46 protein-coding genes (1 of these 46 running past the window's edge) are annotated in these 57,671 nt (G+C 53.4%); 38 read left to right on the forward strand and 8 right to left on the reverse strand.

What is annotated here, in order from left to right; all coding sequences use genetic code 11:
* Positions 1-488: 488 nt before the first annotated feature.
* Both QEH52_RS12705 and QEH52_RS12710 read left to right on the forward strand, forming a co-directional pair.
* Entirely contained in the window at positions 489-1,487 is a 999-nt protein-coding gene (locus QEH52_RS12705; protein WP_308950929.1) for a phosphotransferase, read from the forward strand.
* Positions 1,478-2,335, forward strand: coding sequence for a 3'(2'),5'-bisphosphate nucleotidase CysQ family protein (locus QEH52_RS12710; RefSeq protein WP_308950930.1), 858 nt, complete (start codon positions 1,478-1,480; stop codon positions 2,333-2,335). Before QEH52_RS12705 ends, QEH52_RS12710 begins: the two co-directional genes overlap by 10 nt.
* On the opposite strand, the gene QEH52_RS12715 is transcribed toward QEH52_RS12710, so the two are convergent.
* Positions 2,325-3,209 carry a DMT family transporter gene (locus tag QEH52_RS12715; protein ID WP_308950932.1) on the reverse strand — a complete coding sequence of 295 codons (885 nt, stop codon included), beginning with the start codon at positions 3,207-3,209 and terminating at the stop codon, positions 2,325-2,327. The genes QEH52_RS12710 and QEH52_RS12715 overlap by 11 nt on opposite strands.
* Before the next feature lie 391 nt (positions 3,210-3,600).
* Here QEH52_RS12715 and QEH52_RS12720 point away from each other — a divergent pair, with 391 nt between their 5' ends.
* On the forward strand, positions 3,601-4,047 hold the full coding sequence (locus QEH52_RS12720; protein WP_308950934.1) for an SRPBCC family protein: 447 nt from the start codon (positions 3,601-3,603) through the stop codon (positions 4,045-4,047).
* Positions 4,048-4,179: 132 nt separating this feature from the next.
* Here the strand turns inward: QEH52_RS12720 and QEH52_RS12725 are convergent, their stop codons facing one another.
* From QEH52_RS12725 to QEH52_RS12735, 3 genes are all read right to left on the reverse strand, one after another.
* Positions 4,180-5,505: an alkaline phosphatase D family protein gene (locus QEH52_RS12725; protein WP_308950936.1), complete on the reverse strand. Its 1,326-nt coding sequence runs from the start codon at positions 5,503-5,505 to the stop codon at positions 4,180-4,182.
* 52 nt (positions 5,506-5,557) lie between these two features.
* Positions 5,558-6,379 (reverse strand): hypothetical protein, encoded by an 822-nt coding sequence (locus QEH52_RS12730; RefSeq protein WP_308950938.1) that lies wholly within the window; start codon positions 6,377-6,379, stop codon positions 5,558-5,560.
* Between the two features lie 97 nt (positions 6,380-6,476).
* Positions 6,477-7,241, reverse strand: coding sequence for a hypothetical protein (locus tag QEH52_RS12735; protein WP_308950940.1), 765 nt, complete (start codon positions 7,239-7,241; stop codon positions 6,477-6,479).
* A gap of 208 nt (positions 7,242-7,449) precedes the next feature.
* On the opposite strand from QEH52_RS12735, the gene QEH52_RS12740 reads away from it, so the two are divergent.
* The 16 genes from QEH52_RS12740 (at position 7,450) to QEH52_RS12815 (ending at position 25,478) form a co-directional block, all read left to right on the forward strand.
* Positions 7,450-8,553: a M42 family metallopeptidase gene (locus tag QEH52_RS12740; RefSeq protein ID WP_308950942.1), complete on the forward strand. Its 1,104-nt coding sequence runs from the start codon at positions 7,450-7,452 to the stop codon at positions 8,551-8,553.
* A gap of 3 nt (positions 8,554-8,556) precedes the next feature.
* On the forward strand, positions 8,557-9,021 hold the full coding sequence (locus QEH52_RS12745; protein WP_308950943.1) for an ATP-dependent zinc protease family protein: 465 nt from the start codon (positions 8,557-8,559) through the stop codon (positions 9,019-9,021).
* The gene (locus tag QEH52_RS12750; RefSeq protein WP_308950944.1) at positions 9,018-10,211 is read left to right on the forward strand and encodes a RimK family alpha-L-glutamate ligase; all 1,194 of its coding nucleotides are present in this window, start codon (positions 9,018-9,020) and stop codon (positions 10,209-10,211) included. Before QEH52_RS12745 ends, QEH52_RS12750 begins: the two co-directional genes overlap by 4 nt.
* Position 10,212: 1 nt before the next feature.
* Positions 10,213-11,286, forward strand: a complete 1,074-nt coding sequence (locus tag QEH52_RS12755; RefSeq protein ID WP_308950946.1) for a succinylglutamate desuccinylase/aspartoacylase family protein — start codon at positions 10,213-10,215, stop codon at positions 11,284-11,286.
* Positions 11,287-11,302: 16 nt separating this feature from the next.
* Positions 11,303-13,339, forward strand: a complete 2,037-nt coding sequence (locus tag QEH52_RS12760) for a heavy metal translocating P-type ATPase (RefSeq protein ID WP_308950947.1) — start codon at positions 11,303-11,305, stop codon at positions 13,337-13,339.
* Positions 13,340-13,928: 589 nt separating this feature from the next.
* Positions 13,929-14,582 carry a cytochrome c3 family protein gene (locus tag QEH52_RS12765; RefSeq protein ID WP_308950948.1) on the forward strand — a complete coding sequence of 218 codons (654 nt, stop codon included), beginning with the start codon at positions 13,929-13,931 and terminating at the stop codon, positions 14,580-14,582.
* A 17-nt stretch (positions 14,583-14,599) separates the two neighbouring features.
* Positions 14,600-17,995 (forward strand): TAT-variant-translocated molybdopterin oxidoreductase, encoded by a 3,396-nt coding sequence (locus QEH52_RS12770; RefSeq protein ID WP_308950950.1) that lies wholly within the window; start codon positions 14,600-14,602, stop codon positions 17,993-17,995.
* 26 nt (positions 17,996-18,021) lie between these two features.
* Positions 18,022-19,521 (forward strand): NrfD/PsrC family molybdoenzyme membrane anchor subunit, encoded by a 1,500-nt coding sequence (gene nrfD / locus QEH52_RS12775; protein ID WP_308950951.1) that lies wholly within the window; start codon positions 18,022-18,024, stop codon positions 19,519-19,521.
* Positions 19,521-20,051, forward strand: a complete 531-nt coding sequence (locus QEH52_RS12780; protein WP_308950953.1) for a DUF3341 domain-containing protein — start codon at positions 19,521-19,523, stop codon at positions 20,049-20,051. Before nrfD ends, QEH52_RS12780 begins: the two co-directional genes overlap by 1 nt.
* 9 nt (positions 20,052-20,060) lie before the next feature.
* Entirely contained in the window at positions 20,061-20,714 is a 654-nt protein-coding gene (locus QEH52_RS12785; RefSeq protein WP_308950954.1) for a c-type cytochrome, read from the forward strand.
* A gap of 4 nt (positions 20,715-20,718) precedes the next feature.
* Complete coding sequence (locus QEH52_RS12790) at positions 20,719-21,990, forward strand: hypothetical protein (protein WP_308950956.1); 1,272 nt, start codon at positions 20,719-20,721, stop codon at positions 21,988-21,990.
* 5 nt (positions 21,991-21,995) lie between these two features.
* Positions 21,996-22,307 carry a hypothetical protein gene (locus tag QEH52_RS12795; protein ID WP_308950957.1) on the forward strand — a complete coding sequence of 104 codons (312 nt, stop codon included), beginning with the start codon at positions 21,996-21,998 and terminating at the stop codon, positions 22,305-22,307.
* A gap of 8 nt (positions 22,308-22,315) precedes the next feature.
* The gene (locus QEH52_RS12800) at positions 22,316-22,525 is read left to right on the forward strand and encodes a hypothetical protein (protein ID WP_308950959.1); all 210 of its coding nucleotides are present in this window, start codon (positions 22,316-22,318) and stop codon (positions 22,523-22,525) included.
* 102 nt (positions 22,526-22,627) lie between these two features.
* On the forward strand, positions 22,628-24,094 hold the full coding sequence (locus QEH52_RS12805) for a cbb3-type cytochrome c oxidase subunit I (protein WP_308950960.1): 1,467 nt from the start codon (positions 22,628-22,630) through the stop codon (positions 24,092-24,094).
* On the forward strand, positions 24,094-24,771 hold the full coding sequence (locus QEH52_RS12810) for a cbb3-type cytochrome c oxidase subunit II (RefSeq protein ID WP_308950962.1): 678 nt from the start codon (positions 24,094-24,096) through the stop codon (positions 24,769-24,771). Before QEH52_RS12805 ends, QEH52_RS12810 begins: the two co-directional genes overlap by 1 nt.
* Entirely contained in the window at positions 24,771-25,478 is a 708-nt protein-coding gene (locus tag QEH52_RS12815; protein ID WP_308950963.1) for a c-type cytochrome, read from the forward strand. The genes QEH52_RS12810 and QEH52_RS12815 overlap by 1 nt, the downstream gene beginning before the upstream one ends.
* A 317-nt stretch (positions 25,479-25,795) precedes the next feature.
* On the opposite strand, the gene QEH52_RS12820 is transcribed toward QEH52_RS12815, so the two are convergent.
* Together QEH52_RS12820 and QEH52_RS12825 are read right to left on the reverse strand one after the other, a co-directional pair.
* Positions 25,796-26,479, reverse strand: a complete 684-nt coding sequence (locus QEH52_RS12820; protein ID WP_308950965.1) for an LrgB family protein — start codon at positions 26,477-26,479, stop codon at positions 25,796-25,798.
* Entirely contained in the window at positions 26,472-26,870 is a 399-nt protein-coding gene (locus tag QEH52_RS12825) for a CidA/LrgA family protein (RefSeq protein ID WP_308950967.1), read from the reverse strand. Before QEH52_RS12825 ends, QEH52_RS12820 begins: the two co-directional genes overlap by 8 nt.
* Positions 26,871-26,949: 79 nt before the next feature.
* Between QEH52_RS12825 and QEH52_RS12830 the strand changes: the two genes are divergently transcribed.
* The 5 genes from QEH52_RS12830 to QEH52_RS12850 all read left to right on the forward strand — a co-directional run bounded on the left by QEH52_RS12830 (position 26,950) and on the right by QEH52_RS12850 (position 39,250).
* Positions 26,950-27,843: a LysR family transcriptional regulator gene (locus QEH52_RS12830; RefSeq protein WP_308950969.1), complete on the forward strand. Its 894-nt coding sequence runs from the start codon at positions 26,950-26,952 to the stop codon at positions 27,841-27,843.
* Positions 27,844-27,948: 105 nt separating this feature from the next.
* Positions 27,949-31,356 carry an exodeoxyribonuclease V subunit gamma gene (locus QEH52_RS12835; protein WP_308950971.1) on the forward strand — a complete coding sequence of 1,136 codons (3,408 nt, stop codon included), beginning with the start codon at positions 27,949-27,951 and terminating at the stop codon, positions 31,354-31,356.
* 1 nt (position 31,357) lies between these two features.
* Positions 31,358-34,963: a UvrD-helicase domain-containing protein gene (locus QEH52_RS12840; protein ID WP_308950973.1), complete on the forward strand. Its 3,606-nt coding sequence runs from the start codon at positions 31,358-31,360 to the stop codon at positions 34,961-34,963.
* Positions 34,964-36,886 (forward strand): exodeoxyribonuclease V subunit alpha, encoded by a 1,923-nt coding sequence (recD, locus tag QEH52_RS12845; RefSeq protein ID WP_308950975.1) that lies wholly within the window; start codon positions 34,964-34,966, stop codon positions 36,884-36,886. It abuts the gene before it with no gap.
* Positions 36,887-37,111: 225 nt separating this feature from the next.
* Positions 37,112-39,250, forward strand: a complete 2,139-nt coding sequence (locus QEH52_RS12850) for a glycosyl hydrolase family 95 catalytic domain-containing protein (RefSeq protein WP_308950977.1) — start codon at positions 37,112-37,114, stop codon at positions 39,248-39,250.
* A gap of 64 nt (positions 39,251-39,314) precedes the next feature.
* Here the strand turns inward: QEH52_RS12850 and QEH52_RS12855 are convergent, their stop codons facing one another.
* Positions 39,315-39,497, reverse strand: a complete 183-nt coding sequence (locus QEH52_RS12855; protein ID WP_308950978.1) for a hypothetical protein — start codon at positions 39,495-39,497, stop codon at positions 39,315-39,317.
* 274 nt (positions 39,498-39,771) lie between these two features.
* Here QEH52_RS12855 and QEH52_RS12860 point away from each other — a divergent pair, with 274 nt between their 5' ends.
* From QEH52_RS12860 to QEH52_RS12920, 13 genes are all read left to right on the forward strand, one after another.
* Positions 39,772-42,354, forward strand: a complete 2,583-nt coding sequence (locus QEH52_RS12860) for a right-handed parallel beta-helix repeat-containing protein (RefSeq protein ID WP_308950979.1) — start codon at positions 39,772-39,774, stop codon at positions 42,352-42,354.
* A gap of 4 nt (positions 42,355-42,358) precedes the next feature.
* The gene (locus QEH52_RS12865; protein ID WP_308950980.1) at positions 42,359-43,618 is read left to right on the forward strand and encodes a sulfatase family protein; all 1,260 of its coding nucleotides are present in this window, start codon (positions 42,359-42,361) and stop codon (positions 43,616-43,618) included.
* Positions 43,619-43,651: 33 nt separating this feature from the next.
* The gene (locus tag QEH52_RS12870) at positions 43,652-43,924 is read left to right on the forward strand and encodes a hypothetical protein (protein ID WP_308950982.1); all 273 of its coding nucleotides are present in this window, start codon (positions 43,652-43,654) and stop codon (positions 43,922-43,924) included.
* Between the two features lie 305 nt (positions 43,925-44,229).
* Positions 44,230-45,111, forward strand: a complete 882-nt coding sequence (locus QEH52_RS12875; protein ID WP_308950984.1) for an alpha/beta hydrolase — start codon at positions 44,230-44,232, stop codon at positions 45,109-45,111.
* A gap of 99 nt (positions 45,112-45,210) precedes the next feature.
* Positions 45,211-46,332: an alpha/beta hydrolase gene (locus tag QEH52_RS12880; RefSeq protein ID WP_308950986.1), complete on the forward strand. Its 1,122-nt coding sequence runs from the start codon at positions 45,211-45,213 to the stop codon at positions 46,330-46,332.
* A 34-nt stretch (positions 46,333-46,366) separates the two neighbouring features.
* Entirely contained in the window at positions 46,367-47,890 is a 1,524-nt protein-coding gene (locus QEH52_RS12885; RefSeq protein WP_308950988.1) for a sialate O-acetylesterase, read from the forward strand.
* Positions 47,890-49,398 (forward strand): alpha-L-fucosidase, encoded by a 1,509-nt coding sequence (locus QEH52_RS12890; protein WP_308950989.1) that lies wholly within the window; start codon positions 47,890-47,892, stop codon positions 49,396-49,398. The genes QEH52_RS12885 and QEH52_RS12890 overlap by 1 nt, the downstream gene beginning before the upstream one ends.
* A gap of 23 nt (positions 49,399-49,421) precedes the next feature.
* The gene (locus tag QEH52_RS12895) at positions 49,422-50,900 is read left to right on the forward strand and encodes an arylsulfatase (RefSeq protein ID WP_308950990.1); all 1,479 of its coding nucleotides are present in this window, start codon (positions 49,422-49,424) and stop codon (positions 50,898-50,900) included.
* Positions 50,901-51,145: 245 nt separating this feature from the next.
* A complete protein-coding gene (locus QEH52_RS12900; RefSeq protein WP_308950991.1) occupies positions 51,146-51,781 on the forward strand; it encodes a 7-cyano-7-deazaguanine/7-aminomethyl-7-deazaguanine transporter in 636 nt (211 codons plus the stop codon).
* Positions 51,782-52,075: 294 nt separating this feature from the next.
* Positions 52,076-53,275, forward strand: coding sequence for an N-acyl amino acid synthase FeeM domain-containing protein (locus QEH52_RS12905; RefSeq protein ID WP_308950992.1), 1,200 nt, complete (start codon positions 52,076-52,078; stop codon positions 53,273-53,275).
* On the forward strand, positions 53,272-54,156 hold the full coding sequence (locus QEH52_RS12910; protein WP_308950994.1) for a class I SAM-dependent methyltransferase: 885 nt from the start codon (positions 53,272-53,274) through the stop codon (positions 54,154-54,156). The genes QEH52_RS12905 and QEH52_RS12910 overlap by 4 nt, the downstream gene beginning before the upstream one ends.
* A 210-nt stretch (positions 54,157-54,366) precedes the next feature.
* The gene (locus QEH52_RS12915) at positions 54,367-54,594 is read left to right on the forward strand and encodes a helix-turn-helix domain-containing protein (protein WP_308950995.1); all 228 of its coding nucleotides are present in this window, start codon (positions 54,367-54,369) and stop codon (positions 54,592-54,594) included.
* Positions 54,587-55,795, forward strand: a complete 1,209-nt coding sequence (locus QEH52_RS12920) for a type II toxin-antitoxin system HipA family toxin (RefSeq protein WP_308950997.1) — start codon at positions 54,587-54,589, stop codon at positions 55,793-55,795. The genes QEH52_RS12915 and QEH52_RS12920 overlap by 8 nt, the downstream gene beginning before the upstream one ends.
* Here QEH52_RS12920 and QEH52_RS12925 read toward each other — a convergent pair.
* Entirely contained in the window at positions 55,784-56,599 is an 816-nt protein-coding gene (locus QEH52_RS12925) for an alpha/beta hydrolase (protein WP_308950999.1), read from the reverse strand. The genes QEH52_RS12920 and QEH52_RS12925 overlap by 12 nt on opposite strands.
* Before the next feature lie 90 nt (positions 56,600-56,689).
* Between QEH52_RS12925 and QEH52_RS12930 the strand changes: the two genes are divergently transcribed.
* Positions 56,690-57,671, forward strand: the 5' portion of a protein-coding gene (locus QEH52_RS12930; RefSeq protein WP_308951000.1) for a DEAD/DEAH box helicase. Its footprint extends 161 nt past the window's final position; only the first 982 of its 1,143 coding nucleotides appear in the window; the start codon lies at positions 56,690-56,692; its stop codon lies beyond the right edge, outside the window.

Below are 57,671 nucleotides of genomic sequence, written 5' to 3' on the forward strand. Positions count from 1 at the left end.
CAGGCTCGGGTGTCCGTCACCCGGGCCTGTTTAGTCTCCATAAGATCAGAATGATTCAAAGCCTGATCTAGGAGAGATCGGCACATAGCATCTACGCGTGGTTTGGAGCTGCGAAGGAAAGCGTAGCCTCAAAACTCTGTTTTGGGGAGCGTACTGCTGGACTTCCCACTTCTCACTTCCTACTGGCCCGCAGGGCCTCCGGCCCCGGTTCAGAGAACCGAGGATACCTGTGGTTTAGAGCTGCGAAGGAATACGTAGCCTCAAAACTCTGTTTTGAGGAGCGTACTGCTGGACTTCCCACTTCTCACTTCCTACTTCCTACTGGCCCGCAGGGCCCCCGGCCCCGGTTCAAAGAACCGAGGATACCTGTGGTTTAGAGCTGCGAAGGAATACGTAGCCTCAAAACTCCGTTTTGGGGAGCGTCAGGTTCAGCGAAGCGAAGATACCGCGTGCTTTTTAGCGTGGGTATGATCTAATGCGGCTCGATTATGAAGGACCGGATTCCAGCTATCGTACTTAAATACACGCAGGCACGCGAAATTGCAGCGCAGGCTGTGTTGCAAAAGCTTTGGAGCGGGTATGGCTCGATTGTGCGCTATCGTTTGTTGGGCGCTGAGATTCCGAGCGTGATCGTGAAGCATGTGTCGCCGCCGACTGCGGCCGACCATCCGCGTGGTTGGAATACCGATATTTCACATCAGCGCAAGTTGCGCTCTTATGCAGTGGAAACGGCGTGGTATCGTGAGTATGCGAATCGCTGTGGCGCCGACTGCCGGGTGCCGCATTGTCTTGCTGTGGTCAATGAGGGGGATGAAGTTGCGATGGTGTTGGAAGATTTAGATGCGGTTGGCTTTCCTGTGCGTAAGCAGTCGGTCTCCGAATCAGAGTTGATCGCATGCTTGTCATGGTTGGCTCATTTTCATGCGAGCTTTTTAAGTGTATCGGGGGATGGACTGTGGGCCTGCGGTTGCTATTGGCACTTAGAAACACGTCCCGATGAGTTGAAAGTATTGGCTGACGAAGATCCAGCGCTCTGGGCTGCTGCGGAGGCAATCGATTTGAAGCTTAAGGCTAGTCCGTATCGGACGCTGGTGCATGGGGATGCCAAGCTGGCCAATTTCTGCTTTTCGCAGAATGGTGAATCCGTGGCTGCAGTCGATTTTCAGTATGTTGGAGCCGGTGTTGGTGTGCAGGATGTCGCTTATTTTCTGGGGAGTTGCTTGAGTGAGCAGGACTGTGCGCGTGCCGAGCAGGGGCTGTTAGATGTGTATTTTACGGCCTTGCGCGAGGCCATCTTGCTACGCGCAAGTGATCTTGATTTAGATGCGCTTGAAGCGAATTGGCGCGCGCTATATCCAGTGGCTTGGACCGACTTTCATCGTTTTCTGAAAGGCTGGAGTCCGGGGCATTGGAAAATTAATAGCTACAGCGAGCAGTTGGCTGCTTCGGTGTTGGCAGACATTGAAATGGAGGACAGATGCAATTAGATTCGCAGCAATTAAACACACTGGCAGACGTCGCTGGTGAGGCGGCCCGGCAGGCGGGGGCATTGATTCGCACTTTCACTGCTGGTGAGGTGGAGGTCTTTCGTAAAGAGGGGGGCGATAGTCTCGCATCTCAGGTTGTGACGGAAGTGGACGAGCGTAGTCAAGCGGTGATTCTTGAGCACTTGGAGTCCACGATTGTGAGCTACGATCTGGCCTTGTTGACAGAGGAGTTGACCGACGATGGCAGTCGCTTTGAGAAAGATTATTTTTGGTGTATCGATCCCTTGGATGGGACGCTCCCTTTTACGCAGGGAAAGCCCGGTTATGCGGTGGCGATTGCCTTAGTGCGCCGGGATGGAGTGCCGATGATTGGAGTGGTCTACGATCCTGTCCTGGATCGTTTATATCGTGCCGTTTCGGGGCAGGGCTTGCGCATCAATGGTCAAATCTATCAAGCGCCACTGGCGGTGAAACCCGCTGGTGCACGACTTAAGTTTTGTATGGACTGCACCTTTGAGACCGATCCGCGGCGTGAGGCTTTGAGCGCAGGCATGGAGGCTCTCGCACAGCGAGCGGGCTATGCGGGGGCGGTGATCGAAATACACGGCGGGGCGGTGTGTAATGCCTGTTATGTGCTCGAGCATCCTCCGGCGGTCTACCTCAAAGAACCAAAGCCAGAATTGGGCGGAGGTTCTTTTTGGGATTTCGCGGCGACTGCTTGTATCTTTCAAGAGGCTGGCGCCTCTGTTAGTGATTACCACGGTGCCCGCTTAGAGCTGAATTCTGCGCAGCATACGTTTTTTAATCATTGCGGCGTGCGTTTTTGTTCAGGATCTTTTACTCTTTAATGGCCCTGTGGGTAGCAATCCGATAACTGCCATACAGCACTGCGGCGCTGCCTAGCAGTTCATAGAAACTGAAAGTTTCGTCGAGTAATAAGATGCTGAAGCCCGCTGTCGCAGCAGGCGTTAGCATTTGCAAGGCCGAGCCTTTGGCGACTGTGAGGTGGCGAAAGGCTTCGGTTAGACAGAGTTGAGCACTTACTACTGTGACGGCAGCAATCAATAGGATGCTCTGTGCCGTGCAGTCGGCGACGATTAAGTCGGTTCGCGAAAATCCGCCTGCGATTATGACAGTGAATACGCATTGAGCTGCAAAAATATTACTGGTGCTTTCGCTGTGCCGTAGGTGTCGAATTAAAACCACGCAGAATCCACCGGCGGCGGCTCCTGTCAGCGCGAGTAGATCGAAGGCTAATTTGGCTTCGCCAATCCCGTTTCCAGATAAGACTGCCACCATGCCGACGATTGTTAGGCCAATATAAAAGAAATAGCTGCGATAGAGCTGTTCTTTTAATAAGACTGCGGCAAAGATCGCACCGAAGAGCGGCCATACGCCCGCAATGATTCCCGCGCGTCCGGCCCCAAGCTCCATGATACAGAAGTAGTAAACGGGAATCGTGAGTCCGCCAACAAGTCCGCGGATGAAAAGGAGCTTGCGTGTGAAAATGTGGTGCAGGCTGAGTGTGCCGGTGCGTTTTTGCATGGCAAAGACGACTGCCAGACCCACAATTCCGCGATAAGTAGCTGCAACCCAGCCGTCGATGCCATGTGCTGTGTGGGCATAGCTCAGCAATAGCGATGTGGCCGCAAAGAGTGTGACTGAGCTTAACATCAGTAGGATGCCTCGACGCTCGGAGGGTGGGAGGTCTATTCTTTTCATTTTTCGATGAGTGGATGGAAGACATGCTCCAGTGGAACTCCTCGAAGACGATAGACCGTTCTATGCAAATTCGGAGACCACTGAAAGCGGGTCTCCGTGTAATCTGTGTTTCAGCTACAATTGACCCGTTTCGTGTGCTTTCACACGAATAATGACGAGCCAAGTTAGTTGATTAATTTGCATAAGAGATTTGGAAGATGAAAAAAGGTCGCTGGATGGCAAGCATTGAATTGGAGGGCAGAGAGTCTCGATGCGTGGGGGAGTCAGAGCGTTAAGCTAAAACTTCGTTTGGGGGTGCATTGGAATTGCTCTTTGTGCTCTCATGGGGCTGACCCGTGTTCTACTTAATAGATACTGAATAACCTAAAGGAGACTGATTATGCCAAAATTAATGATTGAACGATCCACTGTGATTGAGGCCCCTTTGGATGCTGTCTATGCGCTGGTGCGTGATTTTAAACGTTGGCCGGAGTGGTCGCCTTGGTTGAGTGCGGAAAAAGAAGCGACGCTTTCTTTCGGGGAGGAGGGTCGTTCTTATGCCTGGAACGGTAAGATTGTGGGCAGTGGTGAGATGCGACTATTGGATGCGGTGGAGAATCAATCTTTGCAGATGCAACTGGATCTGTTGACGCCGTGGAGATCGCAGTCGCAGGTGCGTTTTGAATTCGAATCCCTGCTGAGCTTGTTTATCGTGAATTGCCTGCGCTCGAAGCCTATGCGGTGCAACACACGGGGGCGTATCGTCACTTGGGCAATGCCTGGTCGGCAGGCATGTTACGCGGCCGCCAGAAAGTGTTTAAGCAGAGTAAGAAAGTCTTTCCCTTCGAAGTGTATGTAACCGAGTTGGATTCGGTGCCAGAGCCTGAGATCGTAACTCAAGTGTATTTCCCCCGGGCTTAGACTCGTCCGCCGCCGCCGTTCGCCAGTCGCCAGTCGCCGTCCGCCGCCGCCAGTCGCTGCGAGTTCTGATCTAGTTGGCAGGCTGCAGAGAGCTGGCGGAGACGCTACGGTTCCAGAGTTCTTTGCCCTCCATACTCAGCACCCGCATGGTGAGCACGCGATCTTCTTCCGGACCGCTGAATTCTATCAAGGCGAAGTGGCGTTCGAAGGTGCTGCTGCCAGGTTGGCGGAAGAAGTTGAGCTCGTCTTCATTGTCGCCTGGGCGCGCAGTGAGCGGGCCAACTGTAAGATCGTAGAGATTGTAGCTGCTGGCATGTACGAGTCGAGTGAGTTCGCCGTAGCTTTTTCCGCCGCTGATGAAAAATAGGCCGGCGATACGTTCTTCGCGCAGCATTTGCAGGAATTCGGTGTGTTCGCTTTCGGCGTAGCTGAGATTGCTGCGGGAATCCGCGGGATTTAAGATCGGGGCACCTGCGATAATAAGCTTAAAGCTGGCTGTGCTTTGGATGAGTGCTTGACGCAGCCAGGCGATCTGTTCTTCACCCAAAATTTGCACGCGGGTGGATGCGTTCGGGGTGTCGTTGCGGTAGCTGCGCACATCGAGCATAAAGAAGTCCACGTCGGCGTAGCGGAATTGAGTGGCGACCCCATCGAGCTGGCTGACTTGAATGGGTCGAGGCCAGAAGGCTTTGAAGCTGCGCTCGGCGATGGGGCGGGTGGTGCTGCGTTGTCCACCGTGGGGGGCGCCAAAGTCGGCTTCGCCCCAAGTGGCGTAGTGTGGGATACTTTGCAGTAGTTGCTTGAGTTGTGGGAGTGCTCGGGCTTGAGCGAAACGCTTTAAGTAGCCGCTTTGAGTGGTCCAGTCACTGCGACGCAGGTGTGCAGTGTTGCCCGCCCAGACCATGAGTGCGGGCTTGCTGTCGGCAATGCTATTAAAGATATCATAGCCTGCGCCTAGGGTTTGATAGGGGGGCTCAAAGCCTTCTTCGACTGCGTAGTGAGCGCCAGCGACGGCAATTTTAAAGTCCGGTGGTGGGCTGCGGTCGAAGTAGTTGGCCGGGCTGTTGAAATGAGCGGGGCTTGTGACGAGTTCGCCGTTCAGCTCGACGCGGTAGCTGTAGTGAATACCAGGTTCGACTTGATCGAGTGTGACGACTGCGGTGTGCGCGAGTGTATTTCTAGTTTGAACCGGACTGCTCCATGTCAATTCGGCATCGTTGCCATTGGCGGCGTATGCGATCCGCACTACGGAGGGCTCGTCTGTCTGCAGCCATATCTTAGCTTCGCGCATGTCTAAATGGCTGAGCATGGGGCCATTGACCAGAGCGCCGTGGAGTGCAGAGCTGGCGAGACTGAGGATTAAGAGGCAAAGGGAAGAAATGCGGTGTATAGGCATGGGATCAGTTGAAATAGATACTGCCTACATTGGGCCTATTGACTGCACGAGGTCAAGAAACCTTAATCTTCGCGTAGCGAGCAAAATGTAGTGTGTTGACCACGCGAGCCATGAGTGGAGGCTGGGTCATCGGGGCGGTTTGAATGGCTTTGAATATATTGCCTAGCAAGAGTTCGCGTTCATCGGATTTCGGGAGGTATCGGTGGCGCACTTCGACGAGCTCCGGGCGTAGTTCCAGCCAGAGAGCCTTGATTTCGCTCACACGTGGGAAGCTAGCAAGACGATCGCAGAGTGCTTTGTTCGCGCGCAAGTTGGGGGATTGGTCCATTGCGATGCTAATTGCTTCGAGGCATTCGCGCTCTTCAGTGGCGAGGGTTTGCCAGCGGATACCACAGAGCTCGCAGCGTGCTTGCGAGAGTCGGCGGTGGAGCGCGCGTGGGCGAGTGCGCATCAGCAATGCGACCCAGCGCAAGGGCCAGTTTTCAAATTCGTAGGCGATGAAGGCGAAGCGGTTCTTGGGCGCCAGTAAGCGTAGCTTAGTGACTAGCGCTTCAGAGGATCGAATACTGCCCTGGTCGGGGGCATTTTCGAATAGGGCGCTGGCCAGCATATACTCGAAGTCGGAGACTCGCTCCGCATAGGGGAGATGCTGCCACAGTGCAGTGAATACTTGTTCCACACGAGCAAAGCGAGTGGTCACAGGTTCGCGCAAGCAGCCTCCGAAATAAACCAGTGAGAGGTCCAAATAATACGAAACAAGAGCGAGATAGGCCTCCGTGTCGCCCGCTTTTGCCAACTTGAGCTGAGCCCGGCTGGCTTTGCGTTCAGGTGTCGCGTGGGTCAGTCGGAAAAGGGTGCTTCGTAGGGAGCTCATGACACGTGTGAGTGTGCAGGTGGGTCGCTAGTAGTGAGTCGCTAGTGGTGGGGCGCTAGTAATGAGTCGCTAGTAATGAGTCGCTAGTAATGAGTCGCTAGTCTTGCTCACCCGGTCGCCGCTGGCACTCGTGCCGACAGTCGCCCATGACTCGAATCCATAGCTCGCGTAGGTCGAAGAGGCGGATGCGCGCCTCATGACAGAAGCCGTTGACGAAGGCCTCGTTGGGATGCGTGAGTTGGTTGAGCAGGTGTAAAGTTTGATTGAGTGCGCTGAGGCTGTTTTTTAGATGGCAAATGGACAGGCCGAAGTCCCCCAAATCCAAGGCTTGGATGGAGAGCAACACGTTCATTTCTGCCTGGTGTAAGCTATTGGCATAATCCCAGCAGAGCTTAGGCGATACCGCATACTCGCTGTGCACCATGAAGTGTTCCCAGCTTTGGTGCAGATAGCGATAAAGCGAGCGGGTGACGACAAATACCGGGTGGCGGTGCAGAGTGTAGGGGGCGCCACTTTGATCACTCATTTCGCTGTCTTCATCACGGTCGCTGTCTTCGCCGAAGCTGTTCAAGCCGTCTATGTCGTTGGAAGTGTCTGATGTGTCGTCCCCAGAGTCTTGCGCATGATCCATGAAACTTAACTCGTCGGTCATGGAGATGTCTTCAGCATCCCATCCCATCAAAGAGGCGACCTCGTCGAGATGGTTGGGTTTATCTTTTAAACTATTATAAATGCTGAGGAAGCGCGCAGTATCTCGGTCGGAACCTTTTAAATAGTTTCGCCACTGGGACTCGCTCCAGTATGGTTCACTGGAGAATTCTTCCCAGTCGCCTTCAGAATGGTCGAAATTTGGATCGCTCATAAGCTGCGGTTGTTCCGCATAGTGCTGGAATTTGTTGTTTTGCTTTTAAAAATCAACCCCCTTTTACGAATCTGAGCGCTTTTCATCACAGCTCCGCTACTGGCCACAAAGAAGCTGCTGTAAGTCAGCGGGTTCTAGAAATCCATTTGTATGCATTTTTTATGCTAAATGACTTTGCTATCCGAATACGATGCGTAAGACTTTCCTTATGCCTAAAAAGAAAACTGCGAAGAAAGCCGCCAATAATAAGAATCAAGCCTATCAAGCACCTGAATTTCTGGTCGACTTGTTGAATGCACGTTCCCCGACGGGGGCAGAGTATGAAGCGCAAGCTGTGGTCGACCAATATGTGGAGGATGAGGTCGATGCTTATCGTCGTGACACGATGGGGAATCGTTTTGCTACAGTGAATCCAGACGGTGATCCGAAGCTGTTGTTTGCGGGTCATATCGATGAGCTGGGGCTGATCATCACTTATATCAATGATCAGGGCTTTGTTTATTTCGACACCTTGGGCGGCCACGATAAATCGATGATCTCGGGGCGTCGTGTCTCTATTTTGACAAAGAACGGCATCGTCAAAGGCGTGACAGGGAAGCGCGCCATTCACTTGATGAGTGCTGAAGATCGCAAAAAGGTGCCTGAAACGCACGAGATCTGGATTGATCTCGGAGTGAAGGACAAGGCCGAAGCAGAAGGCTTGGTTCGCATTGGGGATACTGCTGTTTACGACCAAAGCTTTGAGCTGGTGCGTGGCAGTGTCGGCGTGGCACGTGCTTTTGATGATAAAGCGGGGGCTTATGCTGTGATGGAAGCTGTGCGCCGCTTGACCAAGGGCAAGTTGGACGCGCGTGTGACTGCAGCGGCCACCACACAGGAGGAAATTGGCACCCGCGGGGCGATGACTGCTGCGTTCTCGGAAAATCCAGATTTCGCGATTGCGGTGGACGTTGGGCATGCGACGGATTCGCCGGATTGCGATCCACGTAAATATGGTAGCTTTAAGCAAGGGGGAGGCCCGATCATTTGCCGCGGACCGAACATCAACCCGGTCATTTTCGATCTCATCGTGCGAGCTGCGGAGAAGAATAAGATTCCATATCAGGTCGAAGCCGATCCTCGGCCTACTGGCACCGATGCGCGTGCGATTCAGGTCGCACAGGCTGGTATCGCCACCGGCTTGCTTTCGATCCCGCTGCGTTACATGCACACGCCCAGTGAAATGGTAGATCTCGAGGATATTGAGCATACCGTGCAGTTGCTGGTGGCTGTGGCGAAGTCGCTCAAAAAGGGGGACCGTGGCATTTGGTAACGAATGAGCTCCAAAAATCTTAAAATTATTGGCTGGAAGGAAACGGTTGATCTGCCGGACTGGGGGATCGAGTCGATCATTGCGAAAAGTGATACCGGCGCGCGTCGCTCGGCACTGGATGTCTGCAATGTCGTCGAGTTGCCAGACAATCAAATTCAGTTCGACATCGTGCTGGATCGTAAAGATCGCTCGCGCACCAAGACGGTGGTCGCGCCGATTGATCATCAGACGCATGTGCGCTCCAGTAATGGAGAGCAGCATGAGCGCTACTTTGTGCGCACTCGCTTAGTGGTGCACGGTCGAGAAAAGGAGGTGGAGTTTAGCCTCGTTTCGCGGGAGAGCATGGTCTGTCGCATCCTGCTCGGACGAAAAGCGCTGGAAGGCGATTTTCTAGTCGATTCTTCGCAAAAACACGTCACACGTCCACGCAGGAAAGTTCGCGATCTGGATGATCCACAAGTTATATGAATATTGCCATTCTCTCTCGGGGCCCTAAGCTCTACAGTACGAAGCGTTTACGTGAGGCTGCGCTTGCGCGTGGGCATCGCGTGCGTATTTTTGATACGCTCAAATTTGGCCTATATCTGCGACAGGGCGAGCCGGATGTGACTTATGCGGGCAAGCCGATCAGCCACTACGACGCGATCATTCCACGTATCGGGACCTCGGTGACTTTTTACGGCACCGCAGTGGTGCGGCAGTTCGAGCAAATGGGGACCTTTTGTCTGAACACTGCGGACTCTATTCTCGCTTCGCGGGACAAGCTTTCTTCAATGCAGGCCCTTAGTCGGCATGACATTGGGATCGCGGAGACTGCCTTTGTGCGCAATCAAAAGGACATCTTGCAGGCCATTCAAGAGATGGGGGGCGCGCCGGTAGTCATCAAGCTGCTTTCAGGCACTCAAGGCGTGGGCGTGATTTTGGCGGAGTCAAATAAGGTGGCCGAAGCGATTATTGAGACCCTCTCCAGTGTGCAGCAAAATGTGCTGGTGCAGAAATTCGTCTCCGAGTCCAAGGGGCGCGACATCCGCGCCTTCGTGGTGGGCGACCGTGTGGTGGGCGCGATGCGGCGCACCGCCGTGGGGCAAGAATTTCGCAGTAATGTCCACCGTGGCGGTAAGACGGAGCTGGTGAAACTGGACGAAGCTTACGAGCGCACCGCGGTGCGGGCGGCTCAGATACTCAACCTCAAAGTCGCTGGCGTAGATATGTTGGAAGGCAAAGATGGACCTGTGATCATGGAGGTTAATTCCTCGCCGGGGCTGGAAGGCATCGAGGGAGCCACTGGCTTGGACATCGCGGGCGAAATCATACAATTCACCGAGGAGCAGATTAAATTTGGTAACTTCAATATTCGAGAACGCCTGTCGTTGACTAAGGGGTATACTGTGACCGAATTCAATGTGGCGCCCAATGCGCCCATCGTTGGGCAGACCATTGAGTCGAGTGGTTTGCGCGAGCGTGACATCGTAGTGTTGCGCCTCTCTCGTGGGGGCGAGCAGATTGCCAATCCGCGCAAGGAACGCGAGATCTTGGAGGGCGATAGCTTGCTTTGCTATGGCAGTCAGATTGCTTTAAGTACCTTTTTGCCCGAGCGCCTAGCAAAAAAGAAGCGGCGTAAGCTTAAAAAGATGCCTGTAGAAAGTGAGGCTTCCTAAGATGCCAGGACCCCAGCCATTTTTGATCGCTGGTGAGCGCATCCGGCTAGGAGAATCTAAGGATGTGAGACTGGAGATTTCGGAAACTTACACCGGAGATAAAATCTGTATCCCGCTGCGTGTGATGCGGGCGATGGAGCCCGGGCCGACCATCTTTATAACGGCTGCGATACATGGTGATGAGGTTAATGGCACCGGAATTATCCACGACTTCTTATTTGGCCAAACGGTTGATTTGAAGCGAGGGACTTTAGTGCTGGCACCTGTCATCAATGTGTTCGGATTTGAGACCCATGAGCGCTACTTGCCCGATCGTCGTGATCTGAATCGCTCCTTTCCGGGCTCGAAAAACGGCAGCCTCGCCAGTCGGATCGCCAACACTTTGATGACGGAGCTGGTAGATAAATGCGATTATGGAATCGACCTCCATACTGCTGCGGCCCAACGGACGAATTTTCCCAACATTCGGGCGGATTTGACCGACCCTGCAGCGCGGCGCCTAGCTGAAGCTTTTGGCTGCGTCATGGTGGTGGACGGCAAAGGACCGCTTGGATCTTTTCGACGTGAATCAACCCGTCGGGGCTGTCCCACTATCATACTCGAAGCTGGAGAGCCCTGTAAGGTGGAGCCCAGTGTGTTGCAGATCGGAATACAAGGCATTCGCAATGTGTTATCGAGTCTCGGCATGATTGACGAGCCACAGGTCCGGCCACCATTTCTTGCCAAAGTGCGCAAGATGCAGTGGGTTCGGGCGACGGTGGGAGGCATTTTGAAGTTTCACGTCAGCCCCGGCGACTTTGTCGAAGCGGATCAAGCCGTGGCGACTAACTATAGTATCATGGGAGTTGAGCAGAACGTGCTGCGCTCTCCGAATCATGGTATCATCTTAGGCATGGCGACCATGCCTGCCGTTAAGCCAGGTGAACCGATTTGTAATGTGGCCACGCTGACTGCGCAACAATTGAAGCGTTACCGTGCGAAATTGGAGCAAGCTAAAGCTGATCCGCATGCTCAAGCCCAGAGCGATCTGGCCACTAGTATGGATGTGGTGGACGCGTCGCAGTCCGGTGCTTGATGATTGATTGTGCCTTATGTCATCGGAATCTGAGCCTATTCAATCAAGCTCACCGCAGCCTGCGATTGTGTGTCGCGAGCAGGGCGATTGTGACGATCTAGATCTTAAGCTTTCGCGGGCTTGGCTGCGAATTGCGATTGCTGGTGTGTTTGCCGGGCAGGGTATGGTTTTTTCGCTCGCACTGAATATGACGCCGCCTCCCTTCGGTTCGTTACCTTATTGGATTTTGCATGGCGGTTTGATTTTTTCATCGCTGGTGGTGATGGCTTTTCTTGGCGGGCCACTCTTTGCGTCCACTTGGGGGATGTTGCGAGGTCGCCGACTCTCGATTGAAGGCCTGTTTACGCTTAGCTTGTTGGGGGCCTTTGTCGGTTCGGTGGTGGGCTCAGTTACGGGGCAGGGCTCTGTCTATTATGAGGTGGTGGCGATTGTCATCGCGATTTACACCTTTGGGCGCATGTTGGGTGAGCGCTCACAGTCGCGTATGAAGTTGGAGAGTGCCCGCTTGCGGGAACGCTTTGAGCGGGCGGAAGTTTTGCAGTCATCGGGCGAGTGGATGTCGCAGGCCGTGGCTGAGGTGGCGGTAGGTGCCAGGGTGCGGGTTGAGCCTGGAGCGGCCTTTACTTTGGATGGTGTCATACGCAGTGGAGTGGGCTATGTGCAAGAGACCGCCCTAACTGGAGAGCCTTTGCCGGTGGTCAGACGGGTGGGGGATCGCGTCCGCGCGGGCACGTGGGCGGTCGACAGTCGTTTTGAGATGGAAGTAGAGCGAGGGGCGGGAGCGCGTGAGCTTGACGAGATTCTAGAGGCTGTGGAAGGGGCGGACGGGCAAGCATCCGATTTGCAGACTCAAGCGAATGCTTTAATTCGAGTGTTTTTACCCCTAGTGGTCAGTGTGAGCTTCGTGACTGCGCTCGTGTGGTATTTTTTAGGCAGCTGGGTGGATGCAGTGTTAAATAGTATGGCGGTGCTACTGGTGGCTTGCCCCTGTGCTCTGGGCTTGGCCACGCCGGTCGCAATCTCCCAGGGACTCTTTCGTTTGGCACAGCTTGGTTTGGTCACCCGTGATGGAGCCTTTATAGATGCGCTGGCACGTACTGAGCGGATTTTCTTCGATAAAACAGGCACCTTGAGCGAATCGACATTGCGGGTGACTGAAGTGTGGGTCGAGCCAGACCTGCCTTTGCCTCGGGCTGATTTGCTGGCGGCGATTCTGTTGGCGGAGTCGAGCTTGGCACATCCAGTGGCGCGTGCGCTGGTGCAGTATCTGCAGGCAAATGAGGGAGATGCTGCTTGCACGACCACACGGGGGCGCGCCGGACTGGTGGTCGAAGATCTTCATTTGCTGAGCGGACAGGGGGTCGCGTTTCGCCTGCAGGTGTCGCAGCATTTCTATTCATTACAAGTGGGGGAGGCGAGTTTACTGCCATCGGAGGCTGACAGGCTGCGAGTGGGCGCGCAATTGCACGAGTCGCAAGGTAAGCGAGTATATGTTTTAATAGAGGGAAGAGTCGCAGCTTGTTTTGTTTTACAGGAGCGATTGAGAGCAGGCGTGCCAGCAATCTGGCAGCGGCTGGATGATTTGGGGGTATATGCGAGTATTTTGACTGGAGATCCCTTTCCTGAAGTTGAATTGCCCAGTCATGTGTTGCTTGAAGCAGGTTTGAGTTCCTCGGATAAGGTCAAGCGCATCTCTGCCGCACGGGAGGCGGGGCAAACACCCTTGTTCGTGGGCGATGGAATTAATGATGCAGCTGCTATGACGCAAGCGAGCGGCTCCATTGCGATGCATTCGGGCACAGGTTTGGCCCGCTCGGTAGCCATGGCGCAATTGACTGCTGATCGAGTTGAAGTGATTCCAGCGGGTATTGGCTTGGCGCGTGATTTGCATAGACGCTTACGCGGGAATCTTATCTATGCGGCTGCCTATAATGCGGTGGGTATGCTGCTCGCTGCGCTGGGCCTATTGCATCCGATTGCTGCGGCTTTAATTATGCTAGTGTCGAGCTTTTGGGTGACTGCTCGCGCTCTTAAGCAACCTTCGTGCCAGTGAGAAATTGTAGCTGTGCTGTTACGATAGTGTCGCTTATGGCGACTATGCGGCCCACTTATTTAATACTAACTCTTGATAGAGCTGAATCTCAATACTTAGGCTCTGTTTTTAAGCCGCTGATTTACCTAAAGCCCTATTTTATGCGGGTTCGCGGGCAATTTGCCATCTTTGTTATTGAGACTGATACTCAGTCGCTATTGTGGCGATGTGAATAAGTTCCACTCTTTTGTCATCAATTGCAAAAAACGGTTGCCATGCCAATTAGGGGCACTTTTAACAGTGCTTTTTTACGACGCATGGACAGCGAACCTACCACTAACCGAAAAGGATTTCTAAAACGCGCAGGCCTGGCAATAGCTGGGGTCTTTGCCGTTTCGTCGATTGCGCGCACAAGTCGCAGTGATCGCAGTGATCAAACACAAACGGCCTCGCAGGGCATTTCAACGAGTGCATCCGCTAATATATCTGCGAGTGCACTGGCACGGGTTCGCACAGCTAAAGGTGCTGTTGCGCGCAAGGTATAATATAAGGGGCTCATAGCGGGCCCTCGATCAATATAAGGTTCACCGAATTTTACTAATTAAAAGCAATGGCGAATGTATTTCCTAAGTGGGTCAACACGATCCCTATCAAAGTAATTGTTGCAATTATCCTCACCGTGACCGCGGTCGTGTGTGGTGTGACGTATTATGCGACTCCTAAATACACCCGTGTGGGCTATGCACCGATTCAGCCGGTTGCATTCAGTCACGCGCTGCACGCAGGTCAGTTGGACATTGACTGTCGCTATTGCCATACTTTCGTGGATCGCTCAGAGCACTCCAATGTGCCGGCTGCCAATGTCTGTATGACATGTCACAGTATGGTGCGTAAGGACGATCCTATGCTGGCTCCTGTCAAAACGAGCTATGAGTCGGGCGAGCCGATTCCTTGGGTCCGTGTGCACAAGACACCTGATTACGTCTACTTCAATCACTCTGTGCACGTCAATCGTGGTGTGAGCTGCGTGGAGTGTCATGGTCGCGTGGATGAGATGGATGTCGTCACGCACAAAGAATCCTTCAGCATGAGCTTCTGCCTGGATTGCCACCGCAACCCAGAGGAGCATGTGCGCCCACCAGAAGAAGTGTATAACCTGGATTGGGAACGTCCCGACACTGAAGACTTTAAAAAGGAAGCTGTTGGTTTTGTTCACGACTGGAAAGTCAACCCACCGCAAAGCTGTTCTGGCTGCCACCGTTAATCGATTTTATTTGAGCTATGAATAACTCTGAATTTTCAGGTCCTCGCTATTGGAAAAGCCTCGACGATCTCGCAGAAACGCCCGCTTTTTCCGAGTGGGTGCAGCGTGAGTTCCCCGCAGGTGCCTCCGAGATGGAAGGCGTCAATCGCCGTCAATTTATGAAGGTTATGGCCGCATCGTTCGGCTTGGCTGGTCTCGGGATGGCGGGTTGCCGTCGTCCGGAGCAGAATATCCTTCCATATTCGAAGCAGCCAGAGAACTTGATTCCTGGTGTGCCCGTATACTATACATCTTCTCAGCCTGGCGCGCGTGATAATGTGCCAGTGATCGTGGAAACCCACACGGGGCGCCCGACTAAGATTGAAGGTAATCCTAGTTACAAGCCATACGGCGGAGCTACTTCGGTCTACACCCAGGCCAGCATCTTGGACCTGTATGATCCAGACCGTGCAACTAAAAGCAGTGTGAGCGATACTGCTGTGCGTGATCGCCTCGCAGCAATCAGCAAAGCACATGCCGCTGATGAAGGAAAAGGTTTGGTCTTCTTGGCCGAGCCGAGCACTTCTCCGAGCCGTGCGGCTCTGGTGGCGCAGATTAAGAAAAAATTCCCACAAGCGACTTGGACGGAATACACCGCGATCGATCAAAGCACGTCTGAGCAAGCAGCCAAAGCTGTATTCGGTAAGACGCTGCGTTCGATCCCTGAGTTCGACAAGGCCAAGCGTGTGCTTTCCTTGGATGCGGATTTCCTTTTGAATGCGGATGCTTCTATCGGTCTGGCTCGCGATTTCGTTAAGACTCGTAAGGTTAAAGACTCGAAGGATGCGACCAAGATGAGCCGCCTATATGCGGTTGAAAGCTCTTTGACTTCGACGGGCGCCATGGCGGATCACCGCCTGCGCTTGAGTAGTAGTCAAATGGGCGCTTTTATCGCACAACTTGCTGCAGCGATGGGTGTGAAACTTTCGGCCAGCGCTCAAAAGGCCGCTGCTACACTCAAGGTCGACAGCAAGTGGGTCGAGGAGTGTGCATCCGACCTTGCAGCCAATAAAGGCCATGCAATCGTCGTGGCGGGGGAGCATCTCTCCAAGTCGGCGCATGCAATCGTGATTGCCATCAACGAAATCTTGTCCGCTCCGGTCAAATATGTGGAAGTTGCAGATGCTGAAGCGGGCATTGCTGATGCAGTGGCTCGCCTCAATCAAGGCGATGTTGAAACACTTTTCATTCTTGGTGGTAACCCCGTTTATAATGCGCCCGTTGATCTCGACTGGGCCGCTGCGCAAGCAAAGGCCAGCGAGAGCATTTATTTCGGTAGCGATAAAAACGAGACTGCAAAAGCTGCAAAACTCGTGATTGCCGCTTCGCACTACCTCGAAAGCTGGGGCGATGGCCGCACTTTCGATGGCACACTCGTGCCCGTGCAGCCGATGATTGAGCCACTCTTCCCGACCTTCAGTGAGTTGGAAGTTTTGGCACGCCTCGCAGGCGCCCGCAAATACGATGCGTATTCCATCGTGCAAGACACGTTCAAGGCGCAGGGAGGCAGTGACTTTAACCGATTCCTCAGCGATGGTGTGCTCGATGGCAGTGCTTTCAAGCCCGTCAAGACGGGGGCTGCCGATCTTAGCGCAGCAGTACTGGCTGCTGACTTGGAAGCGCCTGAACTGAACGCGTCTAAGCTTGATGTTCGTTTTGCAGCGAGCTCGCATGCGGGAGATGGTCGCTATGCGAATAATGGCTGGATGATGGAATGTCCCGATCCTATGACCAAGTTGACTTGGGACAATGCGATCCTGATCAGCCCTCGTCTCGCTAAGGAATTGGAAGAGAAGGATGGAGTCCAAATTTTCCCAAGCAAAAAGCCCATGAATAAGGACAGTGAGTTCTTCGAGGGCGCAAAGGGCACACTGCAAACCAACAAAGCTACTTTCAAGCGCGGCAAGGAACAAGCTGTGGTCGCCGAGCTGACGCTGAACGGTCGCACCGTTAAGGGCCCGATTCACGTCGTGCCTGGTATGGCGAACTACACAGTCGTCTTGCCGCTCGGCCTCGGTCGCGAAACAGTCGGTCGTGTGGGGGCAGGTGTCGGTTTCAATGCTTACACTGTTCGCTCTTCGAACGCACTTGGAGTTGCGACTGGCGCTGCCTTGCAGCTGACTTCTGAAATCAGTCCACTGGCCAATACGCAAGAACACTGGTCGATGGAAGGCCGTGCGATCATCCGCGAGGGCAATGCTGATTATTATAAGAAGAATCCGGAATTTGCCAACAAGATGGGCGTCGAATCCCATGCTCCGGCCAATTACGGCAAGGATGCGGACAAGTCGCTACAAGAGAAGTCCACTAGTCAGTTCCGTGGTAACTCTGCGTATAAGCACCCCAGCTTCGCTGAGCCGGCACCCAATGTAAAGGTCTGGCAGGGCGAGGAAGCTCGTAAGCAATATCCCGATATTCAGCAGTGGGGCATGGCGATCGATTTGAACAGCTGCACCGGGTGCACCGCTTGTGTCGTGGCTTGTCAAAGCGAGAACAACGTGCCGATCGTCGGTAAGGATCAAGTTCTACGTGGCCGTGAAATGCACTGGATGCGTATTGACCGTTATTTCTCAGCGGAGAAATACGATCAGACTGAAGTGCCCGAAGATGTGCAGGTCTCGTTCATGAGCGTCATGTGCCAGCACTGTGAGAATGCACCTTGTGAGCAGGTTTGCCCTGTCAATGCTACCGTGCACGATACCCAAGGCCTCAATACCATGGCTTACAATCGTTGCGTCGGCACTCGCTACTGCGCAAATAACTGCCCGTATAAGGTGCGCCGCTTTAATTTCTTCGATTGGAACAAACGTCAGATCGGCGAAGTTTACAAGGGCCCATTAGGTCCTGTCGACGAGCCTGAATTGCAGAAGATGCAAAAGAATCCAAATGTCACTGTGCGCATGCGTGGTGTGATGGAGAAGTGCACCTACTGCACACAGCGTATCGAGTCTGCCAAGATCGAGCAGAAGCGCCTTGCAGGAGCGACCGGCAACATCAAGATTGCCGATGGCACAATCAAGACGGCTTGCCAACAAGTTTGCCCGACTGACGCCATCACTTTTGGTGATGTTTCCGATGCCAACTCTGAGGTGTCCAAAATCAAGGCGAGTGATCGTAATTACTCTGTCTTGGGCTACCTCAATGCACGCCCACGCACCACTTACTTGGCACGTTTGCGCAATCCAAATCCGAAGATGCCCGACGCTTACAAGAAGCCTTATGCCTATGCTCAATACGATGAGCGTTACGGCCACGGCAGCGGGGCTGCTCACGGTGACCACGACGCACACGCGGCTCCCAGCCACGATGCACACGGTGCAGCCGGCCACGACCACTCCTCTCATGAACATGAAGCCGCACCTGCCGCTCACTAAAATCTAACACTTGCGAACCGAATCAAATGGCTACGACTACTCAAGATAGTTCAATGGATGCTACACAGGCCGCTTTGTTGGCCAAAGTGCAGCCCGCTGAGCTCCAAGAACAGCCCCTCGTTACGAACAACCGTGACTTCAACTGGGTAACTGACAAGATTTGCCGCATCGTCGAAACAAAGACACCCACATGGTGGTGGATTTGTATGGCGGTTGCGCTCATGACTGCGTCCTTCACGGGCCTCGGCTTGCTTTGGCTCGTCAGCTCCGGTGTCGGAGTCTGGGGCTTGGCCAATCCGATCAACTGGGGCTGGGCGATTGTTAACTTCGTTTTCTGGATCGGTATCGGCCACGCCGGCACGCTGATCTCCGCGGTGCTTTGTTTGTTGAAACAAGGCTGGCGGACCTCGATTAATCGAGCGGCGGAAGCGATGACCATTTTCGCGGTGGTTTGTGCGGGTATTTTCCCGCTCTTCCACGTCGGTCGTGTTTGGTTCGGATGGTGGCTCTTCCCAATTCCTAATTCCAATGGTATCTGGCCTCAGTTCCGTTCGCCTCTGGAGTGGGACGTGTTTGCGGTCTCCACTTACGGCACCGTATCTGTGTTGTTCTGGTACATGGGAATGATTCCTGACTTGAGCGTACTGCGCGACCGTGCAGTGCAACGCCTCAAAAAGAACGCCTACGAAGGTGCGGGTGCGCTTGCCAAGGGCATGGATATCTTCCGCAAGAATTTCTATGCGATCTTCGCCATGGGCTGGCGCAATGCGGGTAACCACTGGCGCAATTATGAAATGGCCTACCTGATCCTGGCAGGTATCTCTACACCGCTCGTTCTTTCCGTGCACACCATCGTGTCCTTTGACTTCGCACTTGCAGTCTTGCCAGGCTGGCACACCACAATTTTCCCTCCATACTTCGTGGCGGGGGCGATTTTCTCCGGTTTCGGTATGGTGCTCACACTGATGCTCCCATTGCGCGCCCTCTACGGCATGCACGACTTGATCACACAACGTCACATCGACAATATGTGTAAGATCTGCTTGGGCACAGGTTCGATCGTCGGTTACGCCTATATCATGGAGTTCTTCATCGCATGGTATGGTGCCAATCCTTATGAGAGCTTCGCTTTCATCAATCGTGCCTTCGGTCAATACTGGTGGGCCTACGTCATGATGTTTAGCTGCAACGTGTTCACTCCACAGCTCTTCTGGTTCAAGAAAGTGCGTGAGAACTGGGCACTGGTTTGGATCATGTCCATCTTCATTAACGTCGGTATGTGGTTCGAACGTTTCGTGATTACCGTTACTTCGCTGGCCAATGACTTTATGCCTTCGAGCTGGGGTTACTACTCGCCAACAATGGTCGATATCCTGACCTTCTTTGGCACCTTCGGCCTCTTCAGCGTCCTCTTCCTTCTTTTCCTACGCTTCCTCCCACTCATGCCGATTGCGGAAGTTAAATTCGTAATGCCAGCCGCCGACCCACATGGTCACCACGGTGACGCGAAAGGAGACCATCACTAATGTCTGAATCATACGGAATCATCGCGAGCTTTCCCGATACACCAGCTTTCTTCCACGCGGCAGAAAAGGTGCGGGATGCCGGTTACAAAAAGTGGGACACGTACTCATCGTTCCCCGTTCACGGGATGCCAGCTGCACAAGGTCAGCCACGCTCTAAAGTGCCTGTCTTCACCTTTTGTGGTGGCGTCAGTGGTTTCACTTTGGGCATGACAATTGTGTGGTTCATGAATGCCTTTAATTATCCACTGATTGTGGGTGGCCAGCCATTCTTTAGCCCTGTCTTTCCATTCCCGATCATGTATGAGCTCACTATTTTGCTCTCAGCATTCGGCACATTGGGCGGCATGTTTATCACTAATTTGCTCCCGCAGCACTATAACCCACTCTTTAACAGTGAGAAGTTTCTGGAAGTTTCCGGAGACCGTCTCGTCATCGCGATCGAAGCTCGCGATGGTCAATACGATCCTGTCGCGACACGCCGTTTTCTCGAAGAAATCGGCGGCACCGACATTGAGGAGGTCTCAGCCTAGGACATCATCATGCGTATCTTCTTAGCCATTTATGTTTTTGCGATCATCGCAGCGGTATCGATTCTCGGTTTCCGCGGTTCGATCAGCACCAAGCCACCACTGGAGGTCTTTCCGGATATGGATCGCCAGGCACGTTATAAGCCACAGGCCGAAAATGATTTTTTTGCCGATGGGCGTAACGATCGTCAGGTGCCCGCTGGCACAGTCGCTCGTGGTGATTACTTCAACCAAGTCGAGGTGTTCTCCGAAGACTTCGAAGACCCACGCCTCGGTGATACGGTCTTCAACCAAGGCAAAAATGCCGACGGTTCTTTAGTTAAAAAGATTCCTGTGGAAGTTAGCTATGAGCTCATCCAACAGGGCAAAGAGAAGTATGATATCTTCTGTTCGAGCTGCCACGGCGCTGCGGGCGATGGTAATGGTGTGACCAAGCCTTATGGTGTGCTCGCAGCCAACTATCACGACGCACGTTTGCGCTCTGTCGAAGATGGTCACATTTTCGATGTTATCACTAATGGTAAGGGGCTTATGCTTCCTTTCAACGATCGTATTTCACCCGAAGAACGTTGGGCGATCGTCCTCTACGTTCGCGCTCTACAACTTTCGCAAAATGCGAATGCCGAAGAGCTGACCGCCGTTCAACGCACAGAGTTGGGATTATAATTATATGAGTTCGGATACAACTAACTCCAAGGGTAGTAACGTAGGGCTGATCGCTCTCGTCGTCGGCATCGTCGGCATCGTTATTGCACTATTCGGTTTCAAGCAGGGGTGGGACGACGGCGACGTGCGTCCTATCATGAGCTGGCTCATCGGCATTGGCTTCTGGCTGTCGATCGCCATTGGTATGCTTTTCTTGACGCAAATCTGGTATGTCTTCCATGCCCGCTGGCCTACGATCATTCGTCGTCAGTGTGAGCACGGCATGGCTGCATTCCCTTACTTGCTGGTCTTGTTCTTGCCACTTTTGGCGATTCCATTCTTCCACGAAAACCCAGGCTTGCTCTGGAAGTGGATGGACGGGCATAACGCCTTGCCAGGACATGGCACTGTGGGCGAAGATCCACTTTATCAGTGGAAGTCGCCATTCTTGAACATTCCATTCTTCGCGGTGCGTGCCGTCGGTATCTTCGGTGTCTTCATCCTCGTTTCGGGGCTGTTGCGTCGCTGGTCCTTCAACACTGACACCACAGGCGATGTCAATAATCTGCATAACGCACGCCGTCTCTCATCGCTCGGTCTCTTCCTGACTTCGATCGCGATGACACTCGGTGCTATCGACTGGTTTAAGTCGCTGGAATACCACTGGTTCTCGACCATGTATGGCGTCTGGTTCTTCGCGGCAAGTATGCGCGCTGCGATCAGCACCTTGTTGATCCTCTGTGTGATCTTGGCTTGGAAGGGCTACCTGAAGGGCATTCTCAAGCAAGCGCACCGTTACGATCTCGGTTGCTTGATGCTGACTTTCACCATCTTCTGGACCTACATCAGCTTCTCGCAGTATTTCCTCATTTACAGTGCGAATATTCCGGAAGAAACCTTCTGGTATAACATCCGTGAGATGAACTACGACGGCACTCGCAACAGTTGGTGGTGGGTGAGCATGGGCCTAATCTTCGGTCACTTCCTGACTCCCTTCCTCTTACTACTCTGGTATAAGACCAAGGTCGTGGTATGGCGCACGGTGATCGTGGCCAGCTGGATCCTAGCCTTCCACGTGCTCGATCTCTACTGGAACATCGTTCCCGGCAAACTAGTCGCTCCAGACCACGCTCCTGGATATCTAGTGCGCCAGTTCTCGATCTCTCCTTACGATATCGCAGCCCTCATTGGTATTGGTGGTATTTGCATCTTCGCCATGTGCCGTAGCATGAAAAAGGCAGAACCAATTCCTGTTCGTGACCCGAACATTCTTACATCACTTAACTACAGCGAGTAATTACGATGTCAGCAACTCAAGTATCTAAAAGCAATTCATTGCTTTCCTTCCTCGGAGGTCTGGGCGCAATCCTGATTTTCGCGCTTATTCTCTTCGTCGCGTATCTGCCCAATCGTGCGGATCCCGTCAATGCACAGGCTGGCATCGATCGCCAGGCCAAGGCGGACGAGGCACGTGCCGCGGGCTTGGAAAAGCTCAGCAGCTACAAAGTCATTAACGCGGAAGCAGGCACGGTTGCCATCCCCATCGCGGATGCGATGGAGTTGACCGTTGCTGCCTATACAGAGTCGGCCCAGGAGGCGGACGCCGCCGAATAGTTCATCGTATGGATGTCGATAGCTATACTAACATACTGCCGCTGATCGTTCTGGGAGTTCTCTTCTTTATCGTGGCGGTGAGTATGCTGTATTGGTCTGCTAAAAAGGGCCAGCTTCGCAATTTCGACTCCCAAGCTAAAGTTATATTCACTGAAGAGGAGCCGGAAGGTGAAATCTCCGACTCCTTTCCCAGTAAAAAAATAAGAAATAAGAAATAAGAAATATGATATGGCTCGTTTGTTCCACGCATCACTAGAAGCTCGGGCTGCTCAAAACTCTTAATTCGAAACTCTTAATTCATAATTTCCACTTCACCCATAATGTCCAACTCATCCAACGAAAGCCCGTATTCTGCCAACAGCGCAGCTGTGCGGGCGGAATTGAGCGAAATCGATTCTTCGATTCGTTCAGCCGCGCTCTTCTTTGTCATCTCTGCCGTCTCCTGGCTGTTGGTTGGCACCGTGTTTGCCTTGCTCGCCGCTTTTAAAGCGCACGAGCCAGACTTCGCGAGCAGCTTCGAGTTTCTCACTTTTGGGCGAGTGCGTTCGGCGCACTTAAATGCGATGGCACTCGGGTGGGGGAACAACATCATCTTTGCTGTGGGCTTATGGATCATGGCACGCCTTTGCCGTGCACCGATTAACCACAAGGGGATCTTGCTGATTGCGGGGATCTTCTGGAACATTGGTCTGACTGTTGGCATCGTTGGTCTGCTCAAGGGCGATATTACTTCGGTCGAGTGGTTGGAAATTCCGCATTATGCGACCCCCTTGCTGGCGATTTCGTATGCCTTGATCGGGGTTTGGGGTGTGTTGGCCTTCCGTTTTCGTAAGGGAGACCACGTCTATGTCTCGCAGTGGTATATTTTGGCTGCGCTGTTCTGGTTCCCTTGGCTCTATGTCATCGCCCAAATCATGATTATTTGGTTCCCGGCGCGCGGTGTTGTGCAGTCCGTTACCAATTGGTGGTTTGCACACAATGTCTTGGGGCTGTGGTTGACTCCTATGGCACTCGGCACGGCTTACTACTTAATTCCGAAGGTATTAGGACGTCCGATTTATTCATACTATCTTTCCGTGCTCGGCTTCTGGGCATTGGCCATTTTCTATAACTGGGCAGGTGTGCACCACTTGATTGGCGGCCCCATTCCTGTATGGCTCATTTCAGCAGGTATTGTGGCATCCGTTATGATGGTGATTCCAGTCATCGTGGTTGGGATTAACCACCACATGTCGGTGGTCGGCTTGCACAAGGAGGTCTGGCGTAGTCCGACCCTGCGATTCATTGTGTTCGGGGCGATTTCCTACACCTTGGTCAGCCTTACAGGCTCTGCAATGGCACTACGCTCGGTCAATGAAGTGACACACTTTACACACTTTACAGTCGGCCACTCACACCACGGTGTGTATGCCTTCTTTACCATGATCATGTTCGGTGGTGTATATTACATGATGCCACGCTTGCTTAAGCGTGAGTGGCCCTCTGCTTCCTTGATCCGGATTCACTTCTGGGCCTGTGCGATCGGTATCACGGTTATGGTGGTCGCTCTGCAGACTGGTGGTTGGATTCAAGGTCTGGAAATGAACAATGCCGAAATTCCCTTCCTCGAAACCGTTCAACACACGATCCCATGGTTGAAAGCCCGCTCAATTTCTGGAGTGATGCTCACGATTGGTCATATCGCTTTTGCAATTAATATTGCTTGGATGCTATTCGCTGCCGGCGCTGTCCGTGCCAAGCAAGGTCCGACCCTCCTCGCTGATACTAAGGAAGGAGGCAACGTTTAATGAAAAACTTACCATTACTTTTCTGCGGCATTTTCTTTGCCTTAGCCTTCTCCTTTTCAGGGCTAATTTTGAGCAGCCATAAACAACTCGGTAGCCTGACGCGCACCACCGAAACTTTAGTGCCTTCAGATAATGATCCTACAGTTATGGTCATGCCGGAAGGAGAACCACTCTTTCCTGCGATGCCAGGGGGAATTGAGCAACAGGGCAAGGAAGTCTATATTTCGATGGGCTGTATCTACTGCCATACTCAGCAAATTCGCCGTTCCGGGTTCGGAGCGGATTTCGACCGTGGTTGGGGCCCGCGTCAAACCGTCGCCCGCGACTATATCACTCAGGATCGCGTTTTGCTCGGCACCATGCGTGCAGGCCCCGATCTAGCCAATGTGGGTGGACGCATCTTTCAACAAGGCGGCCGCGACTGGCACCATTTGCACCTCTACAATCCGCAAATCACATCTGAAGGCTCCACCATGCCTCCATTCGCATTCCTCTATGAAGAGCGCGAAATCGATGGCGCAGCTTCAAAAGATGCATTGAAATTTCCACCTGATTCCAAATACGCACCCGCTGCGGGCTATGAGGTCGTGCCGACCCACCGTGCTAAAGCCTTGGTTGAGTATCTACTGAGCCTCAAAATCAATTACAGTCTCCCAGAGGCACCGATCATCGAATAATGAGCGAGCAACCACACAATTCCAGTTCCAACTCGAACAGCCGCGAGGCTCTAGAGAAGGCTGCTATGCAGGATGAGCACATGCAGGATGTGCATGCGCAGCTAATGCGTGAGAAAGAAGAGCCCCATGAAGGCTTTTCTCCCGTGCCGATTTTCCTCATGTTCGTCTTTGCCGCCCTCTGCTTTTGGGGAGGCGTCTACCTCGTCGAATACTCGGGTAATTTCCAGGCCAACGCATTTTCGCCACATTTCGATCCGAATGCGAGTGCACCCAAACCTGTTGAGATTTCGCTCTACGATCGGGGCGCCAAAGTCTTTCGTAATCAGTGTGCCGCCTGTCACCAAGCTGAAGGTACCGGTGTTCCCGGCGTCTATCCACCACTGGAGGGCTCAACATGGGTGACTGGGCATCCTGAAGTTGTTTCACGTATTTTGATCAACGGCCTCAATGGTAAGATCGAAGTGAAGGGCAACAGCTATAATGGTAACATGCCAGCCTTCGGACCGAGTGGTCTCGCATTGAGCGAAAAAGACCTTGCAGGCGTCATCACCTTCATTCGTCAGTCATGGGGCAATGATGCATCTGAGGTCACCGAGCAAATGATTGCGGATTACAGCGCCAACTACAGTGCACGTTCCACTCCATGGACTGCAGCTGAACTGAAAGAAGGCCTAGGCCCCATTCCAGAAGCAGCTCCCGCTGAATAACTAAGTAGCGGGGTGCTTTAGCCCCCGCTGCAGCAGCCAGCTACAGCACCCAGCTACATCGATCCATGTAGCATGACTGCGATAGCCGTTGTCCCGCGACAGGCCGCCGAGGCGTATCACACTGGTAAGCCAACATTGCGCGACTGGGGCTAAAGCAGCCAGCTACAGCAATCGATGTAGCATGACGGTGATAGCCGTTGTCCCGCGACAGGCTGCCGAGGCGCATCACACTGGTAGGCCAACATTGCGCGACTGGGGCTAAAGCACCCAGCTACGACTGAGTCTACAGCGATGAGAGCACCCAGCTACGGCTGAGTCTACAGCGATGAGAGCACGCCAGCTACGATGACATTTAATAATCCAGCAAGTATCATGATCAGGCTGGCGATTGCGCCTTCTTCGTGGCTGATTTCACGTGCGCGGGCTACACCGGCTCCGTGTGCGCCCATGCCAAAAAGGGCTCCGCGGGCGAAGCTTGAACGGATGGGTAAATAATAGAGTAAGCTTTCGCCGACGGCTGCGCCGAAGAGTCCCGTGATTGCGGTAAAGATTGCAGTCAATTCTGGCACCCCGCCGAGCCGCACGGAGGCTTCCATTGCTAAGGGTGTGGTGATGGAGCGTGGTAAGAGACTGGCCCGCATCTCGGGGCTGAAGTGAAAGAGACTGGCCAGCCCCCAACTGCTCGCAAAGGCCAAGAGGCTGCCCACGCTCACGCCCACGCAGAGTAAGATCCAGTGCTTGCGTATCAAATCCTGTTGCCGGTGGATGGGAATCGCAAAGGCGACTGTGGCGGGCCCGAGGAGCCAAATCATCCAATGGGTGCCGATCAAATACTCCGCGTAGCTACGGTGCAGGCTACAAATTAAGAGCCCGCAATTCAGCCAGGTTAACAACATCGGCGAGCTCCACCAGCGCCCGTAGCGTTGATGTAATTTGCGTGCGCTCAGATAGATGACTAGGGTGCAGACGCACCAAAAAATGCCTTTACCGAGATCAGTCATGTTTTAGCCGAAATCCGATTTCGACGACACATGCGGTGCCGCACATCACAGCCAGTGTGCTGATTAAGACCGCGATTAGTAACTTGACGCCCAACATGCTCAGCAGTTCGGGCCGATCGACCAGTGCCAACATCGCGGGCACAAAAAATAGCATCAAGTGGTTCAACAAATCGTTGGCTCCGTCTTCTACCCAAGCGGCAGGCAGCACCTTGCGGTTCAGTAAGAGCCACAGCACGAAGAGACCGACTAAGCTGCCAGGGATGGGCCATTGTAAATGGCTTGTTAAGAGTTGGGCCAACCAACAAAGCAGCATCAGGGCAAGTATTTGTAGGCCCCGCAAGCCTGCGGAGCCATGGGTGAAACGACGGGTGATTGTCTCTTGCGCTTTCATTATGGGCAGCAGTATAGCAGAAAAATTTATATTCCATAAATGAATTGATTGAATACTAGTCATTCCATATAGGAATGATGTGGAGTTAAGACATTTAGAGTATTTTGTAGAAGTGGTGCGCTTGGGGGGATTCACCGCAGCCGCTCGATCGCTGGGCACGACTCAGCCAACAGTTAGCAAAGCCCTGTCTTTGCTGGAGCACGAATGTGGTGTGCGTCTCTTGGATCGGCTTACCGATGGGGTCAAAGTCACCGATGTGGGGCAGATGGTTTTACGTCGCGCCACGGCGATGTTGGCCGAGCGCGACTATTTACAGGCAGAAATTGCGGAGCACAAGGGCCTGATCACTGGCCGGCTACGCTTGGGCCTCCCGATTCTAGGCAGTGGTGTACTATTTGCCCGCTTAGTGGCGGCTTATCGTCAGCGCTATCCCGGCATTGAAATTGATTTGCACGAGCAGGGGAGTCGCCATCTCGAGGACTTGTTACGTTCCGGGCAGATTGAAATGGGGGCCACGCTGTATCCGGTGCCCACAGATTTCGAATGGGAGGAAGTGATTGATGAGCCCATGCTAGCGCTGCTGCCACGCGGCCATCCACTGGAAGGACGCAAGACTGTGAAATTTGATGAACTGGTGGCCAGCCCCTTTATCGCGTTCGAGCAAGGCTTCGTGTTAAATACTATTTTAGCTAAGGCATGTCGGGCTCGTAATGTGGATTTGAACATTGCGGCGCGCGGCGGACACGCAGATTTCATTATCGCGCTGGTCGCCACCGGCTTGGGCGTGTCCTTACTGCCGCGTTTGGAAGTCGAATCCCGTGGGCAACTTTCCGTTGCCACAGCGCTCATCGATGAGCAAGATTTACGTTGGCGACTTGGCCTGATGTGGCGCCGTTCGGTGAGCTTGTCGCCCGCCGCAGCTCGTTGGTTAAGCCTGGTTAAAGAGTCATCGCTGGCCCCAGCGGAGTCGTAAAGCATATATTGTTTGATCGTATGCTCTTTGTTCTATGCCTTGTTATAAAACCCTTAGCTTGGCATTTGCATCGACAGCCCGTTTTCTGAATTTAGCCTTATAGATATGTCTCTTCACCTCGTTGAATCCACCCATCAAGAACAGCTCGCGGAGGCTTTGGTGCAGCACATGAATCCTGCGGTGTTGCAAGAGGCTCGCTTGGAGCCGACGACGGTCATTGTGCAAAATGCGGGCCTGGGGCGTTGGTTGCGTCTGTGGCATGCCCGGCATTGTGGTATTTCGGCAGGGGTGAAGATGCCTTTTGCGCAGTCGTTTATCGCGAAGGAGCTGGAGGCTTTGGGCTTTTATGATCGTTGGCAGGGGCTGGAGCCGGTGGTGATGCGTTGGCAGCTCTTTGATTTGCTGCAAGCACGGGTTTTTGAAGACTGGTCGGAGGGGAGCCCGCTGACGGACTACCTGAGCTCGAAACACTCGAATTTGGAGCGCCGTGCCTGGCAACTGGCGGGGCGCTTGGCGGATTTATACGACAGCTATGCGGTGCACCGTCCGGAGTGGGTGACGGCCTGGTGTGCGGGGGACTCGCCGACGGGGGAGCTGCCTCATATGGATTGGCAGGCCAAGCTCTTTCGCGCCATGGTCGAGAAGATGGGGCTGTCGGCCGAAGAGTTGGATCGTTGTGTGGTGGGGCTGGCTTTGCAGCGTTTCTTTGCCGAGGGCGTGGCACCCGCGGAGTCGCAGGGGCCCTTGCATGTGTTTGGGATTACTTCCTTTCCGCCGGCGTTTTTGAGGTTTTTTCAACAGCTGGCAGCGACACGTGAGCTGTATTTGTATCACTTGATTCCGAGCGAAGCGTATTTGGGAGAGTTGCCGAAAAACTATCGTGCGAGTCTGTTGACCGATCTGGACGCAGGGGAGCTCAACAGTGGCGACGGCGCGGATTTGTTGGACAACTCTTTGTTGGTGGCCAATGGACAGGCGGCGGCTCGTTTTCAGTCGCTCTTGTTGGCTTTGGACTATCCGACCGGGGAGATGCCGCAATTGGCGACGGTTGAGCCGGGTAGTGATTTACTGCGCTTACAAAATGCGCTGCGGATGAATGAGCCGTATTGTGACTTTACTGCGGATGGTAGCTTCAGTGTGCATCGCTGTCATAGTCATCTGCGAGAGGTGCAGGTGCTACAGCAACAGTTACTCGCTCTGTTTGCGGCCGACCCGAGCTTGCGGCCGGAAGATATCATGGTGCTGGTGCCGGAGGTGAGTGATTACACCGATGCCATCCAATCGGTCTTTGGCATGGGCACGCGTCCGCAGGCGGGCGCGGATCCGATTCGCATTCCTTTTTGTATCGCTGACCAAAAGAGTGCTGGGGATGAAAATTGTTGGCGCTTTTTTGCCGCTTTGTTGAATTTGCTGACGGGCCGGCAGCACTTTTCCGAGGTGGCATGCTTGTTGGACTTTGAGCCCATTTGCCAACGCCTGGGGCTGGATCGTGATTTGTTAAAGGACCTGCTGCATGTCTTACAATCGGTGGGCATTCGCTGGGGCATCGATGGGCCGCAGCGCAAAGCCGCCGGCTTGCCGGAGTATGCGGCCTATAGCTGGGATTATGGTTTGCAGCGTCTCTATGATGGCTTGATTTTTGGCGCTTCGGGGCCTCGCGACTGTGCGCCCTACGTGACCGATGGTCGCATGCTGGAAGCGGTGGGCAGTCTGACCCAATTCTTGCGTCCGATTTTCGAATTGGCGGGGCGCAGCCACCAGCGTTGCAGTTTCCGCGAATGGTCGGAGGCGATGATCTCGGTGCTGCGACAGATCCTGGGCAGTGAAGCGAAAGAGGGCGGCGAGTGGATGCGTTTGTTGGCTTCCGCGATCGGTGGCATTCAGGTGGCTTCGACGGATACAGAGATCGGCTTGGACACCTTTTGCTTGATGCTGCAGGAAAATGATTTTGCAGAGTCCGGGCCGTCCGGCTTACTGCGTCGGGGGGTGACCTTCTGTCGCTTGCAGCCCGCGCGCCACATCCCCGCGCGCGTGGTTTGTATTTTGGGACTGGATGAAGGTTCGTATCCGCGTCAGCAAAGAAGCTTGGAATTTGATTTGATCGAGCTGCAACGGCGTCACGCAAAAGCACTGCGCGGCACAGGTCTCGCGTATCGAGAATTACACTACCTTGGAGATGCTCATATCCGGGACGAGGATCGACAATTATTTTTGGACTGTCTGTTGAATGCACGGGAGCGTCTATATCTGAGCTATGTCGGCCAAAGTGATTTGGATAATAAAGCGCTGCCTCCATCGTTGTTGTTGAGTGAGCTACTGCAATTCCTGCAGCGACTGCCAGAGCCGGATGCGGAGGCAGCTGCGGCGCGTCAGGCCTTATTGGAAAAAGTCATCGTGCGCCACCCCTTGCAGGAGTGGAGTGCGGAGAATTTTAAGCAGGCGCAACCCACCCAGGGGCAGCCACCTGTGCCGCTGCACTTTAATTCACAATTTTCAGCTGTTGAAGCCCCCGTCGAAACGCGGCGTTCTTTTCTCGCGGCCAGCGAGCCTGAAGAGTCCGCAGCGGAGTCGCCGACAGATGTCACGGCAGAGCAGTTACTGCGCTTCCTCAAAGACCCGGCCAAGGATTATTTGAGCCAACAGTTACATGTGAAGCTCGATGAGTTGGATTGGGTGGAGACACATGAAGATCAAGAAGCCCTGGAGATGGATGGCGGCGCAGCATGGGGCCTTCGGCGACAAGTGTTGCAGCAATGGCTGATGGCCAAGCAGCAAGGGCAATTAAGCCCAGAGTTTGCCTCGGAGCTCAAGCGAGCCTGGCAGCTCGACCTCACGCTTCCGCTCGGGCATGCAGGAGAGGCCGTGTGGGTGACTCAAGTGGCGCCTTTGTTGCAGCTACTAGAGACGCATTTGAGCACGATCGATTTACACAAATCGAGCTTTCATTTTCAGCAGGGAGGTTTGCATTACCAAGATGAGTATTGGGAGAATGCAGCCGGGCAACGCTTGATCCTGATCAATGGTTCACTCAGTCAGGCTAAATATTTACTGGAAGCCTTTGTGCATCATATCGGGGCCGAGCAGGGGAGTCGAATTCTCAATTTGAAGACGCAAGACTGTACCGTTTGGCCCGCCCTAAATGGCTCTGAGCGGGGCGGTGAGTTTGGGCGTGCTTGGCTCAGTGATGTGCTGGAGCTCTGGCGTCACGGGCAAGTGCAACCCTTAGCCTTTAGCTTGGAGATTGCCCAGGCGTATGTGGCGGCCCGGCGCAAAGATCCCAGCGCGGACCCGAAAGCACTGCTCACGCATGCGTATCAACAAAAATGGGAATGCTATCGGGGCATCGGGCAAGATCGCTCCGCTGCGCAGTGTCTTTGTTTTGATGATACCTCACCCGCCTCGCCGGAAGCGCCGGATGCGCTGTCGCAGGCATTTGCGGCGAATGCAGAGTGTATTTTAGATCCGGTCTTAGCCTGGGCCGAAGAGCTGGACCTCAAAAAAGGAGGCCAATAAGATGAGTGAAATGACAGCAGACCTGCATGCGACCAATCAACAGTTAGATGTTGCAACATTTGAATTGCGCCCCGGCACCACCTTGATCGAGGCCAGTGCCGGCACGGGGAAGACATATACCATTCAATACATTGTCCTAGACCTCTTACTGAAAGGTTTGAGTCTACCCGAGATATTGGTCGTTACCTTTACCGAGGCCGCGACTAAGGAGTTGAAGGATCGTCTGCAGTCCTTTTTGGCAGATGAAGTGCACGCCGCCCTGAGCGAAGCGATTGCGGGCACGGGCTCCCCCTTGGAGGCGGTGCTGGCGCGTGCGATTGAGGCACAGGGCCGCGAGGCGGTGCAGCGTTGTATTCGCAAAGCGATGCTCGAGATCGATCAAGCCGCGATCTATACCATCCATGGCTTCTGTCAGCGTGCGCTGCAGGAAAATGCCTTCGCCGCCGATGCGAATTTTGATTCTGAACTGTGCGCGGATGTCGGGCCAATCGCGGAGGAGCTGGTGCTGGACTTCCTGCGCCGCGCAAATCTGGAATTGCCCCAGCAGCCGCCCGCCTCGGCTACCTTGGAAGCACTCAAAGCACGCGGCTTGAAGTTGACCGGTATGCTGCGCCTGCAACGTCCTTTTGTGGGCGAGCTATCCACGATGGGCCAAGAGTTGGGGCAGGCGATTGCGCAGGTGCAATCGTTTGCGGGCGATGCCGATGCGATTGTCGCAGAGTTCATGAGCTTCGAGGGGAAACTGAATGGCAACAGTTATCGCAAGGCTTACTTCGCCGAGTTTGAAAGCATGGTGCAGCGGATTTTTAACAACCCACTGGCGGAGGGGAGCTTAGCGAAGCTGGGGCCCACTGCGCTGGAAAAAGGATTTAAGAAGGCGCACAAAAACACCGAACTACAAAGCGGATTCTTTGCCGCCTGCGAGCGACTCGCGCAGGTGCAGCAGGATTATGAGCCGAGCTTTTTGCAGTGCTTTGATACCTGGTTCATTTCCGCCTTCCAAGCGCTTAAACAAGAGCGTGGGCTGATGACTTATAATGATATGATCCTCGATTTGGATCGGGCGCTCCAGCAATCCGACGCGCTCTGCGTTCAACTGCGACAACGCTATCGTGCCGCGCTGGTTGATGAGTTCCAAGATACAGACGCGCGGCAATACGCGATTTTTAAGACCCTGTTTGCCGCCGCCGAAGTCCACGAGGATGGACCTTATTTTGCGATGATCGGGGATCCGAAGCAATCGATCTATGGCTTTCGTGGAGCCGATATCTCCGCCTATCTGGAGGCACGCAACGATGCGGATGCGCGTTATACCTTGCCTAAAAATTATCGTTCAGAGGCGGCGATGATTGAGGCGACCAATGCGTTTTTTGCCGGGAGCGATCTCGGCTCGGTCAAGTCGGGTGCGGCCGCCGACTCGATTCCCTTCGATCCCGTCACGGCGGCGGATCAAACCGCCGAGCGTTTGATCTTTGCCGGCGAGGGTTCGCCCTGTCGTTTGTATGAGCGCGCTTTGGAGAATCCAGACGATGATAAAGTAAAGACAGCCCACGAGAGCAGTGCGCAGCAGATGACGCGTGACGTGCAAAGCTTGCTGCAGTTGTCCGCGGAAGGGCGTGTGTATTTTGAATCCGGCAGTGGCGAGCAGATCCAGCGACGTGCGGTGCACGAGGGCGATATTGCCGTATTGGTGGATTCGCATAAGGAGGCCGCGCACATTCAGCACGAATTTCAAAATCGGGGCATTCTCGCCGTGCGTGCCAAGACGGGCAGTATTTTAGATTCGGAGGAGGCTAAGGACTTTTTGTATTTCCTGATGGCCTGTCTGAATCCACAGGATCGCACCATTAATTATCTTTTGATCGGTGCGCTCTATGGTAAAAATGATGCCGAGATGAAATCACTCTCCGATTTCGAACGACGCGAAATCTACGAGCTCTTCACTGTGTTGGGGCATAAGTGGCGTGAGGGCGCTGCGGTGAGTCTTTTGTGGATGCAGTTTCTGGATTCCTTGAGCGCGCGAGAGCGCTTGCTGCGGATGGCAGATGGCGAACGACGACTGACGAATTACTTGCACATCGCCGAATACGCGCAGGAGCTCGAACGCAGCGAGGGGCTGAGCCCTGAGCGCCTGCGCGATCGCATGCTTGAAGTGATCCAGGCGGGCGATGCTTCGGGCCAAGATGAAAACCTAGTGCGACTGGAGAGTGATGGACGCGCGGTGAAAATCATGACTATGCATAGTTCCAAGGGCTTGGAGTTTCCCATCGTCTTTCTACCCAGCCTTTGGCAAAAGGGCGTCAAGAGTCAGAGTAAAAAGGATCAGCGATTGGTGACCGATGCGCAGGACCCCGATTGTTTTGACTGCTTTCAGACCGATAAAGATTTGCTGGTAGCACAGACCAGTGCGGAGATTTTACGTCTGGGCTATGTCGCGATCACGCGGGCGGTGCATTTTTGTGTCTATTACAATGTGCGTGATCTACCCAATCAGCATGGCGGCAGCAATCAGGCGGATGGCTGGTTTGATCAGTGGCTCTATCAGCAGCGGGGGGAGACTTATCCCGCGGATGCCTATCCGGGCTTTCTGGATGAGCTACGCGATGCCAGACCGATCGCACTCGATGCGCCCGAAGCGCCGTCGCAGCCCAACCAGCGCAGTCTAGGACACACGATTCCGTATTCGTATCAGATTACTTCATACAGTTCACTGGCACGGGGCGAGGTGGCGTCGAACGATGTCGATCCATCTGTGGCCGCAGGTATGGGAGATCGACCAGTCGGCCCCTCCGAGGAGCCGATGCCGGCGGAGGCCGAGGCGTCCGAACCGGACCTGTTGTTGGAAGCTTTTCCCGGCGGTGTGCGCACGGGCACCTGCGTGCACGAGGTCTTAGAACGTTGCGATTTTACCCAGCCAGAGCAGTGGCCACGTGTCGCGACGGCAGTCATTGCCCGCAACTTTCCCGATGGGGGCGAGGCGGCTTTGGAGCAACGGGTCGCGCAAATTGTCGATCTGATTGAGCGCTTAACTCACAGCCCATGGGAGCAGGGGAGCGGCAAGGTCGTGGATCTGTCAAAGCTGAGTCCGCAGGCCTGTATTGCAGAAATGGAGTTTTATTTCCCGGTCGAGCAGGTCGACGTCGCGCAGCTGGAATCGATCATTCAGTCCTGGGCCCAACGTGTGGGGCTGGATTACCCGCCGACCCTGTACCGGGCACGCCCGATCGATGGCTATTTGACCGGAAGTGTGGATTTGTTTTTCACGCAAGCGGGCCGCTACACCTTGTTGGATTGGAAGACCAATCGCCCGCTGCCACAGCATCAAAAACGCCAGTGCAGCTACGACCGCGCCGGCATGCATCAACACATGCTACATGGACGTTATTATTTGCAGGCTTTGATCTACTCGGTCGCGACGACGGCGTATCTACGCCAACGCCTGGGGGCTGCCTTTGATTGGGAGACTCATATCGGCGGCTTCGTCTATTGCTTTGTGCGCGGAGTCGGCGAGGGGACGGGCTGGTTGCACGAATCCTTCAGCGAGGCCGAGGTGCGCGCTGCGGCAGACGCCTTAGGACAAAACGCTGGACAGAAAGGAATTGCTTAAATGACTACCCATCCCGAATTAACTAAGGAATTGTTCGCGAGCTTGTTGCAGCAACTGCGCCCCGTGGACATTTCATTGGGGATCAAAGTGCTCTGTGGTTCGCCACTGAAGCCGCGGCCCACGTTGGAAGTCTTGCAGCAAGCATCCGCACGCTTGTTTTGGTTGGCGGCATTCACGAACTATGCGCAGAGTCAGTCACACAGTGGGCTTTACCTAGACCGCTCCATCTTGTTGGCCGACTTTTTTGATGCGGCTGAGTCCGAGCTGCTGGAGTCTGGCTTGACGCTGGTCGACCTGCTCGGCGACGGGCCGGCGCTGTGCGAGCAATTTCCCGAGTGGGTGCAGCCGGCCGATCAGTTGACCGAGTCGTCGTCGCTTTGCTTTGTGTATCGCCCCGATGGACAATTGATCTACTTGCAGCGTTGGTATCGCATGGAAGCCCGCGTGGGCGCATTTGTGCGTGAGCGCTTACAACGGCCTGTCTTTGAGTTTCCGGTCGATTTTAAGGCTAGTTTTCAGGACTTTTTTCCACCCGAGTCTTTGAATGAGAATCCTTGGCAAGCCGCGGCTTGCTATGCCGCCTTGCGGCATGACTTATCCGTTATTACCGGCGGGCCCGGCACGGGCAAGACGACCACCGTCACGCGCTTGATCGGACTCCTCCTGAGTTTGCCTGAATCACAGCGTCCAAAGTCGATTCGCATGGTGGCACCGACGGGTAAAGCGGCCGAGCGTTTGCGCGAATCCTTCGCCGAGGGCTTCGATGTCATGCTGCAACAACTCCCCGCCACGCCTTACGCCAAGCTCAGCGAATTGAAGGAAGGCATCCTGTCGCCTGCCTCCACAATTCACTCCTTTCTCGGCAGCCGTGGCAGTGCGGGTTTCACACACCACGCTGGCAATCCGGTCAGCTGCGATGTGCTGATCGTGGATGAGTCGTCGATGGTCGACCTCGCGCTGTTGATCGCGTTATTGGATGCCTTGCCCGCGCACTGTCGTATTGTTTTGTTGGGCGATAAAAATCAATTGGCCGCCGTGGGCACCGGCAATGTCTTTACCGATCTGACCGGCACGGTGAGCTCCACCTATGGTAATTTGAATGTGAGCTCCGCAGAGTTTCAAGCCGCCTTCAAAGCAGTCAGTGCTTGCCCGCTGCCCACTTACGAGGACGCCCCCGCGCTTTGCGGCGATGCTGTGGTGGAGCTGACAAAGAGCTATCGCTTTAGCGGCGATTCCGAAGTCGGGCAACTCGCGCGGCATCTCTTAGAGTCCGACCGCCTGCCCGAAGTCGACGAGCTTAGTGTGCCGTGCATTCCGCTCAGTGCCGATTGGCACCGCTGCTTGTATCGATCTGTCGACGCACTCAAACGCGCCCTAGCGGCACAGGCCAGTGTGCTGGAGCTCTTGGAGGTGCTCGATCAGGTTCGCATCTTGTGTGCGGTGCGCCGGGGAGAGCAGGGCGTGGAGGCCATCAATCAATTATTGACCGAACATGTCCTCGGAGGCGGTGTGGATCCCAGTCAGCCCCAAGACGGTCTGCCTTTCATGATTCGCAGCAACGATAAGCTACTCGGCCTGGCGAATGGCGACTGTGGCATCTTTCGCGCCGATGCGAGCGGCGAGCTGCTCGCTTATCTACCGCCGATAGTCCGCGGTGGTGAAGCACGCTCTTTTAATCCCTTTGCATTGCCCGATTGGGAAGCCGCATTTGCGCTCACCATTCACAAATCCCAAGGCTCTGAATACGACGCCGTCGTGGTCGTACTGCCCGAAATGCAGCGCGCATTCATCACCTGGGAACTTGTCTACACCGCGATCACCCGCGGCAAGCGTCAAGTGTCGCTAGTGCTGCCCGAAGCCTTCATCGGAGCCACACTGCCACGCCTACAACGCCGCTCCGGTCTGCGACAAGAATTACTCTAACGATGCAAGTTTAGTGCGCCGCTCGCTTATACCTATTCGAAAAATTTTTGGTCCTAATAGATATGTCTTTACCATCGCCTTGGTTCTCGGAACCGGGGCGATGGTAATCCCTCCCCGACTGTGTCCTGCATAGCCGAAGGCGACGCATGGAAACAAAATTTCGAGGCTATGCAAAGTCCAAGCTTATCGATGATATATTCTTAGAAGTGGTATTAATTCGAGCTGGTGTTGCTATCCTTCGACTTTTTCTTCTTCTTTTGCGATGATTGGAACTCTTTGGCATTGAGTTTGCCGTCCTTGTCTTTGTCGAGCTTGCTCGGGCGTGCCGATGCGGAAGATCATAAAAAGGGGGGTACCCCGTTCATTGCGCAATCCCGTTTGCCGAACGGATATTCTACACTGTCTACTGTTGGAAAAATCACGGGCTTTGAAGGTCGTCTGGATCTCTATAGCGCCGAAACCCGCGTGCGTGTGAGCACTGACAAGGGCAGTTTAGATATACGGGCGATTGTGCACAGCGATGACATGCTGATCGCCTATGAACTGACCCCTGCGGGAGACGAAAAGGGTGCGCGCTTGGACTTCGTGCCACTCATGGCGATTGCACCGGCGCGCTTACAGGCCGACCTCGATGTTGCGAAGAAGGGGGATCGAGCCAACAAGACGCGCAAGAGCTGGGCCTCGGCTCCGTATGTATACAATCCGGATCCGGTCCTGACCAAATTTGCGGGCTACGATGTCAGTCGTCAAACGCTCGTCGCGGGCGGGGAAATCGGAACCGCCTGGACCATTCGCGAGCAAGCGAATGGCACGCGTCTACTACTAGTTTCCATTGAGCACAGTTATCCCGAAGCCACCGCAGTAAAGGATGCGGTGGCGCATTTGCAAAAGATGCAAAAGGAGTCCTTCGAGAGCATGCTAACACGTCACCGTGTCTGGTGGCATGATTACTATCCGAAGAGTTTCATCAGTTTGGACGATACCCGGATGGAAAGTTTCTATTGGATACAGGTGTATAAATTCGCAGCGGGTGCCCGCAAGGGGCGCGCCTTCATGGATACGATGGGCCCCTGGATGGTTGAAAATACCGCCTGGGCCAATGGTTGGTTTAATTTGAATACACAGCTGTCCTATTGGTTCTTATCGACCGCCAACCGCTTCGAAGTGGCCGAGAGTCTCTTTACCAAACTTGATGAAAATCTGCCGACCTTGGTCGCCAATATGCCGGCGGAATACGGCGGTGAGTGCGCTGGTATGTCGACCATCGTGCCGCAGACATTCATCAGCCCTTTTCCTTCGGGTCGACTCGGGTTCACCGGCGAGCTGCTGTGGACCTGTCATGATTACTGGCTGATGCTCGAACGCACGATGGATGCCGAGCGCACCACAGAAAACTTTTTCCCACTGCTGAAAAAGTCGGTGAATACTTATTTGCACATCATGGAGGAGGGCGCAGACGGTAAACTGCACCTGCCCTATACCCGCTCGCCGGAATACGGGGGCGGTGAAGATTGTAATTTTAACTTAGCACTCTTCCGCTGGGGCTGTGCCACACTGGTGGAGATCGCCGAGCGCTATCAAATTGACGATCCGCTCTTGCCCCAGTGGCAGGATGTGCTGGCGCGCTTGGTCGATTACCCGACCAATGAGAACGGCTACATGGTGGCGAAGGACTTTCCCTTAGAGCAATCGCATCGGCACTATTCACACCTGATGATGATCTATCCGCTGCGCGAGATCAATATCGACCAGCCCGAGAATCGCGAACTGATCGCGCAGTCAGTCGATCATTGGATCAATTATCCTGGCCGTGGCAACGCCGGCTATTCGTGGAGTGGGGCGGCGGCCATGTATGCTTTGATGCAAGACGGTGAAACTGCGGAGCAGTATTTGGATACCTTTATGCGGATGCAGGAAGTCTATCCCAACAATCCGGCAGAGATTCATCCCACCACCATGTATACGGAAACTAAGCGTGTGCAACCTGTCACGGAGACGCCGCTCTCGCTGTGTGATTCCATGCAGTTGATGCTGTTGCAGAGCTGGGGCGATACCATCCGCGTCTTTCCCGCGATCCCTGAGTCTTGGGAGAACATTTCCTTTGCTGGCTTGCTGGCTAAGGGCGGCTTTGAAATCAGCGCGACGCGGGCAGTGGGGCAGACACAATTTGTTTCCATTCAAAGCCGTGCCGGCGAGCCCTGCATCGTAAAGCTAGATTCCGTTGAAGATGATATAGAGAGCCGGCGCTGGCTGATGCGTCAAACTTGGAGACACCACCCGAACGTGCGTCGCGTGGTATTTGCGTTTCCACTGCCAGCTCCTCGAACCGTTAAATTATACAGCGCTCTCTTGCGCAATTTTTGAGCCTGATTGCAAAGTGATCAAAATTCGCAATGAGAGGGCGCAGATATTGAATGGCACAGCATCTTTACTTCTCGGTAGCTAGGTGGCTTAAACGGCGCTGTGCCTGATCTGCGATGACTTCCTCACACGACGGATAACGCTTCATCCAAGGTTTCTCCTTGGATGCCTCCATTGGTTTTTTCTCAGATTCGTTCATGGGTTTCTTTTCTTTGGAGTTTTGTGAGCTTTTCGTTTTGCTATGCTTCATAGCTTGCTAGCTTATCAGGGCTGTCAAGTCGCGTACCATGGGCCCCGTTTGCCTGCAAATGCAATTCCGCACCTGCCCAGTTTTTAGTGGGTACTCACGTATAAAAGGGATACTCGGGACGGCTAAACTGTGTTACTTTACAATTCTCTAAGCCCCTAAGATTGCGAAGCAATATGCCCATTACGAAATTTCAATATACCCGCAGCTTGTCGCATTCTTTTTCTCTCTATGCCTCGTAAAAGATCTGAACATGCGATTTGTGAAAAATAGTGTTATGCTAATTAGATTAAGAAAGTGTCGGCTCACTGCCTTGTTGGGAACGCTGGCATTTTCAGCGCTGCCTGGCAATTTGTTGGCGCTGGATGTGTTCGTCGCTCCCGAGGGATCGGATGCCGCTGCAGGCACTCAGTCGGCACCGTTAGCAACTTTGTCCGCCGCACGCGATTTGTTGCGCGCGAGTGGCCAGCTCGGGGAGGAGGCTTGCTCGGTCATTTTGACTGCGGGAACCTATCGTTTGTCGGAGCCTTTCACCTTATCCCCGCTCGATAGCGGGACGGAGGCCTATCCTGTGGTTTATCGTGCGGCCGAAGGAGCCGAAGTGGTGTTGACCGGAGCGCAAGCGCTGCAACAGGACTGGGAAGCTTGGGAGCGTGGAATTTATCACACCCAGCTCGGTCATATGCCAGGCATCGATCAGTTGATCGTGAACGGGCGGCGTCAAACTCTGGCACGTTATCCAAATTTGGGCGCCGGTTATGTGCTGGCTACGGATCAAAAGCATCAAGGCAGTAAAGCGGGGAACGCTCCCTATGATGGTTGCACGCCGGATGCCTGGGATGCGAGCAAAGCGCAGGAGTGGGCGGACCCGACGGGCGCATTCATGCATGGCATGCATCGCGGTCTTTGGGGAAGTCAGCATTATCGTGTGCTCGGCAAGCAAGCCAGCGGCGAGCTGCAGTATGAAGGTGGCTGGCAAAATAACCGTTACCAAGGCGCGCATCTTTCTTACAGAATGATCGAGAATGTCTTTGAAGAGCTCGATGCGCCCGGGGAGTGGTATCACGACACGAAGCATGGATGGCTGTATTATATGCCAGCGGCTGATGTCGACATGCGCACGGCGGCCTTTGAAGCGGTTTTGCAGACCAAACATCTCGTTAATATTTACGGTGATTTTCAGCAACCGGTCGCCGTCATGGACATTCCGAACAGCGGCAACGGCCTGAAACTGACACAGGTGCAGACTCATGTGACGATGCAGCCCGTTCAGCACATACACTTCAAGGGCATACAGTTCAAAGGCACTGCGCGGACTTTTATGGAAACCAAGGAGCCGCTCTTGCGTAGTGATTGGAGCATTTATCGAGGAGGAGCTGTCCATCTGCGAGGCACTGAGGGCATCGTGATCGAAGGCTGCACCTTCGAAGAGCTGGGCGGTAATGCGGTGTTTGTGGATGGCTACAATCGCGGAAGCATTATACGTGGCAATCGCTTTCGTGACAATGGCGCCTCGGATGTTAATTTCGTGGGCTCACCTGCCGCGGTGCGTGACCCGGCCTTTAGTTATAGAGCTCCGGCGCGTCCGGTCGATACCATCGATACTGAGATTGGGCCCAAGTCCGACGAGTATCCGGCGGATTGCTTGGTCGAGGACAATTTAATGACGCGTTGTGGACGCTTTGAGAAGCAGGTGGCTGGGGTCAATCTGTCGATGTCCTCCCGCATCACTGTGCGCCACAATACCATCAGCCACACGCCCCGCGCGGCGATCAATGTCTGCGATGGCACCTGGGGCGGTCATTTGATCGAGTGGAACGATTGTTTTGAGACCGTTTTAGAGACGCACGACCACGGCGCGTTCAATGGCTGGGGACGTGATCGCATCTGGCACAGTGCCGTGCCCTCGGGGCCAACGGCGCGGGATGCCAATGGCAAGCCGTTGATTAGTCATTACGTGGAAAAGTATCCAGAATCTCCCCGCTGGGATGCGTATCAGACCAGCATCTTGCGAAACAATCGTATGCACTGTGAACATGGATGGGATATTGACCTGGACGATGGCTGCACCAATTACGAAATTTATAACAATCTCTGCCTGTATGGAGGGCTCAAAACACGCGAAGGCTATCATCGCATCGTGACGAATAACATCATCGTCGGGCGACTCGGCTATACTTGTAACGTGCCGTATCCAAAGCCCACCTACGATGTGTTTGAAAGTAACATCATATGGTCCCCCAAGGTCTATAGCTCCTCCAATCCCGGGCTGTGGGGCGGCACGCGCAATTACAATTTCGTGCACAACCCGCAGGCGACCAAGACGGTGCCTGCTGTGGCGTTGCAAAAAGAGACCTTCGACGATGCCGGGAGTCTATATGGCAATGCCGAATTCGTGGCGCCTGAGGCCGGGAACTTTCAAGTGCAGGACAGTTCCCCCGCATTGAAAACTGGGTTTAAGAATTTCCCCATGCGCGGGTTTGGGGTGATCTCGCCTGAACTGAAGCAATTGGCAGGTTCACCACCGATCACATTGCCTGCCAGGGCAGCCTCAAATACCTATCGCCCTAAAGTTGCCAAGAAATTCATGGGCGGCATGGCCAAAGCCCTGGACACCGAGGCCGAATTGACGGCGACAGGCATGCACGAGAAAATCGGCGTTCTGTTAGTCGAGGTGCCGAACGAGAGTGTCTTGGCCAAGTATGGCTTCCGCAGCGATGACGTTGTATTGTTGATCAATCAAACGGCGACTCCTGGCTTAAATGACTTTGTGCGCACGATGGGGCGTTTGAACTCTGGCTCGCACACCGCTCAGGTCTGGCGCGCGCAAAAATTGGAAACATTTACCTTTGAGAAATAAGTTTATGTTTATTCAAGCACACACGAGGCGATTGCTGGCTGCGGTCATGCTACTGGGGACGACAGTCCTCGCCGCCGGGGAGCGTCCCAATATTATCGTCATCTATACCGACGATCAGGGCTATGGTGATGTGAGTGCGCTGAATCCAGGCGCAAAATTTCAAACACCGAACCTGGATCGTCTGGTGGAGGAGGGCATCGCTTTTACCAATGGCCATAGTGCCGACTCCGTGTGCACGCCCGCACGCTATGGCTTGTTGACAGGCCGCTACCCTTGGCGAACCGAGCGCAAAAAAGGCGTATTGGGCGCCGAAGCGAAGTGTATGATCGTGGATGGGCGCATGACGCTGGCATCGTTCTTGCAGGAACAAGGCTACAACACCGGCATGGTGGGCAAGTGGCACCTTGGAATGGATTTCCCCGGCACGCCTCAGAACCGCGATTGGTCGCAACCGATTAAGGATATGCCTTTGGATAAAGGCTTTGATTATTTCTACGGCGTGCCAGCGTCTTTGAATTTTGGCATACTTGCTTGGTTTGAGGGGCGCTATGCGAAAGTGCCGCCGACCTTGTATACCAATAAAAAGAAGAATCCGCGGTATCTTGATTATCGGATCATGCCCCCTTACGAAACAAAGCCTGGCGTTTCAAAAGATCCCAGTCGCATCGTTAAAAAGAACTTTGAGGTGGCCGAAGACTTTATCGATAATCAGTGCCTGACACGATTTACCGATAAGGCAATCGAATGGATGAGCGCACAGGCGGCTGAGGCCAAAGCCGGCAAGCCGTTCTTCCTGTATCTGCCTTACACTTCACCCCATTATCCCGTCTGTCCCTTGCCAGAGTTTCAGGGGCAAGGCGAGGCGGGCGCTTACGGTGAGTTTGTGATCGAAACCGACTATCATGTCGGGCGCATATTGGATTTCCTGCAAGCGCAGGGGCTGGATGAGAATACGCTGATTGTTTACTCCAGTGACAACGGCCCCGAAAAATCCTGGCCTGAGCGGCTCAAAGAGACCGGCCATGACAGTCGCGGTGGACTGCGAGAAGGCAAGCGTTCTGTGTATGAAGGCGGACAACGGGTGCCTTTTATGCTGCGCTGGCCAGCAGGGATTGAGGCGCCGGGGCGGGCTTGGAACAAGACAGTCAGTCAGACGGATTTGTTGGCGACCTTCGCTGAATTACTAGGCACGACACTGCCTGATAATGCGGGTGAAGATAGCCATAGCTTTGCTTCGGTGTTGATCGATCCCGCAGGGGACTAGCGCGTGCCCTTTATCAGTCATGATAGCAGTGACATGCGCTACGGCATAACTGAGGGCTCGTGGAAACTGATCCTGCCCAGTCGTAAGAAGCCGGCAGAACTTTACGAGCTCTCGACCGATCGTGCGGAGAGCAACAACCTGGCGGCCAGTCACCCGGAAAAAGTAGCATCTTTAACTGCGAAGATGAATGCCTTAATCGTGAACGGTCGCAGCACGCCCGGTGCGCCGCAAGCCAACGATACCGGCTATTGGAAAGATCTTAGCTGGATGCGTCCTGAGGATTTTCAAAGCGTTTCTCAACAGTAATACCTATTCGAAAAAAAGTTTGGTTCTAATAGATGTGTCTTTTGTAACCTCGGTTCTCGGAACCGGGGCGATGCCGATCGCCCCCCGAAACAAAGTTTCGAGGCTACGCAAAGCTCAAGCTTATAGATCATATATTCTTAGAAGTGGTATAATGACGTAAATCGTATAATGAAATGAAGAAATCTAAATGAACCTGCTCATGCCCCAAAGCGCTCACTCTTACCTGAGGATACACAGTCAAAGGTAAGCGATCCGGCTTTAGCCGTTAAGCATATTCTAAATTTACGAACAAAACACCTCAAGTTATGATAAAACCCCTGACAAGCTTACTGCTGATCTCAATTGCCATTTGCCAATTCGCGGCGGCGGATGCGATTCAACCAGAGCGCGAGCTGATACAACCTGACCGCGAACTTCTGTATAAGGAGATCGATGGTGTGGCGCTGAAACTCCATTTGTTTGAGCCCGCCGATCTAAAGCCTACGGATCAACGCCCCGCGATTGTGTTCTTTTTTGGCGGTGGTTGGTCGGGGGGCACTCCCAAGCAATTCTATCAGCAAGCCAGAGATATGGCAGAGCTGGGTCTGGTCGCATTTTCTGCGGAGTATCGAGTGCGCGGTAGGAATAAGACGACGCCTTTTGAGTGCGTCAAGGATGGCAAGTCGGCCATTCGTTGGGTGCGCGCGCATGCCAGCGAACTGGGAATCGACCCCGAGCGGATTGTGGCCTCTGGTGGTTCCGCTGGCGGCCATGTGGCAGGGGCGACCGGTGTGCTTTCCGGGTATGAAGAATCTGGAGAGGATTTAGCCATCAGCTCGCAGCCAAATCTGATGATTTTGTTTAATCCCGTCCTCGATACCACGGAGGCGGGCTATGGTGCTGAGCGTTTTAAGCCAGAACAACAGACCGACTTGTCGCTCTGCCACCAAGTTCACCCCGACATTGTCCCGACGATCGTCTTTCATGGCACTGCAGACACGACGGTGCCCTTTGAAAATGCCGAGCGCTTCACTCGTTTGATGCAGGAGGCGGGCAACGAGTGCGTGTTGGTTCCAGCCGAGGGTAAAGAGCATGGCTTTTTTAACGGCTCATTCTTTCGCCGTAAAAGTGATGATGTGGATTACCGCCTGATCCTCGATCACAGCGTGGATTTTTTGCGTCAGCATGGGTATCTGAGTGCGCTGTGATCGCAGTTTTGATCGCTTGCGTCTGCTATCCCGTTAACGGGGGATACTTTCCCCTCAGTATGTATGTTAGATTAGTTACATTTTATGAGTAGATTCTATATGAAAAAAATACACAAAACGATTTTATCCATATCATGCTTACTGGTGGCGACTGGTTACGCCCTAGAGCCATTAAAGGATTCATCGGATCAATATGAAGGACGCATCGCGCAGCGGATGTTTTCGAAATTGGATACCAATCGTGATGGCGCCTTTACTGCCGACGAAGACCCCGCGCAGTGGAAGAAAAACAAGAAGTTGGATGCGAACGCTGATGGCGTAATTATACTTGAAGAATTGAAACTTAATTCGCTCAAGTATATTGACAGTCCAGGCCGCCAAATTCGCAACGTCTTGTTTAAACGCACTTCAACGGGCGATGTGTATCTGGATTTCTATTTCCCTGATGTGGATGACAGTGACAAAAAGCCAGTGGTTTTATATACCCATGGCGGTGGATGGGCCGCCGGCAGTAAGCAAGGCGCGGGGCATGCCTCTTTTGGAGTGGTGCATCAGGCACTTTTGAAAGAGGGCTTCTGTGTCGTATCCGTGGGCTATCGTTTGTGGTCGAAGGATGGGCAGACCTCAATGCGAGATTGTGTGATCGATTCCAAGGATGCACTTCGTTTTATTTCAGCCTACAGCAAAGAGCTGGGGATTGATCCGATGAAGATGTATACATTCGGCGATTCCGCAGGCGGGCATATCGCTCAGATGGTATTACTGTCACCGCCTGAGACTTTGGACGGTGACCCAGAATTGGCCCAATATACTTATCAAACGGTCGGTGGCGTTTCTTGGTATGGTCCCTGCGACTTTCAAGATGAACAATTGTTTAATCACGATGACCGTGAGAATTTCCGCGATCGCTTTGGCCCACGCATCATGGGAGCGAATTCCACGCCGGAGGATAAGGAGGCGCGTTATCGTGAGATGAGCCCCGTGAGCTATCTCAGCCCAGACAGCCCGCCCTTGTTGATGTTGCAAGGTGACCAGGATACCACCATCCCCGTGAAGCAAGCCTATCGCATGCAAGAAACTCTGGAGGCGATTCCTGCGCCCGTTGAAATCGTGATCGTTAAAAATGCCGGACATAATTGGCGCAGCGTGGACGCACCGATCGACCCCAGTCGTGATGAGATCATTCAACAAACGATTAACTTTTTCCTGAATCATCGTTAAGTGTTGGCTCAATTTTTCAGTAAGTAAAAGCACGATGAAATACCTCTACCGACTCGTATTAGGCCTTGGCCTTTTCCTTCATTGTTCACTCCAGGCTTCGCTGCAGCTGGGCTCCTTGTTCACTGATCACATGGTGCTGCAGCGCGACATGCCGATCCCTGTTTGGGGCATTGCCGAGGCAGAAGCGACGGTTCAAGTGAGTTTTGGAGATCAGGTGAAGCGGACGACTGCGGATGCAGCAGGGAAGTGGATGCTGCGACTGGATCCAGCGCGCGCGAGTTTTGAAGCACAAACAATGACCGTGCAGGTTTTGGCATCGGACGATGCCACTATTGAGCTTTCGGATATATTAGTGGGTGAAGTCTGGATTTGTTCAGGGCAGTCGAATATGCAGTTTCATGTCAATTCGGTGCCTGAATTGAAGGCATTGACTTCACAGGCAAAGCACATCCGTAGTTTCGAAGTCAAACGAACGGTAGCCTTTAGCGAGCAGTCCACTTGTGAAGGGGAGTGGGTCGACAGTTACCCGAGCAGCGCCGTGGCTTATGGCTTTGCGCACTTTCTACAAGAACAGGCCGAGGTACCTGTGGGGATCATTCTCACCGCATGGGGGAGTTCCTCGCTGGAGGCTTGGATGCCACGCGATATGGTCGCAACTGTGCCGCATTTCAGAACAATGATGGAGAAGTTCGATGCAGATAGTGTCACGCGTCGAAAAATTCAGTCGATACTCGATGGCCCTCAACCATGGTCGAAGTCGGACGATGTATTTCTTCGCAGGCAGGCGAATATTTTATACAATGCGATGATGGCGCCATTGGCTCCGTTTGCCTCACGCGGATTGGTTTGGTATCAAGGAGAGCGCAACACACAGTCGATGCACGGCATGGTGGAGACGCCCTGGTTCTCTTATAACTCCGGGATGCTCAAGTATGGGGATGCCCTGAAGGAGTGGATGCTGCGATACCGGCAGGAGTGGGGACGGGATGATTTTCAATTCCTCGTTGTGATGCTGCCCGGATATTATAAAGCGCTTGAAACGGGACCACAGGGGGACGCCGAAAGCCCGGTTACGCATTCCTGGGCATGGATGCGTGAATCTCAGCTGAAAGCTTTGGACTTAGCACATGTAGCGATCGCAAATACCATTGATCTTGGGGATGAGAAAAACATACATCCCAGAGACAAGCTACCAGTTGCTGAGCGTTTGGCACTACTGGCTGCGCGTGATACACTCGGCCTGGAGATCACGGCAGAGGGGCCGATGATGCAGAATGTGGAGGCCAGTGAGGATTCGCTCGTCGTGCACTTTAAGCATGCTTCCGGTCTGACCACGACTGATGGCAACGCGCCGACCGCATTTTGGATCGCTGATGAATCGGCCAAGTGGGTGCCGGCCACGGCTGAGATTCGGGGTCAGACTGTAGTGCTTCGCTCGCCGGAGCTAAAGCGCCCGCTCTATGTCCGTTATGCCTTTGCCGGGAAGCCGAACGTTAACCTTGTCAACGGTTCAGGGCTCCCAACCTATCCCTTCCGCACGGATTCTTTTCAACCTTAATGGATATGTCTTTGCTCAACACATCTCGTAATCTTATCTTTGCTCTGTCTCGGGGGGCGCTTGCGCTGCTCGCCACGGGCTCGTTCTCTTTAATTGCCAAAGACGATTTGGCGGAAGACCCCTTTGAATTAGCGCTCTCGCAAGAACATGCGGGGGATGGTCAAAAGCACTGGGAGGGGAAGAGCCCCGAGGAATTACGTGTGTGGGCCAAACAGAATTTGCATCGTAAATTGACTGCCAAACGGACGATCGACGCCGAAGCGCACCCTGAGTGGGCTTGGTTTCGCAAAGCGGGGCTAGGGCTCTTTTTACACTGGGGGCCGACCAGTGCCAACCCAGCGACCGGTGATGCCTGGGCGATGGTATGGTCGCAGCGCAAAGCAGATTCGGGGCGCTTTATGCAGCTCCCCGAAGCGATGTTTGCGGTGGCTGAGACCTGGAACCCTGAGAATTATCAACCTGACCGGTGGCTGGCAGCGGCCAGTAAGGCGGGCTTTGCTTATTCAGTGCTAACGACACGTCATCACGATGGCTATGCGTTGTGGCCGAGCGACCACGGCACCTGGGATACCGGCGATCTAATGGGAGGACGTGATTTGGTCCGAGATTACGTGGACGCTTCGCGCAAAAACGACATGAAGATCGGCTTTTACTACTCGGGCCCGAATTGGCATTATGACTATAAGAACCGCGAGTTCATGCATCCTGCCCAAAAGGACTTTCAGCTGAATTATAAGCATGAGCGGGTGGGGAAGACCTCAAAGCTCACACCCTTGATGGCGCTCTCTGGGCCAGAGGAGCAGGCTGAGTCCATTGGTCAGGTGCATGAGCTGATGTCCAATTACGGTCCGATCGATGTGATCTGGTGGGATGGCTCTGTCTCCGTCAGCGAGGAGGAGCTTAAAGTATTGCAGCCGAATATATTCGTAGCGCGTGGAAATATCGCGACGCCGGAAGGTGGGCATCAGGGTGCCAGCCACAATGTAAAAGTGACCAACGAAGCCGGCTGGTGGTGGGAGTCTTGTCAAAAGTCAGAAAATAGTTTTACGCCGAATTGGCACTACGGGGTCGAGTGTGAAACGAACCACTGGGACACCAATACCTTACTCACAGAGCTGATACGTTGTCGTTCGCTGGGAGGGAATTTACTGGTCAATGTGCCACCACGCGGGAACGGCGAAATGATGGATTGGTTTTATGAGCTCTGCGACGAGATGGCTGCCTGGATGGCGCACTCCCGCGAAGCGACTTATGATGTCGATCTCGATGCGCCCTTGCCGACCTTGGACAAGACGCAGAACTACACCACCAAGCGAGCGAATGTTTACTATTCCTTACCCGATGCGGAGAATGCGGTCTTTATCCGCGACGTGTCGCGCCCCGTGCAAGTGAGCCTATTACGCACGGGAGAGCCATTGGACTTTACTTACCGCGACTCTGCATTGCGCGTGGTCGTGCCTGCTGCGATGCGAACTGATTTACCGGACATGGTGAAAATCGTATTTTAAACTAAAAAGATAGAAGGCTATTTATGATTTGTAAGAAACTATTCTGTTTGCTGGGGCTCGGGGCTGCCGTGCTACTGACTGGCGAACTCGCAGCCCAGACTTTGGCGGGTAGCCGTCCGAATATCATCTTAGTGATGACCGATGACCAAGGCATGGGTGACCTGTCCTGCATGGGGAACGAGATTGTGCGCACGCCGCATATTGATCGCTTCTACAAACAGTCGACCCGCTTTACCGACTTTCAAGTCAGCCCGACCTGTGCGCCGACCCGTGCGGCCATCATGAGCGGACGTTTTCCGTTTAAGGTGGGGGTGACGCACACGATCTTACAACGCGAGCGCATGGCCCTGGATGTGCATACGCTGCCACAAGCACTGAAAAGTGCGGGCTATGCAACAGGTCTGTTTGGTAAATGGCATTTGGGGGACGAAGCCGAGTATCGCCCGCAAAGCCGGGGCTTCGATGAAGTGCTGATGCATGGAGCGGGCGGCATCGGGCAGACGGGCTTGGGCGATTTTGCGGCCAATAAAGAGAATCCATATTTCGATAATGTCTTATTGCACAACGATACAGTTGTGCAGACCCAAGGCTTTTGCACTGACGTGTTTTTTGATGCAGCCGAAGGCTGGATTCAGCAGCAACATGAGGCAGGTCAACCATACTTTGCCTACTTATCTCTGAATGCGCCTCATGGTCCCATGTATGCGCCTGAAGAATACAAACAGCACTTCCTGTCAGAAGGCTACGATGAAGATACCGCAGCTCGGTATGGCATGATTGAGAATGTCGACGACAACTTTGGGCAACTCATGGCCTTACTCAAAAAATGGAAGGCATTGGATAACACCTTAATCATCTTTATGACCGATAACGGCATGTCGATGAAGACCATCCTACGAGATGGCGAAAAAATTTCCCCGTTCAATGCCAACATGCGGGGCCGTAAAAACTCGCCCAACGAAGGTGGCACTCACGTTCCAGCTTTTTGGCAATGGAAGGGTGTTCTCAAGCGTGGTGTGGACATCGATGCCTTGGTCGCGCACATCGATTTATATCAAACTTTCGCCGAGTTAGCAGGAGCACAACTGCCGGCTGATATGCAAAGCCTTGATGGACGCTCTTTGCTACCGTTGCTGGAAGACCCTCAAGCTGATTGGGCTGACCGTGAGCTGTTCTTCCATTGTGGCCGTTGGAAGACCGGAGAGCGCGATACCTATAAATATCGTAATAACGCCGTGCGCACCGAACGCTGGCGCTTTGTGAATAATCAGCAACTCTACGATATCCAGCAAGATCCGGGGGAGACCAAAGACGTGTCGCATCAGTTTCCTGAAGTCGTGTCGCAACTTCGCAAGTCATACGACCAGTGGTGGGACTCCGCTTTGCCCTTGATGGTCAACGAAGGGCTTCCGCGCATTAAAGGCGATCATCCCTTGCAACAGCTTTACGAAGCGCAGCAAGAATCTGGGGAAATCGTAAACTGGACCCCAGAGAAGCTTTAGCAGTAAGAACCAGGTTGCCTCACTGTCCATGCGGCTTGAGGGCGTTCTTAGCGCAGCTGAAAACCTGCTTGTTGCCTTGTCCGACATGACCCTTTTTTGTAATCCTCATCTGGAGTGGCAGCTGATTTTGTATTCACTTCAACTCCTATTTTGACTTGGACCTGCGGGGGACTTTCGTTCGGATTTTTCTGAAAAAGCTCGGCGTATGCGCAAGATGCTGCCAGAGAGACAGGTTTTTTCTAAATATGCAGTCCTCCAATCCATCCACGCTCAGTCTGTTGCGGCTCATTGCTTTACATGTCCTCTTTATCGCGGCCAGTAATTACTTGGTGCAGTTCCCGATTCAAATTTTCGGCCTTCATACTACTTGGGGCGCATTCAGTTTTCCATTAATCTTTCTGACCACTGACCTCACCGTGCGCATCTGTGGGGCTGGGTTGGCGCGGAAGGTGATCTTTATTGCGATGTTTCCCGCCTTGTTGCTTTCGTATCTGATATCTGTGCTGTTTTTAGACGGGGCGTATCAGGGGGCCGGGCAATTACTGTCATGGAATGCATTTATCGCACGTATTGCGGTGGCAAGTTTTGCTGCTTATGCGATCGGACAACTGTGTGATGTCTTGGTGTTTAATCGACTCCGGCAGAGACAGCAGTGGTGGTTAGCTCCTGCGGCATCAAGCGTCTTTGGGAATGCGGTGGATACGGTCGCTTTTTTTGCAATCGCATTTTATGCGTCCAGCGATCCATTTATGGCTGCGAACTGGATGGAAATTGCAGCAGTTGATTACGCCTTTAAATTACTCATCAATATTCTCCTGTTTCTCCCTGCATATAAAGTGGTGTTACGCAGTTTACAGCGGCGATTGGAAGCGTCGACATAGGAGCCGCAAATGCGGCTTTGCTACTGGATCTGGTGGCTCACGCCAAGGAGCAGCTAGCAGTTTTAAGTGCGTCTACTGCAACTTAAGTTTCCATACTGAAGCTGAGTGCGGGAGGGCATCGGAGGTTCCATTTGCACTGTTTAATTTTAAGCAGACGCGACCCTATATATTTTGCGTTTCATCTTTTACTTTTTTGTACGCATCCTTCAATAGTCTTATTCCTTTGCCTTTTAACCTCCAGTCCAGCGGCTAATAGCAGCTCTCGGCACATTTTGTCTACATCAGCTATATTCTATGTCTATTCGAATCAAAGTGGCGACTACTGCCAAAGAACTCAGTGATGTCTATCGCCTGCGCTATCAGGTTTATGTGGTCGAAGAAGGGCTTTATGGCAGTGTGAGTGGAGACATCATTATTGATCGGTTTGATGCCCTGCCGAATACCGCTAATATTATTGCTTACGAGGGTGCGACCCCTGTGGGCACTATGCGTACTAACTTTGATAGCGAGGTATTGTTGCCGGCGGACGAAAGTTACGACTTTAGTGAATACCGTGAACGTGCGAACGAGCAAGCTCAGGCGCAGGGACTCGATCGGGCTTTGTTGGGCTGTTCTGGTATGCTGGCGATCGCTAAAAAGTGGCGTAATCGTAGGGATCTGTTTCGAGCTTTGTTTAAGCTAAGTTGTGATGTCGGGCATTCGTGGGGCGTGAGCCATATTATTGTAACCGCAAGGAGTGAGGCGCAGAGTATGTACCGGCGTATGGGCTTTGAAGCGCTCGAAGATGAGCTTTGGTATGAGCCGGCAGGCGCGCACATCGTGCCGATGGTCAGCGAGCTGGAGCGAATTTATCAATGGGCCTTCGGCGGTATGGTGGGCAAAAGCGACTTGCTGGAACGATTCAGTGGCTGTTTTCAGTACCTACTCTTCAGCGCCGGGGATTCAATTTTTTGCGAAGGTGATCAAGGGGACGAAGCTTATATTGTCAGCGCAGGTGCGGTGGATATTTCCCGCAAGGAAGGGGACGATCAGCTGAATCTGGCTACATTGAGCACGGGCTCTTTGTTTGGCGAATTGTCCTTGATAGATGAGCAAGCCAGATCGGCGGATGCCACGGCCGCGAAGAATACAGAACTGGTGGTGCTCAACCGTAAGACCTTTTGGGATAAGGCCCACGATGATCCGGAATACCTGCGCAGCTTGCTTTCGATCTTAAGTAAACGTCTGCGTGATGTCGATGACCGCGCCTTTGCCTATGCCCATGGCTCCACTGATTATCGGCTCAATTTTTTCCTTAATAAAGTTAAAGCACATGCGCTGCCTTTGAATAAATCCCCACAAGATTCTAAGGCAAAAATAAGTACCACTGCATTTGCTTATATGGCCAGCGCCCGGCTGGAGGAGGCCCTTGCATTTTTGGATCAATTACAGCTTGAAGGTAAGCTCAAGTATACGGATACAAGCATCACCTTTTATGGAGAACAGACACAGTGAAGAATGATCAAGCCAGTTCCACCGCATATACCGTGCTACAGGGCATTTTACACGTGGCCCAAGCCTCGCCTTATAGCTATTTAGTTGAAGATGAGGTGGTCGAGCTGGGACAGCAAATTTTGCAGGGCACTGAAGAGGGCCGCAATCGGCTGAAACAGTTGGCTACGCCGATGTTTACATGGTCGGTCAAGTTTCGTGAGCGCTTGGTTTTGCCAGGCATTACGCTGCATTATATTTTGCGCAAACGGCACGTGGAAGCGATTAGCCAACAGGCGATTGAAGAGGATGGCGTCACCCAAGTGGTCATGCTCGGCGCAGGTTTTGATACCTTGTCGTGGCGATTTCACAAAAGGTATCCACATGTCAATTTCATTGAAATCGACCATCCTGCCACTCAGAAGGCCAAAGTGGCGGGGCTGAATCCGGGGGGCGCGTCTAATATGCACTTTCTGAGTGTCGACTTCGCGCATCAGACCCTGCAGCACGAACTGAGTCATTTCGCCGGATTTGAGCCAGGGCGTAAGACCTTATTTATCTGCGAAGGGGTGATGATGTATTTGCCCGAGCAGGCGGTGCATGTTCTGTTTCAATCCATCCGAGCGCTGACCGGGGCTGGCAGCCAATTTCTATTCTCGACCCTGGAGCCGCGAAATAGCCCGAGAAACACGATCCCTAGCCTCTTGTATTATCACTTAAAGCTGATTGGAGAGCCGATCGCTTGGAGCATCGGCAGCGAGCGAATGGCCGATTTCATTCAGCAGCATGATTGCGAATTAAAGTCACTGGCAGGGCGGGATGCGCTGCTTGAGCGCTTTGTTAAAGACGATCGTAAACTACACTTGCACAGCGGCGAGTATTTCACCTTGTGTGAATACAAATAAGGGGTTTTTAGAGGCTTTATATAGCTTAATTTCTCTAGTGGATTTGCTTTAATCTGTTTAATTGAAATGATTATTGCCTATTTACATCTAAATAGCATCTTCGCTGGATTGAGATATTAGAATTCAGTTCTTTTAAAATGAATCATTGATTTCTAGCCATCTTGCCTTGCACTATGCTCAATTAAATGAGGTTTAATCCTTTTAATAAAAATGAAAAATACTAATTTTGGAAAGATGGTGTCGGCGGCGCGTAAGGCGCAGGGTTTGACGCAGCTCGAATTGCAGGATTTGTGCGGTGTGAGCGCATCTGTGATTTATAAAATAGAATCAGGTCGCGACGATTTCAGCTTGCGTAATCTGGTGGCGGTTTTGGATGCCCTGAGGATTCAGTTGCAGGCAAAAAGTCCCTTAGGCGTCGAGGTGCAGCTGAATGGATAGTTTGCGATTATTTGTCGGGCAGGTCTATGCTGGAGAGTTGCAGCGTGATGCAGTCGGCATCCGTTTTTCTTATGCGGATGGCTACCAGGGGGCTCCAGTATTCCTGAATTGGCCGCTGGCGTCTGAGGGGCTTTCTTGGGAGACCTTGCCGCCCGAGTTGAGTGGCTTACTACCTGAAGGTATGCAGCTTGAGCAATGGCGTGCTGCGCCCGTTACGGATTCGAGTGAATGGGGGCTGCTGGCTGCGGTGGGGGCGGATCTGCCGGGGCTGATTTCAGTCTTGCCGAGTGGCTCTGAGTCGCTGCCCTTAGGGCGTACGGCTGAGGGCCTCAAATCCTTGAATCGGGCACGGATACAGCCTGAATTAGACGCCTTGCCATACTGCGAGAGTGAACTGGCTGAGTTTAATACGGCGGCGGGTTTCCCCCATTCACTGGCGAGTTCTGGAGCCAGTGCGAGTGCGGTGTATTCGCGCAAGCAATCGGCGTTTAAGCTGGTGAAGCTTAATGGTAGCTATCGACTGACACCGGAGTCTCCGGACACTGTTGGGCAGGTAGAAAATCAGCTGTTGACGACCCAATTGGCGCAGGACGCGGGGCTGGCGGTGGCTTCGGTGGGGCGGCTGCGGACGACGGATGGACGGGCCGTTCTGTGGGCCGAGCGTTTCGACCGCACGGGCGCCTCTAATAGTCAGCGTTTACGAGTGGAATCTGCCTGCCAACTACTGGGGAAAGCTCGCACGGCTAAATATGAGGGCTCGCTGGAGGCGATTGCTGAATTGATACGTCAATACTGCACAAATCCTAAGATTCAGTTGATGCGCTTCTTCCATCGTGTGTTGTTTGGCTGGCTGTCGGGGAATGGCGGCCTCCACTTAAAGAAATGGGCACTTTTACAGAATGGGAACCTTATCGAGTTATCACCTGCTTATGGCATGATGAATCACGCGATTACCCGAAAGGACGCTAGCGAGAGCGCTTTATCGCTAGCTGGGCGGCGCGCAGGCTGGGATCGCGACAGCTTGTTGGAGTATTTGGGGAAGGAAGTTTGCGGGCTGAATCTGCGAATGATAGACCGCGTGCTGCATCAACTCGAGGCCGTACCTTGGGAGCCACGAATTCTTGGCAGTGGTCTCTCTAAAGCGAGCCAGCAGGCCTATTTCGAACTGCTCAGCGAGCGCTGGCGAAGATTACAGGACTAGGTAGTTCAGCGAAGCTAAGAATCGGTCCATCTCTCGCACGGTTGCAGTGTAGTAAGGCATCTGCGCTTCGGTGTAGTTGAAGAACCCATGCCCTTGTCCCTCGTAAAAATGCAGGTCGCAGCGGCGCCCGAGTGCTTCCATTTCTCGTTTGTAATCTTCAGCTGTTTGGACTGGCACATGCACGTCTTGGCTGCCGAATAATACCAGGGTGGGGGGCGTCGCTGCGCTCAGATTATGGGCTGGGGAGAACGCCTGCCAATAATCTTTGACTCGCTCATAGCCATAGCCTGTCGGGCCATTGTTATAAACGGGGTTGAAGAGCACTAGAGCTGCGGGCTTACAGCTGATCGAAAGGTCGTCGCTACTTTCATTGAAAGATTCAAGCGTGGCGGTGGCTGCGGCGACATGTCCGCCCGCCGAGCCGCCACCGGCAATAATATGCTTTGGGTCGATGCCAAGTTCGGGCGCGTGGGCACGTAGCCAGCGTATCGCAGATTTGCCATCTTTGACACATTCTTGCGGGCTGCTGCCGTGTTTTTTTTGCAATCGATATTCCGCGGATACGGCAAGCATTCCGCGAGAGGCTAAGTATTCGCAATGCGGGAAAAATTGGCTCGGAGCCCCTGCCATCCAGCCGCCGCCGTGGAAAAAAATGATTGCCGGCCGTCGATCGCTCGCGGTGTGTCCTGGTGGAAGAAATACATGTAAATTGAGCGCGTGGCCATCGACCTCTTTGTACACTCGCGTCAGCGATGGGTCGAAGCCTTGTATGTTGAGGCCTTCGGATGAGGAAATGTGGGACATACTAGCAACAAAGCGGTCCTGCCCGTGCCGCGTCAAGTCGCGGTCTAATTTTTTAAGTCGCTTCTAAGCCTAAGTTCGCGAGATTAAGCTATGACTTTTTCACAACTCGGTATGGCATCATACTTTTCGCAAGCGCTCACGCGGCATGGCTTTGTTGCGCCGACCCCCATCCAAAGCGCAGCCATTCCCGCGATTTTAGAAGGCTCGGATGTGCTGGGTGTCGCTAAGACGGGCTCGGGAAAAACTGCGGCTTTTGTTCTGCCTATTTTGCAAAAGCTCGACGCGACTGCGGCCGATTCACATCGAGCCCCCAGCGTGTTGGTGCTCGTGCCGACACGCGAGTTGGCGGATCAAGTAGCTGGGGTCTGGGGCGATTTTATTCCGAGCTTAAGTCACGCCTGCAGTTGCGTGGCTGTCTATGGTGGTGTCTCGATTAATACCCAGATGCAGGCTATGAACCGTGTGGACGTTTTAGTGGCCACGCCGGGACGTTTGCTGGACCTGCTGGATAAGAATGCGGTGGCGCTGTCGAATGTATCTACCCTGGTCTTAGACGAAGCGGATAAGTTACTGAACCTTGGCTTTGAGGCGGAGCTGAATCAACTCTTAGGCTTATTGCCGGGGAAGCGGCAGAATTTGCTCTTTTCGGCCACATTGAATGAAACTATCTCGGCAATGCAGCGAGTGATTCTAAAGGATCCGAAGCTATTGCAGGTCGATGAAGTGGGGGAGTCGATCGAACACATCCGCCAGCATGGGTATTTCGTCTCCGAAGAGCGTAAGGGGCCCCTGCTGCGCTACTTAATCAAAGAAGGAGGCATGCAGCGTGTCTTAGTCTTTGTGTCCTCGCGCAAGAAGGCCGATAATCTCACCTTCAAGCTGCGCAAGAATAAGATCAACGCCTGGCCGATACATTCCAAGATGGGGCAGCAGACGCGAAAAGACACTCTGGAAGGCTTTAAAGAAGGGCTCTTTCCAGTCTTGATCGCCACTGATCTATTGGCGCGCGGGATCGACATCGATTGTCTCTCGCAGGTGATCAACTACGAGCTCCCGCGTTCGCCTAAGGACT

Origin of the sequence: Thalassobacterium maritimum (genome assembly GCF_031127805.1) — a bacterium.
In the GTDB taxonomy this organism is placed as follows: Bacteria; Verrucomicrobiota; Verrucomicrobiia; order Opitutales; family Coraliomargaritaceae; genus Thalassobacterium; species Thalassobacterium maritimum.

Bases quoted from the DNA above. Each gene is read 5' to 3' on its own strand.
- QEH52_RS12705 (WP_308950929.1), top strand. From the start codon at position 489: ATGAAGGACCGGATTCCAGCTATCGTACTTAAATACACGCAGGCACGC.
- QEH52_RS12710 (WP_308950930.1), top strand. From the start codon at position 1,478: ATGCAATTAGATTCGCAGCAATTAAACACACTGGCAGACGTCGCTGGT.
- QEH52_RS12715 (WP_308950932.1), bottom strand. From the start codon at position 3,209: ATGAAAAGAATAGACCTCCCACCCTCCGAGCGTCGAGGCATCCTACTG.
- QEH52_RS12720 (WP_308950934.1), top strand. From the start codon at position 3,601: ATGATTGAACGATCCACTGTGATTGAGGCCCCTTTGGATGCTGTCTAT.
- QEH52_RS12725 (WP_308950936.1), bottom strand. From the start codon at position 5,505: ATGCCTATACACCGCATTTCTTCCCTTTGCCTCTTAATCCTCAGTCTC.
- QEH52_RS12730 (WP_308950938.1), bottom strand. From the start codon at position 6,379: ATGAGCTCCCTACGAAGCACCCTTTTCCGACTGACCCACGCGACACCT.
- QEH52_RS12735 (WP_308950940.1), bottom strand. From the start codon at position 7,241: ATGAGCGATCCAAATTTCGACCATTCTGAAGGCGACTGGGAAGAATTC.
- QEH52_RS12740 (WP_308950942.1), top strand. From the start codon at position 7,450: ATGCCTAAAAAGAAAACTGCGAAGAAAGCCGCCAATAATAAGAATCAA.
- QEH52_RS12745 (WP_308950943.1), top strand. From the start codon at position 8,557: ATGAGCTCCAAAAATCTTAAAATTATTGGCTGGAAGGAAACGGTTGAT.
- QEH52_RS12750 (WP_308950944.1), top strand. From the start codon at position 9,018: ATGAATATTGCCATTCTCTCTCGGGGCCCTAAGCTCTACAGTACGAAG.
- QEH52_RS12755 (WP_308950946.1), top strand. From the start codon at position 10,213: ATGCCAGGACCCCAGCCATTTTTGATCGCTGGTGAGCGCATCCGGCTA.
- QEH52_RS12760 (WP_308950947.1), top strand. From the start codon at position 11,303: ATGTCATCGGAATCTGAGCCTATTCAATCAAGCTCACCGCAGCCTGCG.
- QEH52_RS12765 (WP_308950948.1), top strand. From the start codon at position 13,929: ATGGCGAATGTATTTCCTAAGTGGGTCAACACGATCCCTATCAAAGTA.
- QEH52_RS12770 (WP_308950950.1), top strand. From the start codon at position 14,600: ATGAATAACTCTGAATTTTCAGGTCCTCGCTATTGGAAAAGCCTCGAC.
- nrfD (WP_308950951.1), top strand. From the start codon at position 18,022: ATGGCTACGACTACTCAAGATAGTTCAATGGATGCTACACAGGCCGCT.
- QEH52_RS12780 (WP_308950953.1), top strand. From the start codon at position 19,521: ATGTCTGAATCATACGGAATCATCGCGAGCTTTCCCGATACACCAGCT.
- QEH52_RS12785 (WP_308950954.1), top strand. From the start codon at position 20,061: ATGCGTATCTTCTTAGCCATTTATGTTTTTGCGATCATCGCAGCGGTA.
- QEH52_RS12790 (WP_308950956.1), top strand. From the start codon at position 20,719: ATGAGTTCGGATACAACTAACTCCAAGGGTAGTAACGTAGGGCTGATC.
- QEH52_RS12795 (WP_308950957.1), top strand. From the start codon at position 21,996: ATGTCAGCAACTCAAGTATCTAAAAGCAATTCATTGCTTTCCTTCCTC.
- QEH52_RS12800 (WP_308950959.1), top strand. From the start codon at position 22,316: ATGGATGTCGATAGCTATACTAACATACTGCCGCTGATCGTTCTGGGA.
- QEH52_RS12805 (WP_308950960.1), top strand. From the start codon at position 22,628: ATGTCCAACTCATCCAACGAAAGCCCGTATTCTGCCAACAGCGCAGCT.
- QEH52_RS12810 (WP_308950962.1), top strand. From the start codon at position 24,094: ATGAAAAACTTACCATTACTTTTCTGCGGCATTTTCTTTGCCTTAGCC.
- QEH52_RS12815 (WP_308950963.1), top strand. From the start codon at position 24,771: ATGAGCGAGCAACCACACAATTCCAGTTCCAACTCGAACAGCCGCGAG.
- QEH52_RS12820 (WP_308950965.1), bottom strand. From the start codon at position 26,479: ATGACTGATCTCGGTAAAGGCATTTTTTGGTGCGTCTGCACCCTAGTC.
- QEH52_RS12825 (WP_308950967.1), bottom strand. From the start codon at position 26,870: ATGAAAGCGCAAGAGACAATCACCCGTCGTTTCACCCATGGCTCCGCA.
- QEH52_RS12835 (WP_308950971.1), top strand. From the start codon at position 27,949: ATGTCTCTTCACCTCGTTGAATCCACCCATCAAGAACAGCTCGCGGAG.
- QEH52_RS12840 (WP_308950973.1), top strand. From the start codon at position 31,358: ATGAGTGAAATGACAGCAGACCTGCATGCGACCAATCAACAGTTAGAT.
- recD (WP_308950975.1), top strand. From the start codon at position 34,964: ATGACTACCCATCCCGAATTAACTAAGGAATTGTTCGCGAGCTTGTTG.
- QEH52_RS12855 (WP_308950978.1), bottom strand. From the start codon at position 39,497: ATGAAGCATAGCAAAACGAAAAGCTCACAAAACTCCAAAGAAAAGAAA.
- QEH52_RS12860 (WP_308950979.1), top strand. From the start codon at position 39,772: ATGCTAATTAGATTAAGAAAGTGTCGGCTCACTGCCTTGTTGGGAACG.
- QEH52_RS12865 (WP_308950980.1), top strand. From the start codon at position 42,359: ATGTTTATTCAAGCACACACGAGGCGATTGCTGGCTGCGGTCATGCTA.
- QEH52_RS12870 (WP_308950982.1), top strand. From the start codon at position 43,652: ATGCGCTACGGCATAACTGAGGGCTCGTGGAAACTGATCCTGCCCAGT.
- QEH52_RS12875 (WP_308950984.1), top strand. From the start codon at position 44,230: ATGATAAAACCCCTGACAAGCTTACTGCTGATCTCAATTGCCATTTGC.
- QEH52_RS12880 (WP_308950986.1), top strand. From the start codon at position 45,211: ATGAAAAAAATACACAAAACGATTTTATCCATATCATGCTTACTGGTG.
- QEH52_RS12885 (WP_308950988.1), top strand. From the start codon at position 46,367: ATGAAATACCTCTACCGACTCGTATTAGGCCTTGGCCTTTTCCTTCAT.
- QEH52_RS12890 (WP_308950989.1), top strand. From the start codon at position 47,890: ATGGATATGTCTTTGCTCAACACATCTCGTAATCTTATCTTTGCTCTG.
- QEH52_RS12895 (WP_308950990.1), top strand. From the start codon at position 49,422: ATGATTTGTAAGAAACTATTCTGTTTGCTGGGGCTCGGGGCTGCCGTG.
- QEH52_RS12900 (WP_308950991.1), top strand. From the start codon at position 51,146: ATGCAGTCCTCCAATCCATCCACGCTCAGTCTGTTGCGGCTCATTGCT.
- QEH52_RS12905 (WP_308950992.1), top strand. From the start codon at position 52,076: ATGTCTATTCGAATCAAAGTGGCGACTACTGCCAAAGAACTCAGTGAT.
- QEH52_RS12915 (WP_308950995.1), top strand. From the start codon at position 54,367: ATGAAAAATACTAATTTTGGAAAGATGGTGTCGGCGGCGCGTAAGGCG.
- QEH52_RS12920 (WP_308950997.1), top strand. From the start codon at position 54,587: ATGGATAGTTTGCGATTATTTGTCGGGCAGGTCTATGCTGGAGAGTTG.
- QEH52_RS12925 (WP_308950999.1), bottom strand. From the start codon at position 56,599: ATGTCCCACATTTCCTCATCCGAAGGCCTCAACATACAAGGCTTCGAC.